General features: G+C 57.7%; 36 protein-coding genes. 14 read left to right on the plus strand and 22 right to left on the minus strand.

Features of this window, described 5'->3' with window-relative positions; genetic code table 11:
- Positions 1-152: 152 nt before the first annotated feature.
- From PPTH39_RS17195 to aspA, 3 genes are all read right to left on the minus strand, one after another.
- On the minus strand, positions 153-1,157 hold the full coding sequence (locus PPTH39_RS17195; RefSeq protein ID WP_130872236.1) for an asparaginase: 1,005 nt from the start codon (positions 1,155-1,157) through the stop codon (positions 153-155).
- 56 nt (positions 1,158-1,213) lie between these two features.
- Complete coding sequence (locus PPTH39_RS17200) at positions 1,214-2,635, minus strand: alanine/glycine:cation symporter family protein (RefSeq protein WP_094999534.1); 1,422 nt, start codon at positions 2,633-2,635, stop codon at positions 1,214-1,216.
- 496 nt (positions 2,636-3,131) lie between these two features.
- The gene (aspA, locus tag PPTH39_RS17205; RefSeq protein ID WP_130872237.1) at positions 3,132-4,556 is read right to left on the minus strand and encodes an aspartate ammonia-lyase; all 1,425 of its coding nucleotides are present in this window, start codon (positions 4,554-4,556) and stop codon (positions 3,132-3,134) included.
- A 180-nt stretch (positions 4,557-4,736) separates the two neighbouring features.
- Between aspA and PPTH39_RS17210 the strand changes: the two genes are divergently transcribed.
- On the plus strand, positions 4,737-5,642 hold the full coding sequence (locus PPTH39_RS17210) for a LysR substrate-binding domain-containing protein (RefSeq protein WP_095017945.1): 906 nt from the start codon (positions 4,737-4,739) through the stop codon (positions 5,640-5,642).
- Positions 5,643-5,964: 322 nt separating this feature from the next.
- Here PPTH39_RS17210 and PPTH39_RS17215 read toward each other — a convergent pair whose 3' ends face one another.
- Entirely contained in the window at positions 5,965-6,519 is a 555-nt protein-coding gene (locus PPTH39_RS17215; RefSeq protein ID WP_094999531.1) for a hypothetical protein, read from the minus strand.
- A gap of 415 nt (positions 6,520-6,934) precedes the next feature.
- Between PPTH39_RS17215 and purE the strand changes: the two genes are divergently transcribed.
- The 4 genes from purE (at position 6,935) to PPTH39_RS17235 (ending at position 9,496) form a co-directional block, all read left to right on the plus strand.
- Complete coding sequence (gene purE, locus PPTH39_RS17220; protein WP_016782937.1) at positions 6,935-7,426, plus strand: 5-(carboxyamino)imidazole ribonucleotide mutase; 492 nt, start codon at positions 6,935-6,937, stop codon at positions 7,424-7,426.
- An 11-nt stretch (positions 7,427-7,437) separates the two neighbouring features.
- Entirely contained in the window at positions 7,438-8,523 is a 1,086-nt protein-coding gene (locus PPTH39_RS17225) for a 5-(carboxyamino)imidazole ribonucleotide synthase (RefSeq protein WP_094999530.1), read from the plus strand.
- 106 nt (positions 8,524-8,629) lie between these two features.
- Positions 8,630-8,878 carry a GlsB/YeaQ/YmgE family stress response membrane protein gene (locus PPTH39_RS17230; RefSeq protein WP_016782939.1) on the plus strand — a complete coding sequence of 83 codons (249 nt, stop codon included), beginning with the start codon at positions 8,630-8,632 and terminating at the stop codon, positions 8,876-8,878.
- Positions 8,879-8,959: 81 nt separating this feature from the next.
- Positions 8,960-9,496 (plus strand): DUF3299 domain-containing protein, encoded by a 537-nt coding sequence (locus tag PPTH39_RS17235; protein ID WP_094999529.1) that lies wholly within the window; start codon positions 8,960-8,962, stop codon positions 9,494-9,496.
- A gap of 67 nt (positions 9,497-9,563) precedes the next feature.
- Here PPTH39_RS17235 and PPTH39_RS17240 read toward each other — a convergent pair whose 3' ends face one another.
- Complete coding sequence (locus PPTH39_RS17240) at positions 9,564-10,463, minus strand: D-hexose-6-phosphate mutarotase (RefSeq protein WP_095017948.1); 900 nt, start codon at positions 10,461-10,463, stop codon at positions 9,564-9,566.
- A gap of 22 nt (positions 10,464-10,485) precedes the next feature.
- A complete protein-coding gene (locus PPTH39_RS17245; protein WP_003438129.1) occupies positions 10,486-10,887 on the minus strand; it encodes an acyl-CoA thioesterase in 402 nt (133 codons plus the stop codon).
- 373 nt (positions 10,888-11,260) lie between these two features.
- On the opposite strand from PPTH39_RS17245, the gene PPTH39_RS17250 reads away from it, so the two are divergent.
- From PPTH39_RS17250 to PPTH39_RS17280, 7 genes are all read left to right on the plus strand, one after another.
- Positions 11,261-12,550, plus strand: coding sequence for an MFS transporter (locus PPTH39_RS17250; protein ID WP_130872238.1), 1,290 nt, complete (start codon positions 11,261-11,263; stop codon positions 12,548-12,550).
- A 166-nt stretch (positions 12,551-12,716) separates the two neighbouring features.
- The gene (locus PPTH39_RS17255) at positions 12,717-13,703 is read left to right on the plus strand and encodes a phosphate ABC transporter substrate-binding protein PstS (protein ID WP_094999526.1); all 987 of its coding nucleotides are present in this window, start codon (positions 12,717-12,719) and stop codon (positions 13,701-13,703) included.
- A gap of 217 nt (positions 13,704-13,920) precedes the next feature.
- Positions 13,921-16,206 (plus strand): ABC transporter permease subunit, encoded by a 2,286-nt coding sequence (locus tag PPTH39_RS17260; protein WP_094999525.1) that lies wholly within the window; start codon positions 13,921-13,923, stop codon positions 16,204-16,206.
- Between the two features lie 15 nt (positions 16,207-16,221).
- Positions 16,222-17,892: a phosphate ABC transporter permease PstA gene (gene pstA / locus PPTH39_RS17265; protein WP_095017950.1), complete on the plus strand. Its 1,671-nt coding sequence runs from the start codon at positions 16,222-16,224 to the stop codon at positions 17,890-17,892.
- Positions 17,893-18,047: 155 nt separating this feature from the next.
- Positions 18,048-18,881: a phosphate ABC transporter ATP-binding protein PstB gene (pstB, locus tag PPTH39_RS17270; RefSeq protein ID WP_094999523.1), complete on the plus strand. Its 834-nt coding sequence runs from the start codon at positions 18,048-18,050 to the stop codon at positions 18,879-18,881.
- Positions 18,882-18,966: 85 nt separating this feature from the next.
- A complete protein-coding gene (gene phoU / locus PPTH39_RS17275) occupies positions 18,967-19,728 on the plus strand; it encodes a phosphate signaling complex protein PhoU (protein ID WP_094999522.1) in 762 nt (253 codons plus the stop codon).
- Between the two features lie 77 nt (positions 19,729-19,805).
- The gene (locus PPTH39_RS17280) at positions 19,806-20,696 is read left to right on the plus strand and encodes a response regulator (protein WP_094999521.1); all 891 of its coding nucleotides are present in this window, start codon (positions 19,806-19,808) and stop codon (positions 20,694-20,696) included.
- A 69-nt stretch (positions 20,697-20,765) separates the two neighbouring features.
- Here the strand turns inward: PPTH39_RS17280 and PPTH39_RS17285 are convergent, their stop codons facing one another.
- The 16 genes from PPTH39_RS17285 to PPTH39_RS17360 all read right to left on the minus strand — a co-directional run bounded on the left by PPTH39_RS17285 (position 20,766) and on the right by PPTH39_RS17360 (position 39,621).
- Complete coding sequence (locus tag PPTH39_RS17285; protein ID WP_095017952.1) at positions 20,766-21,482, minus strand: hypothetical protein; 717 nt, start codon at positions 21,480-21,482, stop codon at positions 20,766-20,768.
- A 43-nt stretch (positions 21,483-21,525) separates the two neighbouring features.
- Positions 21,526-22,101: a hypothetical protein gene (locus PPTH39_RS17290; protein WP_095021419.1), complete on the minus strand. Its 576-nt coding sequence runs from the start codon at positions 22,099-22,101 to the stop codon at positions 21,526-21,528.
- Positions 22,102-22,448: 347 nt separating this feature from the next.
- Positions 22,449-26,093 (minus strand): tubulin-like doman-containing protein, encoded by a 3,645-nt coding sequence (locus PPTH39_RS17295; RefSeq protein ID WP_094999518.1) that lies wholly within the window; start codon positions 26,091-26,093, stop codon positions 22,449-22,451.
- A gap of 104 nt (positions 26,094-26,197) precedes the next feature.
- Entirely contained in the window at positions 26,198-26,614 is a 417-nt protein-coding gene (locus PPTH39_RS17300) for a hypothetical protein (RefSeq protein ID WP_095023126.1), read from the minus strand.
- 30 nt (positions 26,615-26,644) lie between these two features.
- A complete protein-coding gene (locus tag PPTH39_RS17305; protein ID WP_095024787.1) occupies positions 26,645-28,120 on the minus strand; it encodes a hypothetical protein in 1,476 nt (491 codons plus the stop codon).
- Positions 28,108-29,574: a hypothetical protein gene (locus tag PPTH39_RS17310; RefSeq protein WP_130872239.1), complete on the minus strand. Its 1,467-nt coding sequence runs from the start codon at positions 29,572-29,574 to the stop codon at positions 28,108-28,110. Before PPTH39_RS17310 ends, PPTH39_RS17305 begins: the two co-directional genes overlap by 13 nt.
- Before the next feature lie 197 nt (positions 29,575-29,771).
- On the minus strand, positions 29,772-31,733 hold the full coding sequence (locus PPTH39_RS17315; RefSeq protein WP_130872240.1) for a DUF7844 domain-containing protein: 1,962 nt from the start codon (positions 31,731-31,733) through the stop codon (positions 29,772-29,774).
- Positions 31,730-32,050, minus strand: coding sequence for a DUF2388 domain-containing protein (locus tag PPTH39_RS17320; RefSeq protein ID WP_016782951.1), 321 nt, complete (start codon positions 32,048-32,050; stop codon positions 31,730-31,732). The genes PPTH39_RS17315 and PPTH39_RS17320 overlap by 4 nt, the downstream gene beginning before the upstream one ends.
- Before the next feature lie 26 nt (positions 32,051-32,076).
- Positions 32,077-32,370 (minus strand): DUF2388 domain-containing protein, encoded by a 294-nt coding sequence (locus PPTH39_RS17325; RefSeq protein ID WP_094999513.1) that lies wholly within the window; start codon positions 32,368-32,370, stop codon positions 32,077-32,079.
- 203 nt (positions 32,371-32,573) lie between these two features.
- Entirely contained in the window at positions 32,574-32,891 is a 318-nt protein-coding gene (locus tag PPTH39_RS17330; protein WP_094999512.1) for a DUF2388 domain-containing protein, read from the minus strand.
- Between the two features lie 300 nt (positions 32,892-33,191).
- Positions 33,192-33,407, minus strand: coding sequence for a DUF1127 domain-containing protein (locus PPTH39_RS17335; protein ID WP_094999511.1), 216 nt, complete (start codon positions 33,405-33,407; stop codon positions 33,192-33,194).
- A 318-nt stretch (positions 33,408-33,725) separates the two neighbouring features.
- A complete protein-coding gene (locus PPTH39_RS17340) occupies positions 33,726-35,216 on the minus strand; it encodes an acetyl-CoA hydrolase/transferase family protein (protein ID WP_094999510.1) in 1,491 nt (496 codons plus the stop codon).
- A gap of 181 nt (positions 35,217-35,397) precedes the next feature.
- A complete protein-coding gene (locus PPTH39_RS17345) occupies positions 35,398-36,834 on the minus strand; it encodes an NAD(P)(+) transhydrogenase (Re/Si-specific) subunit beta (RefSeq protein ID WP_094999509.1) in 1,437 nt (478 codons plus the stop codon).
- Positions 36,831-37,154, minus strand: a complete 324-nt coding sequence (locus PPTH39_RS17350; RefSeq protein WP_003438157.1) for an NAD(P) transhydrogenase subunit alpha part 2 — start codon at positions 37,152-37,154, stop codon at positions 36,831-36,833. Before PPTH39_RS17350 ends, PPTH39_RS17345 begins: the two co-directional genes overlap by 4 nt.
- An 11-nt stretch (positions 37,155-37,165) precedes the next feature.
- The gene (locus PPTH39_RS17355; RefSeq protein ID WP_094999508.1) at positions 37,166-38,287 is read right to left on the minus strand and encodes a Re/Si-specific NAD(P)(+) transhydrogenase subunit alpha; all 1,122 of its coding nucleotides are present in this window, start codon (positions 38,285-38,287) and stop codon (positions 37,166-37,168) included.
- A 437-nt stretch (positions 38,288-38,724) separates the two neighbouring features.
- Positions 38,725-39,621: a LysR family transcriptional regulator gene (locus PPTH39_RS17360; protein WP_095017960.1), complete on the minus strand. Its 897-nt coding sequence runs from the start codon at positions 39,619-39,621 to the stop codon at positions 38,725-38,727.
- A gap of 158 nt (positions 39,622-39,779) precedes the next feature.
- Between PPTH39_RS17360 and PPTH39_RS17365 the strand changes: the two genes are divergently transcribed.
- Together PPTH39_RS17365 and PPTH39_RS17370 are read left to right on the plus strand one after the other, a co-directional pair.
- Positions 39,780-40,961: an acyl-CoA dehydrogenase gene (locus PPTH39_RS17365; RefSeq protein WP_130872241.1), complete on the plus strand. Its 1,182-nt coding sequence runs from the start codon at positions 39,780-39,782 to the stop codon at positions 40,959-40,961.
- Between the two features lie 14 nt (positions 40,962-40,975).
- A complete protein-coding gene (locus PPTH39_RS17370; RefSeq protein ID WP_095021413.1) occupies positions 40,976-42,196 on the plus strand; it encodes a CaiB/BaiF CoA transferase family protein in 1,221 nt (406 codons plus the stop codon).
- The last annotated feature ends 502 nt before the right edge of the window (positions 42,197-42,698 follow it).

Consider the following 42,698-nt stretch of genomic DNA (forward strand, 5'->3'; position numbering starts at 1 on the left):
AACGAGCAAGTTGCGTGCCGGGGGATGTACACCGAACCTGTAGCCGCTGCCGCAGGCTGCGATAAGAGCCGCAGGACCTTCAATCAAGGCGGGTCTGGTGCACAGTCCATCACAGCCTGCTACAGCGGCTACATAGGCTGGGTTATGGGCTTTTAGGCCAGCTCCCCGCACACATCCAGTTCGATCAGGCGGCGCACCTCGGCCAGCGGCAGGTCAGCGCCAAGCAAGGCATGCAGTTTGCCGAACACGGCCTCGCGGGTCATTCCGCCACCTGACAGCACACCCGCCTCACGCAAGCGGCTGCCAGCTTCGTACACGTCCAGTTCTACACCGCCTTCATGGCATTGGGTAATGGCCACGATCACAATGCCATTTTCCTGTGCCCGTTGCAGACTGGCGAGAAAGTCCGGGTTGTCGCCAGGGCCGGTGCCACTGCCGAAGCACTCCAGTACCAGGGCTTCGATCCCGCTGTTGAGCAAGGCATCGAGCTGGGCGGCGCCAATCCCTGGCACCAGTGGCAGCACGCCTACGCTGGCCTGGTGTTTGGGGTAGCTGTAGGCCAGTTCTGCCGGGAGGGTGCTGGCTTTGGCTCCGCCGCCGTTGCGTGTCAGCGTCACAAACGGGTTACGGCCAAAGCTGCGCACTTTGGCGCAGCGAGTTGGAGCCATCAGCTTGCCGTGGAAGTACAGCTGTACGCCGTTAGGCTGGCCCTGGCCCAGCGCCTGCAAGGCACCGCTGATGTTTTCCCAGGCATCGCTGTCAGGTACGCCCGCTGGCAGCATGGAGCCGGTGAAGAGTACCGGTGCAGGCAAGCCCAGCAGTTGAAAGCACATCGCCGCAGCGCTGTAGGCCAGCGTGTCAGTGCCATGCAGGACCAGTACAGCATCGCAGCCATCCTGCTCGACGGCTTCGATGATCGCGCTGCGCAGGCGTAGCCAGTAGGCAGGCGTCATGTTGGCGCTGTCGATCAGCGGGCTCATTTCGCGAAAGGCCCATTGCGGTACTTGCAGCTGCGGTTGGCTGGCCAGGTGCTCGCGCATGCGTGCCTCAAAACCCGAGGCTGGTGCCAGACCGCTGGCGCTGGCCTGCATGCCGATGGTGCCGCCGGTGTAGAGCACCATGACGTGTTGGCAGGTGTGATGAGTGGCTGCGGTCATTATTGAGTCTCCATAAGCAAAAACGCGGCGGTTCTGGAGAACCGCCGCGTCAAGTATCAGCGTTTTGTTTCGTCGACCTGGGCGGCCGGCTTTGGCGGCCAGGCCTTTAGATCGAGATCCAGATCCGGGAATTTACTGGAATCGAAGACAGGTGTCTTGATCCCCGCGCGGCGCTGGTCATCGTAGTCCTTGAGCACGCGCATGCAGATCTTGAACAGCATCGCCAGCGCAACCAGGTTAACGAAGGCGAGCATGGTCATGGCAATGTCGGCGAAAGCGAAAACCGTTTGCAGGTTTTCGATCGACCCCCAAAAGATCAGCACCAGTACCAGTGCGCGATAACCCATCAGTGCTTTGCGGCTCTCTCCAACCAAAAAGCGCAGGTTGTTCTCGCCCAGGTAGTAGTTGTAGAGCATCGAGGTGAATACGAACAGCGCCAGGGCCACGCTTATAAAGACACGACCCCATTCGCCGACCACGGCTGCCAGGGAGTTCTGGGTCAGGGCAATGCCGTCGCCTTCAAAACCTGGGGTGTAGAAGCCCGACAACAGAATCAGCAAAGCCGTACAGGTGCAGATCACAAAGGTGTCGAGGAATACGCTGAATGCCTGCACCACGCCTTGGGCGATCGGGTGCTCAACATCGGCCACGGCAGCCACGTTCGGGGCGCTGCCCAGACCGGCTTCGTTGGCGAAGACGCCACGTTTGACGCCCATCACGATTGCACTGCCGATCAGGCCACCGAACACAGGGTCCAGGCCGAAGGCGCTCTTGACGATATGGCCCAGCATGGCGGGTACGTGGTCGAACTGCAGTACGATCACATACAGGGTGACCGCAATATAGGCCAGGGTCTTGACCGGTACCAGCAGGTCGGCTACCGAAGCGATACGCTTGATCCCGCCGATAAACACCAAGCCCAGCAGGATGGCGATGGCCAGCCCCGAGTAGTTGACCTTGAAGCCGAAGGCGTCTTGCAGCGAGTGGGTCACGGCATGGGCTTGCAGGCCCATGAAGGCAAAACCGAAGGTGATCAGCAACAGCACGGCCATCAGTTTGCCCATCCACACTTTGCCCAGGCCGTACTTCATATAGAAGGACGGGCCGCCGCGCAGTTGGCCTTCCGAATCACGACGCTTGTACAGCTGGCCCAGGGAGCATTCGATCAGGCTGCTGGACATGCCGACCAGGGCGGTCACCCACATCCAGAACACGGCACCGGGGCCACCCAGGGTAACGGCAATACCGACGCCGGCAATGTTGCCCGCGCCGACACGGCCGGCCAGGCTCAGCATCAATGCCTGAAATGAGCTCAGCTCACCGGCGCTGCTGCGCAGGCTGTCCTTGAAAACCGAAAACATGTGCAGAAAGTAACGAAACTGAACGAAACGCGAGCGGATCGTGAAGTAGCCACCGAGCCCGACCATGAGCACGATTAGCACTTTCCCTGAGAGGAAGTCATTGATGACTTCAAGCATGGATTATTCCTCGCTGTTTTTATCTGATGGCAACACGGCCGGATCGAAATATCGCGTTACACCTGCTTGAGCAAGGCATTAACGTAGGCGATCAGTGTGACCCTGGCCATGTTGCTGCTTGGTTTACGATGCTGTTTCCGTGCTGACGATGGCCGCTGGTGCTGGGGCCGGGCACAGGAAGAGGGGCGGCACTATACCTAGGAGCGCAGGAAGCGTCTGCATAAGTGACTGAATTTTCATGTGTGAGTTGTCCGATATGGCTTTGTTTATTGTCAAATTGCCCTCACCCCAGCCCTCTCCCTGAGGGTGAAAGGGCTCGATTTGTGGCGTTAATCAGATCTGCTTTTGCCTTTAGTCTTCTCTCCCTCTGGGAGAGGGGGGAGGGGTTTCAAAATTCCAGGGCCAAAAAAAAGGGCCTGCAGACGTATCTGCAAGCCCTCAAAAGGTGAGAGGTGTCTAGTCCCTCGACCTGGTGAGCGTTGAGCGTGTTACAGCATCAGGCCTTGAGTGGCACCAGACGCGGAGCAATCATGTTTTCCGGGCGCAGGATGTCGTCGAGCATGGCGTCGTCGAGCAAGCCTTCTTCGCGCACCAGTTCCAGTACGCCGCGGCCGCTTTCAAGAGCGATACGGGCGATACGGGTGGCGTTTTCATAACCGATGTACGGGTTAAGTGCCGTCACCAGACCAATCGAGTGCTCGACCAGTTCACGGCAGCGCGCTTCGTTGGCCGTGATGCCGGTGATGCAGTGTTCGCGCAGCATGTCCATGGCGCGTTGCAGCAGACGAATCGAGTCGAAGATCTTGAACGCGATCAGCGGCTCCATAACGTTCAGTTGCAGCTGGCCACCTTCGGCAGCGATGGTCAGGGCCAGGTCGTTACCGATGATCTGGAATGCCACCTGGTTCACGGCTTCCGGGATAACCGGGTTGACCTTGCCTGGCATGATCGAACTGCCTGGCTGACGTGCTGGCAGGTTGATTTCGTTGATGCCGGTACGTGGGCCGCTGGACAGCAGGCGCAAGTCGTTGCAGATCTTCGACAGCTTGACCGCGGTACGCTTGAGCATGCCGGAGAACAGTACGAAGGCGCCCATGTCGGAGGTGGCTTCGATCAGGTCGGCCGCCGGTACCAGCGGGTGACCGCTGATGGTGGCCAGGCGGTTCACGGCCAGCATCTGGTAACGCGGGTCGGCGTTGATGCCGGTACCGATGGCGGTGCCACCCAGGTTCACTTCAGTCAGCAGCTCTGGCGCCAGGGTTTTCAGGCGAGCCAGGTCTTCACTCAATGTAGTGGCGAAAGCGCGGAACTCTTGACCCAGGGTCATTGGCACGGCGTCTTGCAGTTGGGTACGGCCCATTTTCAGGACGTGACTGAACTCGGCGCCTTTGGCTGCAAACGACTGGATCAGGCTGTCGAGGCTGGCCAGTAGCGCGTCGTGACCCAACAACAGGCCCAGACGAATGGCCGTCGGGTAGGCGTCGTTGGTCGACTGCGCCATGTTGACGTCGTTGTTCGGGTGCAGGTATTGGTATTCGCCTTTCTGATGGCCCATGGCCTCCAGCGCGATGTTGGTGATCACTTCGTTGGCATTCATGTTGGTTGAAGTGCCAGCGCCGCCTTGAATCATGTCCACCACGAACTCTTCGTGGAAATCGCCGCGGATCAGACGTGCACACGCTTCGCTGATGGCAGCGTGCTTGGCGTCGCTCAGATGACCCAACTCGCAGTTGGCGTCAGCAGCGGCTTGTTTAACCATGGCCAGGCCCACAACCAGCTTCGGGTAATGCGAGATCGGAACGCCGGAGAGACGGAAGTTGTTCACCGCTCGCAGGGTCTGGATGCCGTAATACGCTTGAGCGGGTACTTCGAGTACGCCAAGCAGGTCTTTTTCGGTACGGAAAGATGCAGCGGAGGACATGATAGAAATCATCTCGATATGAACCCGGTCTGGGCCGGAACGCTGCGAATCCTAGGCCTGCAGACTATTTTGGGCCAATGCCTTTAAACACTAACCTATGCATAAACGGCATAATAGCGACGTGACGCGGCAGGCGCGTCGAGCGTGTGACCCATTTTGGTGCGCGTCCGGGAGGACTCGATGAATCTCGAAAGTAAATGGTTAGAGGACTTCAGTGCCCTGGCTGCTACCCGCAGTTTTTCCCAGGCAGCAGAGCGCCGTTTCGTCACTCAGCCGGCCTTTAGTCGGCGAATTCGCAGCCTTGAAGCGGCGCTTGGGCTGACCTTGGTGAATCGTTCCCGCACCCCGGTGGAGTTGACTGCGGCCGGTCAGCTGTTTTTGGTTACCGCACGTACGGTCGTCGAACAGTTGGGTGAGGTGCTGCGTCACCTTCATCACCTCGAAGGCGGGCAGGGTGAGGTCATGCAAGTGGCTGCCGCTCACTCCCTGGCCCTGGGTTTTTTCCCGCGCTGGATCGCCCAGTTGCGCAATGAAGGGCTGAACATCGCGACACGACTGGTTGCGACTAACGTCGGAGACGCGGTGCATGCTTTGCGCGAAGGTGGCTGCGATTTGATGCTGGCTTTTTACGATCCGGATGCGGCCTTGCAGATGGATCCGGAAATTTTCCCGTCCCTGCACCTGGGTAATACCGAAATGCTGCCGGTATGTGCTGCCGATGCCGACGGCAAGCCGCTTTTCGATCTGGAAGGCGATGTCAGCGTGCCACTGCTGGCCTATAGCGCTGGCGCATTTTTGGGCCGCTCGGTGAATTTGCTGCTACGCCAGCGCAGCCTGCGCTTTACCACTATTTATGAGACCGCGATGGCCGACAGCCTTAAAAGCATGGCGCTCGAAGGGTTGGGCATCGCCTGGGTGCCGCATTTGAGCGTGCGTGCCGAGCTGGCGCGGGGCGAGCTGGTGGTGTGCGGTGGCCCGCAATGGCATGTGCCGCTGGAGATTCGCCTGTACCGGTGTGCCCTGGTACGCAAGGCCAACGTACGGTTGTTGTGGCGCAAGCTGGAAAGTGGAACTCAACCGGAGTGAACCCGGCCTCCACCCTCATTAATTCATGAGGAGTCATCAATCAGGATCATGCAAATATCGGCAGGCTTTTCGGCCCGCCGATATTCGGCCATGGGTGCAGCAGAAACGGTTTGAATAGACATGCGCAATGTTTCAATAACGGCACCAATATGCGGACGGTCTTCATTTATTGCTCGGGCGTAAACCTGTCGAGTAATAAATAAGTTTAATCGGTGATCGTTTTCTAAGTAGCAGCGTCATGGCAAGTGTAGATGCGTTTATGGATTGTGATTTTTAGCCATTATCAAGATGATGGTCGACAAGATTGTTAACAGTTTAAGCCTCAAAGGGCATCACTTAAGAACGCTCTTATGTTATCTCTGTTTTCTGGCGTGAAACGGTAACAATTACTTCGAAAAGTTGAAGCGTTGGGAAACATGAACGTTTCACATACGCTGCCCCATGGATTGTGGCCGAGTGCTGCATTGTTGTGGGATGCATTGAAACTGTGGCCTACTTCGTGGGCGATCACTTGATAGTGTTTAAGGCTGGCAATGACGGCGGGTTGTCCGGGGTAAGCGCAGCCCAGGGTGGTTTCGTTGAGCGGGGAGTGCGTAACCAGAATGTAGCGTTCGGTTTTACCCCACTTTAGCCCGTGTTGGTTTTTGTATCGGATGGCCGCCAATTCCCATCGATGAAGAACATCGTCTATGGACTGACTTTTATAGTTGAAGTCAGTCATGCCCTGCACGTTACGTATGTCCTTGAATATAAAAGATCGTTTTGTAATTGCCGTGATTTCGTCGGTAAACTCTTTGAAGTATGCACGCCCCAATGTGTTGATGGCGCGGTGCGGGACATCGTTGTGGATAAAAATATAAAGTGTGATCGGTTGCATGGGAAATATCCTTTTAATAAGGAGCCTGCAATCCTTGCAGGACTGTTTACGTTTTTGCTGTTACCGGTTTGAATTTAAGTGAAGACGTTAATTCCAGGTTTCGCCGTGGCTGGAATTCGTCGAGTTATGTCGTTTCTATCTCTGTGCGATGTAGGCGTGGCACCCGATGATCAGAGGCCGTAGCCGAGGAGGAGTGCGTTGACCTGCAGGTCAATAAAACCGGGGGATTCAGGATTATCCGATGTGCATGACAGATGGTCGTCAAAGGTGCTTTCAAGGCACATGTTTGGGGTATACTGCGCGGCCTTCGGCTGGCTTGACCGGCCTTAATTCCTATAACAAGCCACGTCGGATCCTCCACGTGGCTTGTTGTTTTTTGACGCGCCTGCGGGCGCCCAAGAGAAGAGGCGCGACGATGAGTGCACTGGTAGGCGTGATCATGGGCTCCAAGTCCGATTGGTCCACCCTCAGCCACACCGCCGATATGCTGGAAAAACTCGGCATTCCTTACGAAGTGAAAGTGGTCTCTGCCCACCGCACTCCGGATCTGCTGTTCCAGTATGCCGAAGAGGCCGAAGGCCGCGGGATCGAGGTCATCATCGCGGGTGCCGGTGGCGCAGCCCACCTGCCAGGCATGTGTGCAGCCAAAACCCATTTGCCAGTGCTCGGTGTACCGGTGCAGTCGGCCATGCTGTCGGGCGTAGACTCGCTGCTGTCGATAGTGCAAATGCCGGCGGGCATCCCGGTTGCAACCCTGGCCATCGGCAAAGCGGGCGCGATCAACGCTGCCCTGTTGTCGGCGAGCATCCTGGGCGCCAAGCATCCGCAGTTCCATACCGTTTTGAAAGCATTCCGTGCTGAACAGACAGACAGCGTGCTGGACAATCCAGACCCGCGCGTAGCCTGAGGTTTCTGACGATGAAAATCGGTGTAATCGGTGGCGGTCAATTGGGCCGCATGCTGGCTCTGGCGGGCACTCCGCTGGGGATGAACTTCGCTTTCCTGGATCCGGCTCCTGATGCCTGTGCCGCCTCGCTGGGTGAACACCTGCGTGCGGACTACAGCGACCCGGACCATTTGCGCCAGTTGGCTGACGAAGTCGACCTGGTGACGTTCGAGTTCGAAAGCGTTCCCGCTGAAACCGTGGCTTTCCTGTCGCAATTCGTCCCGGTATACCCGAGCGCCGAAGCGTTGCGCATTGCCCGCGATCGCTGGTTCGAAAAGAGCATGTTCAAGGATCTGGGCATTCCGACGCCGGCTTTTGCCGACATCCAGTCCCAGGCTGATCTGGACGCAGCAGTGGCCACCATTGGCCTGCCTGCCGTGCTCAAGACCCGCACCCTGGGTTATGACGGCAAGGGCCAGAAAGTGCTGCGCACCCCTGCCGATGTCGTGGATACGTTTGCTGAACTGGGCAGTGTGGCGTGCCTGCTGGAAGGGTTTGTGCCGTTCACCGGCGAAGTGTCGCTGATTGCCGTACGCGGCCGTGATGGCGAAACGAAGTTCTACCCATTGGTACACAACACTCACGACAGCGGCATTCTCAAGCTGTCGGTTGCCAGTACCGATCACCCGTTGCAAGCCCTGGCTGAAGACTACTCCAGCCGTGTGCTCAAGCAGCTGGATTACGTTGGGGTGATGGCATTCGAATTCTTTGAAGTCGACGGTGGCCTCAAGGCCAACGAAATCGCCCCGCGTGTCCATAACTCCGGGCATTGGACCACCGAAGGTGCCGAGTGCAGCCAGTTCGAAAACCACTTGCGCGCCATCGCCGGCCTGCCGTTGGGTTCGACAGCCAAAGTGGGCGAAAGCGCCATGCTCAACTTCATCGGCAGCGTGCCGCCGGTTGAGAAGGTGATTGCGATTGCTGATTGCCATCTGCATCACTATGGCAAGGCGTTCAAGGTCGGCCGCAAGGTCGGTCACGCCAACCTGCGCTGCGCTGATATGGCAACGTTGCAAGCGCAAATCCTCAAGGTTGAAGCCCTGATCGACGAAGCGTAAATCGCTTTGTACGGAACCATTGGGTTGTCGCTGCTCTCTGATGGCGTGATGCCAAAGTGCTGACTAGGCTTTGGTTGTAACGCCATTTAATTTTGAGGGAGCGTCCATGGGCATCATCGGAACCATTTTTATCGGCTTGATCGTTGGCCTGCTGGCTCGTTTCCTGAAACCGGGTGACGACAGCATGGGCTGGATCATGACCATCCTGCTGGGTATCGGCGGCTCGCTGGCGGCTACCTATGGTGGTCAGGCGATTGGTATCTACAAGGCAGGCGAGGGTGCCGGCTTTATAGGTGCCGTGGTGGGTGCCGTGATCTTGCTGGTGATCTACGGCCTGGTGTCGAAAAAGTCCTGATTAAACGCTTTGGCTCTCTCTGCGCCAGCCGCAGAGAGGGTTAAACTGCGCGCGTTCAATCCTTCTTTTATCGAGCCTTGCATGCGCCGTCTTCTACTGACTTTTCTTTTGCTGGGTTCAGGCCTGGCACATGCGGCAGAGTTGCCCGAAACCGACTGGCTTGAACTGATGCCCAAGTCGGATCAAATAGCCCTTGAGCAAATGCCCGAAATTGACCATGACTCGCCCGAGGCCAATGGTACGTTTACCGACAAGGGTGGTTTGAAGCAGAGCAAGGGCCTGCCCGCGGTGATGTACTCCAGCAAGACAGTGGCCAGCATGAACGGCAAAAATATCCGTTTGGGTGGCTACCCCGTGCCTCTGGAAACAGACGCCAAGGGTCGCAGCACGCTGTTTTTCCTGGTGCCGTACCCGGGCGCCTGCATTCATGTGCCGCCTCCGCCGCCCAATCAGTTGGTGTTGGTGCGCTATCCAAAAGGCTTGAAGCTGGATGATATCTACACGCCGCTGTGGGTGATGGGCTCGCTGAAGGTCGAGAAGGTCAGCAATGACCTGGCCGATGCGGCCTATGCGCTGGATGCGAGCAAGGTGCGGGTAGTGGTTGAGGAAGATTTGTAGGGATCAGACCAATTGTGGGAGCGAGCCTGCTCGCGAAAACACACTTCGCGAGCAGGTTTTGGTTGTATCAGGTTTTCAGGCGCTCGCTGCCAATACTCACACTCAGCGTATGGCTGGCGCCCGGCTCCAGGGTGATGATGTCATCCATCACATTGGCGGTTTCGATGCACAGCATGCGCTGCCAGCCATCTGCGGCCATATCGCCGAGCGTGGCGGTCTTGTCGATCCAGGGATTCCAGATTACCGCCGAGCGCGAGCCGCGGCTGGTCAGCTCGAGCGTGCGCGACCAGTCCGGGTCGACGATGCTCAACTGCTGCGGGGTATCGAGGTAGATACGATCGGTTTCGCCGCTGAAGGTCAAATCGCCCGCTTGCGCAACACGTTTCCAGTCGTCGAGTGTGTCGATGTAGGTCAGGCCGTCGACTCCTTTGACCTCAACCTTGCGCACGTCGCTGACCGCAAAGTAGCTGTGCAGGGCCTGGCTGATGCTCACCGGGATGCTGCTGCGGTTATGGCTGGTGAGGCTGATATGCAGTTGGCTGTCGAGGCGGATGTTCAGGGTCAGCGCCACGTCGTGGGGCCAGCCGGGCAGGCCGCCTTCGATGTGGGGCAAGCCCAGCGCTATATGCAGCGCCTCACCGGCGTCATCGATCTCCAGCACTTCCCATTCGCGCGTACGTACCAGGCCGTGGGCCGTGGCGGGTTCATCGCTGTGGCGCATGGCCTGCACGCTTTGCGGGTTGAGTGCCAGGTTGCCAAACCAGGGCCAGCACACCGGCACGCCCGTGCGGATGCCATGGCCTTGCTTGAATTGGGCTTTTTCGTTGAGCCAGATGATCGGCGGCTCATCACCTACCTGATAACTGAGAACCTGCGCGCCCTGTTTGGCGACCAGCAGTTGGGCCTGGCCATGCTGGAAGTGCCAGCACTCCAGTTCATCCAGGGTGACTGACTCAATGTGGTGCATGGCAGGTTCTCTATTTATAGGTTTAACGACGTGGCGGAACGGAGCGGGTGCGGCCGCTGCCATCGATGGCGACAAAGACAAAGACCGCTTCGGTCACTTTACGCCATTCGCTGGACAACGGGTCGTCACTCCACACTTCAACCATCATCTGGATCGAGCTGCGGCCGATCTCAAGTGCCTGGGTGTAGAACGACAATTGTGCGCCCACGGCCACGGGTACCAGAAATGCCATACGATCAATAGCGACAGTGGCTACACGGCCACCGGCAACCTTGCTGGCCATTGCGGTACCGGCCAGGTCCATTTGAGAGACCAGCCAGCCGCCAAAAATATCGCCGAAACCATTGGTCTCGCGCGGCAGGGCGGTGATTTGCAAGGCCAGATCGCCTTGCGGAATTGGATCTTCTTGTTCGAGCTCTAGCATGCCTAAGGGCCTCTGACCCGTGATTCATCATAAGTACTGCGGGTGAAAAAGCGTCTTTAGAAAAACGATTCAGCCCGAACATACTACGTTCGTCACGTTCTTCATAAGCCGCACCAAGGGGAAACTCTGCGAAATCGGCTGAAGTGGCCAGCGGACGTTTTCGCACAGCAACCTCAGAAGTTACCAAGTGTTTCTTACAGCATGAGTATATCGGGGGACAGCCTGGCCGACGACCTCCTGATTCTGCTTTTTGGGTGCGCTGCACGTCTAGCTCTGTGCTTTTGTAAACAATTTGTTATCTTTCAAAACCTGCCCAGCCCCTGCCGGCGAAGTTGCAGCTTTTTGCCGTGCCTAATAAGAGAAGCAATACCCCATGATCACAGAGCCTTCCAGTGCTGCACCGCCTTCGCGGCCGTTAACCCGTAATGACTATAAAACCTTGTCGCTGTCTGCCTTGGGTGGTGCGCTGGAGTTTTACGATTTCATTATTTTTGTATTTTTTGCCACCGTGGTCGGGAAACTGTTCTTTCCGGCGGACATGCCCGAGTGGCTACGTCTGATGCAAACCTTCGGTATTTTCGCTGCGGGTTATCTGGCGCGTCCTTTGGGCGGCATTGTCATGGCGCACTTTGGTGATTTGCTGGGGCGCAAAAAGATGTTCACGTTGAGCATCTTCATGATGGCTGTACCGACTTTGATCATGGGCTTGCTGCCGACCTATGCGCAGATTGGCATGTGGGCACCGATTCTGTTGCTGCTGATGCGCGTGATCCAGGGCGCGGCCATTGGTGGTGAAGTGCCCGGGGCCTGGGTGTTCGTGGCCGAGCATGTGCCGCCACGGCATGTGGGCTACGCCTGCGGCACCCTGACCTGCGGGTTGACCGCGGGCATCTTGCTGGGTTCCCTGATGGCCACGGCGATCAATACGATCTATACGCCGGCTGAAGTGTCTGACTTTGCCTGGCGGATTCCATTCCTGATGGGCGGCGTGTTCGGCCTGTTCTCGGTGTACCTGCGTCGCTGGTTGCACGAGACACCGGTATTTGCCGAGTTGCAGATGCGCAAGGCGCTGGCTGCGGAAGTCCCGCTCAAGACCGTGCTGCGCGACCATCGCGGGGCGATTGTGGTCTCGATGCTGCTGACCTGGTTACTGTCTGCCGGGATCATCGTGGTCATTCTGATGACGCCCACGGTGCTGCAAACCATTTATGGTTTTTCAGCGACCACCTCGTTGCAAGCCAATAGCCTGGCGATCGTCTTTTTGAGTTTGGGTTGCATCGCTTCGGGCGCCCTGGCTGACCGCTTTGGTGCGGGCAAGGTGTTTGTGGTGGGTTGCGCCGGGTTGCTGATCACGTCGTGGACCTTCTATCACAGCCTGCTGCAGCATCCGGACTGGCTGTTCCCGCTGTATTCCCTGAGCGGTCTGTTTGTCGGCACCATCGGTGCCGTCCCTTATGTGATGGTTAAAGCTTTTCCGCCAGTGGTGCGTTTCAGTGGCCTGTCGTTTTCCTACAACCTGGCCTACGCCATCTTTGGCGGTCTGACCCCAATGGCCGTGACCCTGTTGCTCAAGGAAAGCCCGATGGGGCCGGCGTATTACGTGGCCATTATCTGCACGATGGGCCTGGTGGTCGGTGCTTATTTGTGGAAAAAGGGCCGCTGAGACATCGCTCAGTGGCCATGACACTTCGCTAGCCTCTCCCCGAAGGCCATCATTTGTAACGAATGATGGCCTTTCATCTAATTGTCACAATCGGTTCATAGAGTAGTCACATGGCCTGCAGATACTGGCCCCCGATTCATCTAACCCCGTTTGCTAGGAGTAAGGCATGAAACTGAAGCGTGTGATGGCGGCCCTGACTTTTGTCGCCGCAGGCGTTGCAACTGCCAATGCGGTTGCCGCTGGTGTTGACCCGGCTATTCAGCCCTACGTGAAGACCACTGGTGTGTCGGGCAACCTGTCCAGCGTTGGTTCCGACACCCTGGCGAACTTGATGACCTTGTGGGCTGAGGCGTACAAAAAAGAATACCCGAACGTAAACATCCAGATTCAAGCTGCCGGTTCTTCGACCGCGCCGCCTGCGATTACTGAAGGCACCGCTAACCTGGGCCCGATGAGCCGCAAAATGAAAGACAACGAACTGGCTGCCTTCGAGCAGAAGTACGGCTACAAGCCTACCGCCATCCCGGTGGCAGTGGATGCCCTGGCCGTGTTCGTGCACAAGGACAACCCGATCAAGCACCTGACCATGGAACAGGTTGATGCGATCTTCTCTTCGACCCGCCTGTGCGGCGCCAAAGCCGACGTTAAAACCTGGGGCGACCTGGGTGTGACCGGCGACCTGGCCAACAAGCCGGTTCAACTGTTCGGTCGTAACTCGGTATCCGGCACTTACGGCTACTTCAAGGAAGAAGCCCTGTGCAAAGGCGACTACAAGCCTAACGTGAACGAACAGCCGGGCTCGGCTTCGGTTGTGCAGTCGATCAGCAGCTCGCTGAACGGCGTCGGTTACTCGGGCATCGGTTACAAAACCGCCAGCGTGAAGACCGTGCCTTTGGCTAAAAAAGGCAGCACCGAGTTTGTCGAAGACACCGAAGAAAACGCACTGAACGGCAAATACCCGCTGTCGCGTTTCCTCTACGTGTACGTGAACAAGGCGCCGAACAAGCCGCTGAACCCGCTGGAAGCCGAGTTCATCAAGCTGGTCCTGTCCAAGCAAGGTCAGGAAGTGGTCGTGAAGGATGGCTATATCCCTCTGCCAGCCAAAGTCGCTGCCAAAGCATTGGCTGACCTGGGCCTGAAAGAAGGCGCATAAGCAGACGCCATGTGGGAGCGGGCTTGCTCGCGATGCAGGCAACTTGGTACATCAGACCTATTGAGTTGACGCCATCGCGAGCGAGCCCGCTCCTGCAGGTCTGCCTCGCAACCGCTTCACCAAATTTTCCATTCCGCTGCCAGCACCGTTGGGCGGCGGATTTTTTGCGTCACTGCTTTGTCATCTTTCTGTCATACAGGACCGCTAGGGTGTGCGCATGAATGATCTGGCCAATTCCCCAATGACTACGACATCCGCTCCCAAGCGCATTGATTTCAATACGCCTGAACTGCAACGCAAGCGCCGTATCCGCGCGTTTAAAGATCACCTGACCCGCTGGTATGTATTTATCGGCGGTCTTGCCGTGCTTGGCGCAATCACTCTGATCTTCTTCTTCCTGGGCTATGTGGTTTATCCACTGTTCCAGGGTGCCGACCTGAACGCCAAACAGGCGATTACGCCGGTGTGGATGCAGGACGCCGGCAAGCCGCTGATGATCTCCATCGAAGAGCAGAATCAGGTCGGTATGCGGGTGTCCGACAAGGGCATGGTGTTGTTCTTCAATGCGAAGAACGGCGAAGAGCTGTCGCGGGTCAACCTGCCGTTGCCGGCCGGCACTCAAGTGACTTCTCTGGGTGAAGACCAGCCGGGTAATCCGGTGGCGGTGCTGGGCCTGTCCAACGGTCAGGCGCTGGTGTTCCGGCACAGCTATAAAGTCAGCTACCCGGATGGCAAGAAGACCATCACCCCGGCAATCGAATACCCGTATGGCGAAACGCCAATCGTCCTCGACCCGCAGGGTGGTGCACTGGATCACGTCAACCTCAGCGTCAACGATTCAACGCTGGTGCTGGCCGGTTCCTCGGGCGCGCAACTGAACGTGCTGTCACTGGCCCGCGAAGAAAACATGATGACCGACGAGGTCACCAACACCGAGACCCGTATCGACCTGCCGCAGATGACCGCGAAGGTCAAAGCGCTGTATATCGACCCGCGTCAGCAGTGGTTGTATGTGATCAATGATCGCGCCCAGGCCGATGTCTTCAGCCTGCGCGACAAAAGCCTCAACGGTCGCTACAAGCTGGTGGATGACGCAACCACCGAGATCACCGCCAGCACACAACTGGTGGGCGGTATTTCGCTGATTTTTGGTGATTCCAAGGGCGGCCTGAGCCAGTGGTTCATGGCTCGCGACCCGGATGGCGAGCAGCGCTTCAAACATATCCGCAGCTTCCAGATGGGCACGTCGCCGATTGTTGAAATCACTGCCGAGCAACGCCGCAAGGGCTTCCTGGCTCTGGACGCGGCCGGCGAGATCGGTGTGTTCCACAGCACCGCGCATCGTACCCTGCTGGTCGAGAAAGTGGCAGAAGGTCCGGGCGTCATGGCGTTGTCGCCGCGTGCCAACCGCATCATCGTGGAAGAGGGCGGCAAGCTGCTGCCACTGACCCTGAAGAACCCGCACCCGGAAGTGTCCTGGAGCGCGCTGTGGAGCAAGGTCTGGTACGAGAACTACGACGAGCCTAAATACGTCTGGCAATCGACAGCCGCCAACACTGACTTCGAACCGAAAATGAGCCTGGCGCCATTGACCTTCGGTACCTTGAAAGCAGCGTTCTACGCGATGTTGCTGGCGGCACCTCTGGCCGTTGCCGCAGCCATCTACACCGCTTACTTCATGGCACCAAGCCTGCGCCGCAAGGTCAAGCCGGTGATCGAGCTGATGGAAGCGATGCCGACGGTGATTCTGGGTTTCTTCGCCGGTCTGTTCCTGGCGCCGTATGTGGAAGGCCACTTGCCGGGGATTTTCAGCCTGCTGGTGCTGATGCCGATCGGCATTCTGGTGGCGGGCTTCACCTGGAGCCGCCTGCCCGAGTCGATCCGCCTGCGTGTGCCTGACGGTTGGGAAAGCCTGATCCTGATCCCGGTGATTCTGTTTGTATGCGGCCTGTCGCTGTATATGAGCCCGTTCATGGAAGCCTGGTTCTTCGGTGGCGATATGCGCCTGTGGATCTCCCACGACCTGGGCATTACTTACGACCAGCGCAATGCTCTGGTTGTGGGTCTGGCAATGGGCTTCGCGGTGATCCCCAACATCTACTCGATTGCTGAAGATGCCGTGTTCAGTGTGCCTCGCGGTCTGACCCTGGGTTCGCTGGCGCTGGGTGCCACACCGTGGCAAACCATGACCCGCGTGGTCATCCTGACGGCCAGCCCGGGGATCTTCTCGGCACTGATGATCGGTATGGGCCGTGCGGTCGGCGAGACGATGATTGTGTTGATGGCCACCGGTAACACCCCGGTCATGGAAATGAACCTGTTCGAAGGCCTGCGTACCCTGGCGGCGAACGTGGCGGTGGAAATGCCGGAGTCGGAAGTGGGCGGTAGCCATTACCGCGTGCTGTTCCTCTCGGCGCTGGTGCTGCTGTTGTTCACCTTCATCATGAACACTCTTGCCGAACTGATTCGTCAGCGTCTGCGCAAGAAATATTCGTCGCTTTAAGGAAGGTAGAAGTCTGTGAAACAGAACTCCCTCAAAGGCTGGTTCAAGAGCGGCGCTCCAGGCGTCTGGATCAGCGGTGGCGCAGTGTCCATCGCCGTCATCATGACCATCGGCCTGCTCTCGGTGATTGCCGTTCGTGGCCTGGGCCACTTCTGGCCGGCCGACCTGATCCACGCTGAATACAACGTGCCGGGTGATGCCAATCACCTGGTGATCGGCGAAGTGGTGCAAAAGGAAGAAGTGCCCCGCGAGCGCCTGAAAAGTGCGGGCCTGCCGGTGCCGGAACAAGGCCCGGAGTTCATGACCCGGGAGCTGATCAAGGTCGGCAACCGTGACCTGAACGGCAATGATTTTACCTGGGTGGTCGGCGAGTGGTTGACGAACCAGAGCACGCCGCCCGAGTTGATGGCCATCGAGCGTCGCGAGTGGGGCAACTTCTACGGCTACCTGGTTAACGTCAAGGAAAACGGCAAGGTGGTGGCAGAAGGTGCCGCGGCCTGGCCGGAGCTGCAAGCGCGGGTCAAGCGTGTCAATGACCTGGCCGCGCAACTGAGCCAGCTTGAGAAGAAAGATATCGGCGCGATCAACTACGGTCTGGAGCGCATCCGCCTGCACGGTCGCAAGCTGGAGCTGGAAGGCAAGCTGACACCGCAGGCGCAGGCTGACATGGAAACCGAGCGCGCCGAGCTGAATGCACGCTACAAGGCCATCGAGGACCGCTTGGGCGAGTTGCATGCACAGTTCAACCGCGACAGCCTCACGGCCCGGGATGCCAACGGCAAAGAGCTGGAAATCGGTATCGGCAAGGTGGTCAAGGTGTACCAGCCGAACGCGATGAACAGCTGGCAGAAACTGGCCATGTACTTCAGCAATATCTGGGAATTCCTGAGCCAGGATCCACGTGAAGCCAATACCGAGGGCGGGATCTTCCCGGCCATTTTCGGCACGGTAATGATGACCCTGATCATGGCGGTGATTGTGACGCCGTTTGGCGTACTGGCGGCGGTTTACCTGCGTGAATATGCCAAGCAAAACACCCTGACCCGGATCATCCGTATCGCGGTGAACAACCTGGCAGGCGTACCGGCCATCGTTTACGGCGTATTCGGCCTGGGCTTCTTTGTGTACGTGCTGGGCGGCTCGGTTGACCGCCTGTTCTTCGCAGAAGCATTGCCTGCGCCGACCTTTGGTACACCTGGCCTGATGTGGGCTTCGCTGACCCTGGCGCTGCTGGCCGTGCCGGTAGTGATCGTGGCCACCGAAGAAGGGCTGGCGCGGATTCCGCGTACAGTGCGCGAAGGCTCGCTGGCGCTGGGTGCAACCAAATCGGAAACCCTGTGGAAAATCGTGCTGCCGATGGCCAGCCCGGCCATGATGACCGGCATGATCCTCGCCGTGGCCCGTGCCGCCGGTGAAGTGGCACCGCTGATGCTGGTGGGCGTGGTCAAACTGGCGCCGTCGCTGCCGCTGGACGGCAACTACCCGTACCTGCACCTTGACCAGAAGATCATGCACTTGGGCTTCCATATTTATGACGTCGGCTTCCAGAGCCCGAACGTCGAAGCCGCCCGACCGCTGGTATACGCCACGGCGCTGCTGCTGGTGCTGGTGATCGCGACCCTGAACCTGTCCGCCGTGTGGATTCGTAACCACCTGCGCGAGAAGTACAAGGCGCTGGATAGCTGATAGACACATGACCTGTGGGAGCGGGCTTGCCCGCGATGGTATCGGTAAGGTTTCAGCGTGAAACCGAGGTGCCTGAATCGCGAGCAAGCCCGCTCCCCCAGAAGAAACCCGGTTACTGAAAAACCGAAACGAATTTTTAGCGTATGGAGCAACCCATGCAGCATGAATCCTCAACCCACGGCATCAACATGTCCGCCTTGGGTCGCACCAAACAAAGCTTGAACCTGGCAAACGAAGAAGTCGCTATTGAAGTCCCGGGCCTGAATCTTTACTACGGTGAAAAACAGGCTCTGTACGACGTCAGCCTGAATATCCCGAAACAACGGGTAACGGCATTTATCGGTCCGTCCGGATGTGGCAAGTCGACGCTGCTGCGTACCTTCAATCGCATGAACGACCTGGTGGACGGTTGCCGCGTAGAAGGCGAGATCAACCTGTACGGCAACAACATCTACCGCAAGGGCGAGGATGTAGCCGAACTGCGTCGCCGCGTCGGCATGGTATTCCAGAAGCCCAATCCGTTCCCCAAAACCATTTACGAGAACGTGGTTTACGGCCTGCGCATCCAGGGCATCAATAAAAAGCGTGTGCTCGATGAAGCCGTCGAATGGGCGCTCAAGGGCGCGGCGTTGTGGGACGAAGTCAAAGACCGCCTGCACGACTCGGCACTGGGTTTGTCCGGTGGCCAGCAACAGCGTCTGGTGATTGCCCGTACCATCGCGGTAGAGCCCGAAGTGTTGCTGCTCGATGAGCCATGCTCGGCACTCGACCCGATCTCGACGTTGAAAGTCGAAGAACTGATCTACGAGCTCAAGTCCAAGTTCACCATCGTGATCGTAACCCACAACATGCAACAGGCAGCCCGTGTCTCGGATTACACAGCGTTCATGTACATGGGCAAGATGGTTGAATATGGTGACACTGACACGCTGTTCACCAACCCGGCCAAAAAGCAGACCGAAGACTACATTACCGGGCGCTATGGCTAGTTTGAGCGGCATTGCCCGTTCTATGTCACGATAATTCGGCTGGCCGCTAACCGCGTGCAGCTCACAGCTTTTGCGGAGCAGAACCATGATTTCAAAGGATGGCCTCACCCATCACATTTCCGCGCAGTTCAACGCGGAACTCGAAGACGTGCGCAGCCACCTGCTGGCGATGGGCGGCCTGGTCGAGAAGCAGGTCAACGATGCGGTGACCGCACTGATCGAGGCCGACTCGGGCCTGGCGCAACAGGTGCGTGAGATCGATGAACAGATCAACCAGATGGAGCGCAATATCGACGAGGAGTGCCTGCGTATTCTGGCCCGTCGTCAGCCTGCGGCGTCTGACTTGCGATTGATCATCAGCATTTCCAAGTCGGTGATCGACCTGGAACGCATTGGTGACGAAGCGACCAAGATCGCCCGTCGGGCCATTCAGTTGTGCGAAGAAGGTGAGGCGCCGCGCGGATACGTTGAAGTGCGCCATATCGGTGACCAGGTGCGCAATATGGTGCGTGATGCACTGGATGCGTTTGCCCGCTTTGACGCCGATCTTGCCCTGTCTGTGGCGCAGTACGACAAAATCATCGACCGTGAGTACAAGACCGCGCTACGTGAGCTGGCCACTTACATGATGGAAGATCCGCGTTCGATCACGCGTGTGTTGAGCATCATCTGGGTGCTGCGCTCACTGGAACGTATCGGCGACCACGCCCGCAATATCTCGGAGCTGGTGATTTATCTGGTACGCGGTACAGACGTGCGGCACATGGGTCTCAAGCGCATGCGCGAAGAAGTTCAGGGCACGGGTGCCGATAACGCTAATGTTGCGTCGTCGCCTGACGATAAATAAGGCAGCCCGATCTAAAAAACGCCCGGCTCAATGCCGGGCGTTTTGGTTTTCGGGCGTTCATATCCAAGGAGCAGTCGATGAGCAAGGTTAGTGTGCTGGTGGTAGATGACGCGTCGTTTATTCGTGATCTGGTTAAAAATTGCCTGCGTAACTACTTCCCGGGCATCAGGATCGAAGACGCGGTCAACGGCCGCAAAGCCCAGGCCTTGCTGTCCCGTGAAGCCTTCGATCTGGTGCTGTGCGACTGGGAAATGCCGGAGATGTCCGGCCTTGAGCTGTTGACCTGGTGCCGCGAGCAAGACCGTCTGAAAACGCTGCCCTTTATCATGGTCACCAGCCGTGGTGACAAAGAGAACGTGATCCAGGCCATTCAGGCCGGAGTTTCGGATTTCGTCAGCAAACCCTTCACCAATGAGCAGCTACTGTCGAAGGTGAAGAAGGCGTTCACCAAGGCGGGATTGCTGAGCGCCGTGATGGCCAGCACCCCGACGCGGGTTAATTCGGCCTTTGGCAATGACTCGCTGAATGCATTGACCGGTGGCAAGGCGCAGGTCGTGACCCCGACGTCGGTGACATCTGCCCCGGTTGCCCCGGCACCACGGCCGGCACCTGTCGCGGCACCGGCGCTGACCAGCCGTGGTCAGGGGCAACTGCGTTTGCCCAGCGGTACCCAAACCTGCGTGATCAAGGCGTTGAGCCTCAAGGAGGCGCTGCTGGTGGTGCGTCGTGGCGAAGTGCTGCCTCAGGTACTGGACAGTGCCGTACTCGACCTTGAGCAGGGCGAGAACGCCGAGGTGGCGCGTTTGAACGGTTATCTGCATGCCATCGTGGCATTCGAGCCAAAACCGGACAGTGCGTGGTTGCAACTGACCTTTCGCTTTGTCGATCAGGACGCCGACAAAATGAACTATCTCTCGCGGCTGATCGCCCACGGCACGGCGCAGAAGCATTTTGTGCCGGGTGCGTGATGACAGGAGCCTGTGTAGCCGCGGCCTCGTTCCTTCAGCAGCGGCTACAGGGCGAATGCAACCCGCCAGCTATCGATCCAGAAATGCCAGCTGATAGGTCTCGCGATCAATCATCACCAACTGCACATTGTTGATTCGGGTGTTGGCCGGCTTGCCGTTGACGGCCACCGATGTTTCGATCCGGTAGATACCCTGCGGCGCACGCTCATCGAGGGTGATGGTGAAGGTGTTCTCGTAACCGCCACTGCCGCCTTTGGTGTTCGCGATCTTGCTGCCTTCTTTCAACGGCTTGGCCTCGTTGGGCGCAAACAGGCGGATCTCTTCCTTGATTTCGCTGATCGGCTGGGTCGCGCCGTTGATCGCAACAATATTGGAAACCACGGTAATCGGTTGACCCCGTTTGATGGTCATACCGGGCTGGATACTGGTGTCGTAGCTAACCAGTTCTGGCTGGGCCGGTTGTTTCTTGCCCGAGGTTTTATATTGTTGTTCAACTTCTTGAGCGGTTTTGGTCTGTACCGACTTGGCATTGATCGCGAAACAGGCGGCCATGCCGGCAACCCCGCCAATCAATACGCCTGCGCCTTTATCGTTGGCACCGCTCACAGCAGCACCCGCTGCCGCACCTGCTGCAATTGCCAGCCCGCACTTCATCCAGTCGCTGCCACTCCAGTTGGTCGGGTTGATGCTGGCAGAGTCGATATTGGCGCAGCCTTGCAGACCCAGTAGCGAAGCCAGGCCCAAGGCCAGCAAGCGTTTATCCAAAGAGTTGGAGGGCAATTTCATCAGTAACTTCCAAGTAAGAGAGGGGAAAACTCATACACCCTGATTATTCGATCCGGGTTCGATTCAGTGCTTCTTTGAGTTGTTGTTCAGCCTGGCGGATGATGTTGCGCGCCCGACTATTGTTTGGGTCCATACCCAGCACGACCCTGGCCACGGCAATTGCAGACTGGTACTCCCCGGCATTGAGCGCGTTTTGCGCTTGTTGCAGGGAGGCATTAACAGCTTTGGCAGCCTGTTGCTGCTGTTGGTCACGCACCTGGCGATCGGCCGCTTCCTGGCGCTGGCGCTCAAGAGCTTGCTGTTCGCGCAAGGCATCGGCTTGTCGCGCCGCCTCGGCGGCCTGGGCTTTGAGCAGCTGCTGTTTTTGCGCCGCATCCTGCAATTGTTGCTGGCGCGCCTGGGCGGCCTGCGCACGCTGCAGCAGACTCAAGGCGCGAGGGTCATTGCTGTCCTGTTGCAAGGCAAGCCCGGCATTGTCCAGCGCGCAAGCAAAGTCCCTGGTGTCAAAACAGCTCTGACCGGTTTGCAAAAAGCCATCGAGCTTTTGCTGGCTTTGCCCGGCCATCATCTTGATTGCAACGTAGCCGCCCACCACCACTGCCAGAGTTACAACTGCCATTATCAGGGCCGGTTTTCTGTTGGTGGGCGCTGGTGTTGCGGCAGGCGGCGCAGGTGGGGGAGCCGCCGGACCTGGTACAGGTGTTGGCGCTGCAGCAGGTATGTCCCGGGGTGGTGGAGCACTGGCAGGTGTGACGGTTGCTTTGGGTGCAGGGGTGGCTGGCCGAGCCTTGGGTTCAGCTGCCGGTACCGGGGTAACCGCTGCGGGCGCCTGCTGAAGCGGGGCGCCGCAGAACGGGCAGTATTTAACTGGGCCGCAGAGCCCCTGACCGCAGGCGCTGTTGGCGCATGAGGTCGGGAATGCAGAGGCTTTGGCTGACGATGCGGACATGGTCTTCTCGTGTGCGCTCAAGGTGCTGGCGGTGGAGCCGGGGCTGTCAAAGGAGGGCCGCCCACGGCTGGCGCAAACAGGTGCGCAAGCTCCATGATTTGCCCGGCCGTCTGCCAGGCAGGCATGCCTTCACGCCACAGCAGGCTGTCGCGGGTGATTTGCCCGGACTGCACATATTGCTGCAATTGCTGGGTGTTGTAAGGGCCGTAATTGGTCCCGCTGACACTCAGGTGGTAGCTGTGCTGTGGTGCGGCGAACGGTGGTGGTGCGCCGTTACCTGCTGCTGGCGGTGGTGGAGCCATACCTGCTGGCGGGGCTGCACTGGCTTGGTTGAACAGGTTTTCCAGCCAGCCTTCGTTAAAGAACTCTTTAACCACGGTGAGTTTTTCGCCGTGGAGGGCATCCACTTCTTCTTTGTACACATCAGCCAGGGAGCCTTCGATATGACGGCCCCATTGCCCTTTGTATTGCTCGGCAAGCGTACGCAGCTTTTTCGCGTCAGCTGGAGCCTGACGGTTCAGTCGAGCCAGATATTCGTTCTTCAACAACTCGGCGATCTTGAACGGAAATGCTTCAAAATTGCTGGATACACCTTTCTCGTTCGTGCGTTTCTGCGCTTTGTAGGCGCTGGTACTTAAATCTTCGAACACTTCTACCAGCGCCGCCACTTGAGCGTTATCCAGGCGCAAGGACTTCTCCTTGACCTGCGCAGTAATGTCGGTGCGATGAATACTGTGGAAGCCGCTTTGACGAATGGAGAACTCATCACCAATGGTGAAGTTGTCCTTGGCGATGAGGAACTCGTACAAGCCGTTGTTCAGACGCTCCAGGATGCCCAGTGCAATAGCGTGCAGAAAGAGTTTGAAGTCTTCGGCAAACTGGCGGTATTGCTCCTGGTTGAACTGGATGGGCTGCACGAACTGGCTGATGCGTTTGTGCACATGCAACGGGATGATTGCACTTTCTTTGCGATAGCTGGCCAGGTAAGTCGACAACTGGGTCAACGCCGGGATCGGGAAACCGCTTAACTCGGTGTAGCAAATCAGTTTGCCGGGCATACCGGACTCCACAAACTGAATTTGCCCGGCGGTCATCCCCGTGCCTTGCGGCAGACACTGGGCCAGTTGGGCGCCATAAGTGCGGCTGAACTCACTGGCGTTTTGTACGCCAATCAGACAGGTGTAAAGGTCTTTGTGAATATCAAAGTCGCCATTGAGGTTCAGTGGCACCCAGGGCATGGCCCGCTGCAGCAGCAGGCGGAATTTCTCGCGCTGTTCATCCGGGGTCAGCGCAGCCAGGGCCGTCATCAGCGGATCGACGCCCGGCAGATTCTTCGGCAACTGCTGTACGGCCTTGTTGCGTAGCTTGAGCAGCAACTCTTCCTGGCCTTCTTGAGTCTGCAGTTTGCCAAACAAGGTTTTCGAGCCGCCGAAGTCCTTGAATGCATCCTTGGCCCACTCACGTACTTGCTGGCTGTCGACGGGTTGTTCGTCGTCGTTTTTCACCAGTTGCAGCGGGATCAGCGTGGCGTGTTGGGTGTGGATGCTCGCCTTGATTTTGGCGATATTGGCATCGATACCTTTGAGCAAGTTATCGACTGCGTTGCGGCCATCCTGCAGGCGGCCGACAAAGCCACTCCAGAGTGGGCGGCCGTTGTTGTCGACCGATTCCTTGCGCCCCAACCATTCGGAAATGTCGCGCAGCAATTGTGCAGCCTCGCGGGCAGCGACCGAGCGCACATAGAACAGCAGGCTGTCGCGCAGTGTGTCTTTGACTTGGCTGATCACGGTGTCGGCTTGTTTTTCTTTACCGCTCAGGCGGGCCAGCAGGCCTTTGCCCGTGGTTTCTTTCAGACGCTCGAATTCCCGGGCAAGCTCTGACGACTCGAGCTTTTCAGACAGTTCCTTGAAACGCCCGGCGTTTTTTTCCAGTGCGGGAATGATGCCGTTATCGTTTTCAAGACGGTCCTTGATCATTTCGACCAGCGCCAGGGTGTAATCCAGCCCACCGCGCTCGTCGTCGTCGAGACGACGGAACAGCTGCTCGGGCAAGCTGTCTTCACGTGTCCATTGAGCGAAACGCTTGAGCCGGTTTTCCTTGATGCGCACCTCATGGTTGCGCTCGGCGCTGTCGATGGAACTGCCTTTGGTATCACGTTCCAGTTGCTGCTGAATTTCGCGTACCAGTGTCAGCCATTGATCCTTATCGGCGCCGCCGTTCTGCAGGCGCTCGAACAAGACCTCGACCTTTTGTTCGATCTGGGCAATGACGCTGTTGTCACCCTCGACCTGCAGCAGGTCATCGGCAATCTGGTAGTGAGTGAACTCACCCGTAGCCTGGGTCAGCTCTACGCGAGACAGAAACTCGGGTAGATCTGTGAACGTGCGCGCAGTGATTGTCAGCTGTTCCTTGAGGAACTCGTCGCGCTCTTTATCGGTCGGGCGATTGCCCGTGACTTCCGCGTTGGCCACACCAAAGAATGCCTTGAGCATGTGTTGCACTTGCTGGTTAAGGCGTACGTTCTGGCGGGCATCGATCTGGGTGTCGAGCACCGCCTGCCCTACGGAGGAGTAAGCGCGCGGGAAGCGCAGCTTGGTGTCGCTGCCGTAATCTTGCGGCAGGCTGACGTCAAAGCTACGGATCTTGAACTGGTTCTGGTTGACGGCCACCGAGCGCTTTTTGTTCGCGAAGTCTTGCGAGGTGAAGTCGGTGAACAACACATCGGAGACCATCTCGTAGATGTCTTCCTGGTTTTCGGTTCTGGCTTGCGCGACATTGCCGTTGTCGAGGATGAACACATCATCGTAGGGACGTGATTCGATAAACAGGTTGTCGGTGGCGTCCCAGTGCTTGAGCAACGGGTTGCCGCGCATGCAGGTTTCCAGTTCCATCAAGGCGGCGTAGCCGTTTGCCTGTACCCGCTCGGTATTGAAGGCATTGAAGCCGCCTGGCAAAACAAAAAACAGGTCGACCTTGCCGGAGATATTGTTTTCTTTAAGGATTGCCTTGGCCAGGTAGCCCATGTCCAGAAATGACCCTGAACCTGTGCCGCCCGCTGCAGACCCGGTGATGACGATGCGGATTTTGCCGGGGTCAATTTCCAGGCCGAGTTTTTTCAGCTTGTCAGCCTGAGTGCCGATGTTGTTGAGCAAGCGCCCGACCTTGTCGCGCAATTTGTCGCGAATGGTGGGGTATTTGTCGAAAAAATACAGGCGGGACAACGCGCGAATCTGTCCGGCCCCTTTGGAAGGGTCAATCCCCAGGGATTTGATCTTGTCCGGCGTCAACGGGAACCACTCGGCCACCTCACGGTGACGATTGAGCTCATCAATGGAGTGGGTGTACTTGCTCAGGTGCAGAGGTTCAATGACTTTTTCTTCGGAGGTGAAGGCCACCTGCTCGGCAAGTACGTCAGTTTTGACCGATTTGCCATCCTGGGTCACTTCGCCGGAGTCGAGGTCGAAGTTGATGAACTGCACCAGCGGAAAATCCGAAATGTGCTGTACCTGATTGTTTCCTCCCCAAATGGCATTGAGGATGCGCCGGCGCAGGCGGATGTTGACCTTCATGCCGGTGCCGCCCAGGGCGATAAACAAGGTGGGGTGAATCTTTTCACTGACCGGAGGGGTTGCCGGGCCGGAAGGTTGTGCACTCTTGTCCATCTAAAACTCCATGAGCCCTTGGGGCTAACCGATGATCTCGGCGTGTTGATCCACAAATCAGGTAAAGCGGGCCAGGGGCGGGTTGTTCCCCCCGGCGTTAGGGTTTAGCGTTTGGCCGAAAACGTCATCAGCCATGCCACCAGCGAGATGGCAGCTACGCCACCCAACGGTGCGATGTAGAGCGGCGCAAGGAACTGCCCCGAGTTGAGTACGGCGAGCACGGCCATGATGGCGATCATCAACAGGCCCAGAAACAGGAACCAGCCCGAGGCGTTTGCCCGGCTCGGTGCGACACGCTCACGTACGCGCCAGTTGGCATAGGCGTTTTTGATCACGAAAAACAGGATGGCCAGTACCACCAGCACGGCGACGCCAATCAGGGCATCGCGGCTGTCGACTTTCTTCGCCCCGAGGTCAAGGCCCAGCGGTTGCGGCGCGGCCAGAGTGGTGGTCATGGGCGACGGCGCAGGTGCAGGGCTTTCGCTTTCGATAGGTGCTGGCAATGTGCTGGTCTGTGCCATGTATAAAACTTCCTTGCTATGCGTGTGGGGTTACTTGAGTCGTACGGCGGTATCGGGCTGGATATTTTCCAGGCGGGCACCAAACAGGCCGCGCTTGAGGGTCGCGACCCTGTTCTGGTTTGAATCGTATACGCCGGCACTGCTGAAGGGCTTGAGCGGATAAGACTGGGGCACACCTTCGACGATCACGGTCAGGGTCTTTTTGCCTGCAATCAGCAAGGCAGCCAGCAGGGCGCCAATCAAGAGCAGAATAAACAGCCCCAGCAGCATGAGCACCGGACCGAGCGGGTAGCTGATTTTCAGCACAACCGGCAGACGGGTCTCGGAAGTAGTGGCTTCACCGGAGGGGATAAATACGTCAGGCAGGGCGTCACCGGGGAACAGTTCATTCATGCGCGCAATGAACCCCTGGGAGATACGCAGTTGTTGCTCGCTGAGATTGATGCTGATGCTGCCGGCGCGTTGGTAACCGCTGGAAAAGATCACATCGCTGGACCATTGCGATGGCAGGGGCGGCAGTTGCAGGCTGATCTTCAGCTCGTCGGAGCGGGCGCCTGGCTCGAGGTCTGTCAGGCGGTCCAGCGATATATTCGAGTTCAGGGCTTCGCCCGGCATGTCCAGGGTCATGCCTATTTTCGCGTCATGAATCTGGTAAGGGTTGAACTGGTTTTCGAATTTGCCCAGCAGCACTGCCGTTTTCGGTGAGCTGTCGACGTTGATATTGAGGATGACCGTTTGCTGGTCGGGGGCCAGTTCGGCACTCACATCCCGAGTGTCTTCAACACCGGTAGGAATAAAGCGCACGGCAGCCTGGGTCAACGGCTTTAACCGTACCCGGTCATCTTTAAGCAAGCTGGCGAGGGCAGGCTGATTGAGCACCTGCTCCAGTGCGACACCGGCTTTTTGACCATAGGCCAGAGCGTAGATCATCAACCCGTTGGCTTCGTAGTTGGGGCCTTTGACCGGCATTTTCTGCGGGAAGGCGGCAATCCGGGTGATAGCTGCTTCGCTATGCAACAGGTCGTAGAATTCGCGGTTTTTGGCCTGGGTTTCGCTGCTGTTGTTCGGGCTGTTTTTATTGTTGGTGATGATCCAGACAATACCCTCGCGACCTTCCAGCCCGGTGGTGATTGAGGCCAGCAAAGCCTCTTTGAAGTCCGTGTCGGCATAGGCACCGCTGGCTTTGCGCTCCAGCTTCAAGCCATTGACGTAGTTGGGCAGTGCAGCGTGGTTGGCCGGGCCGCGATAGATCCACTCGGGCGAAGGGTGCTGACTGTCAGCCTGGTTGAACCCGCCAATGACGACTTCTGCGCTGCCGGCAGCAGTGCCCACCAGTTGGGTGACCATCGACTTGAACGGCGATGACGGGTCGCTGTAGAACGGCTCCATCCAACCTGAATTTTGTACCAGGAATACCTGGCGCAGAGGCTCTGCGCTGGCCACGCTGCTGGCAAGTACGAGGGAGAGCAACAGGCAGCGGCGCAGCCAGAAGGTCAAGCATTCCATCGGTAAAGCGCTCCGCATGAGTCGATATACAGCCACATTGCGTTATCAAAAAAGAACCACTGGGCATTCCAGGGTTCGCTGGCGCGGGCACTGATCGAAAAGCGCTGATCACCAATCTGCTCGAAGCAATAATCAACGTCCATTGGCTGGCGGCTGTCGAAAAAGGTTTCCAGCGTACTGGACTGCTGGGCCCGCATTGAGAGAAGTCGCTTTTGCGTGGCGAATTCGATGAAGGGCTGCACCACTTCACGGGTGGTGGGCTCGATATTCTCGTCGTGTTCGCCCCAGGGCAACTCAAGCCGGATGTTGTATTTAAAGCTCAAATGCCCGGTGCTCAGGCGATACCCCTTGATGGGCATCGGCAGGTCGGTAGCACCCGGATCCAGTTGCAGGTAATGCTGACCGTCGGCATCGAAGATCAGCTGCCACAGGCCCCTGCCGTCCAGAAACGGTGGCCCTTGCTCGGGATGGGCGGTGGCGTTGTTGGGCCACGGATGCCATTGGGCCTTGAGTTCGCTGCCTTGGGTCAGGCTGAGGTAGCCGTGTTCACCGATCCACAACAGGCGGCGGGAGGCTGCGTCGAGAATCGGCGCCGAGAGCCGGGTCATGCGCTCATGGTCAGCGCCTTCAACCAGGCAACGGTCCCACCCGTAGAGGCTGGCAGGGTTGACGATGCAAACGTGGCCGCTCTTGAGCTGAGGCAAATAAGACTGGCCTTCCAGCGTGCCAGGGCCGGCCAGCGGGCTGCCGTCGTCGCGCAAGGTTTGGTAACGCAGTGTGAGTGGGTCGACACTGACTAACGTCGCTCCGCTATCGCTGGAGAGCAACAGGTGCTGCTGGTTTTCGTCCACGTGAAGGGCGACTGACCAGGCCCAGCTTTCCAGGCGAGAGCGACCGATGGGTTCGCTCTTTGGCAGTAACTCAAGCCACTTGCCCGAGCCTCTTTGCCACAGGAACAAGCTGCCTTCGCGGCTTAGTGCGTACAGGGCTTCGCGATGCCCGCCGAGGTTGGCGGCGAGGAAGTTGAGGCCGTTCTTGCGAGGCAACTCAATAATTAGCTTGCGACTGTTCAGGTCACCCTGGCGGGTATCGAGCAACTGGCTGTACAAGCGCGAGCTGATCTCCTCGGCCGAGGACAGTTTGCAGCGCTCATTGATCACGCGAGAGCCACTGCCATCGCCATAAGGCGGTAGCCAGCGGGTAGTTGTCTGGTAGGCGACCTTCGGCAGTTCTTTGCCTGTGCTGGGGCAAAACGCGAATGCAGCAGGCAGGTAGTTGCCGGGAGAGGTATCAGGCGCGGGTGTTGCCCCGACCAGATAATCCAGATCAACCAGCTCGGCCGGGGGCTTGGTACCAGCGACCTGGTGCAGAGAGAATGTACCGTCATCTGCTTGCAGCCACTCCTGGTCGCCTAGCGTCCAGACAGAGGTGCGGTCGTTTCTGGCTATCTCCATATAATCCTGCCGATACCTGTAAACGGTGCATGCCAGTCCCTGCCGGGGTTATGGCAAGCACTTCACAAATGAGAGGGTGTGACTCAAACGATGGTGTGGCCAACGGCATTGATCAGTGCCGAATAATGGCGCGGTGCCACTTTCCATCGCGGAATAGTGGCAGAATGATAGGGCTTGTCAACCGAACTTTAGTTCGGTCAGGGCAGCTGCAAACCGCCGGATGCCTTGTGGATTGTCCGTAGATGTTCGCCGATCAGTTTGACGTTGGCTTCGGTGGCTGCAATTTCGGCTGCACGGGCAGGTTCCAGCAGGCTGCGCACCTCCTTGTCCAGATCAGTGGTCAGACGCAGTAGCTGCTGCTGGCGCTGACTGCTTTCTGATTCGAGCTTTTCCCACTCCCTGGTTTGCGGCAAGCCGTAGCCGTCGCTGCCGAGCAATTCTGCCGGGCGGCTGAGAAAACCGCTGCTGGCAAGAATTTCCTGCAGGGTCTTGTTGGCTTTGTCCATACCGCCATCCTTGAGCTGGCGTGCGCCCAGGTACTTTTGCTTGACCTCATCCTGTGCCAACAGCAGTTGCCGACGAAAGCTGGCTTGTTCCAGCAGCAACAATGCCGCACTGGCGCGCAGATCGGCTGGCTCAAGCCATGGGCGGCGTTCTGCTGCATCAAGGGCCAGCCAGTCTTCGACTGTGGTTTGCTTGATCGGCAAGCGGGTTTTGAGAACATCAAACATCGCCTGGTAGCGATCACGGTAGGAGTCAAAGCGATAACCCAGGCGCAACGCCTCTTTGGGATCCTCCAGCACGCTGGTATCGGCCAGACCGCGAGCCTTGAGCACTTCGAGCAAACCATTGGGCACAATGCTGTCCAGGCCTTTGAGCCGGGCATTGTCGCTACCGCTGCGCAGCAGTTTGAGGGTTTCAACCGCACAGTTATTGGAGATGAAGTAGTAGTCGCCGTCATAGCTCCAGTGCATCTCGGCGGCGTGTTCAACCACTTCTTCGATTTCAGGGCGGCTCAGTTTGAGCGGCACGGAAGCCAGGCTGCGCAGTTCGGTTTTAGTGTATTCGTCAATTACCTGGGCCAGCGGCAATACGAAAAGGCGCGATGGGTAAGCGCCTGTCAGGCCGTCCCAGCTTGAGAGCTGTACGTCATTGACGAATGCCCGGTAGGACAACACTAAGTGTTCTTGCAGGTCGAGTCGGCAGTCCGGCCCGCGTGGGCGGCCCGGGGCACAGATCACCAGGCGCAACATGCTATGGCCCCAGCGGCTGGCCCATTCCTGATTGGCCTCAGCCAGCAGGTAGTCGACGGCGTAGACCCGCTCGGGATCGACGGTACCCAGTGGCTGTTTGGCGAAATCGTTGCCGGCATTGAGGAAGGCAAAACCCTTCGGGCATTCGTCTCTGGCGGCAGGCGCCCAGCCGAAATGCTGCTGGTAGTAGCGATACAGTGCCGGGCGGCGGCAGGCGTAAGCCGGGTCGAGGAGGAAATACTCCATGTTGACTGCGACAAATTCCTTGGGGCTGCTGACTTCGTACAGGTCCGGGCTGCGCACCACCTGATGATTGTCTTGCTCGCGCTCGCCCCGGCGCCCCACGTATTGCTGCCAGCCGGCCAGATCAAGCAGACGCGGGTCATCGCTGAGGGTGAAGCGGCGTCCGGCTTGCCCGCGGCATTGGTCGGGCAGGCCAATCAGCCCCGTGTTGCTGTTTTGGCGGGTGCAGCGGCGTATCAGCGTGCGCTCGTCCGCGGGCCAGAGGCGGGCACGGTCATATAGGTGTGTCAGTTCGTGCAAGACGGTGGCGAGCATCTCCCGGCGCACAGTGCCGTGGGGGCGGTTGGTCTGCAGGCGGGCAGCGGAACCATCGGTCAGCCCGGCCAGCAGCTTGCGATTAAGGTCCAGCTCGGAGGTCAGCGAAGCCTGGCCGTAAGCGTTGGCGGGCATGTCATCGGTCCACCCCACCAGGACTTGCCGGTCCAGTTGTTCGATAAAACGCGGTGGCAGTCTCTGCATGGCTTCATCAAGCAGGGCTTGGCTGGCCTGTTGCTCGGCCGGGCTCAGGCCCTCGGTCTTGAGTTGCAGATGCAGCGCGGCCTGGGCGCTGCTGGCAATCAGCAGCAGGCCACAGGCGGCGAGCCAGCGCGTTAACGGCCTCACAGTGCGAGTATGGCTTCGGCGAGGTCGTGATCGCTGGCGTTACGGGCTTCAGGCACGCGGTCGCGCAAGGTGCTGAAGGCCGCCTCCAGTTGTACGCCGCGAATATCGCCTTGGCTGGCAACGAAAGTGGCGGCGTCGTCGTGGGCTTCGCGCACTACTTTAGAGTCACGGATGGAGGTAGTTGTATCGGACGTAAAATCGATGGTGCGGCCAAAAGCACGCACGATGATGTTACTGGTCTGCACGACGGTCTGTGCCTGTGCCACATCGGCAAGCAGCAAAAGGCCAAGAGTGGCGACAATCAAAGGGCTACGCATGAATTTTCTCCAGAAAAAGCGGGTATTTATTGGACGAGAATTGTCTGTGCCAGTTCAAGGTCGCTGGCACTCAATTTTGGCTGGTTCTGGCGCAGATAACGCAGGGCAGACTCCAGCTGTGCGCCTCGCGTCTGGCCATCACTGGCAATAAAGACGGCGGCATCATCCTGGGCGGCACGTATCAGTTTGTGATCAAAAGGCGCGGACGTCACTTTACTGGTGACATAACCACTGAGCACCACATTTTGCGTGGTCAGGTCGAAGGCGTTGGCTGATTGAGTCCAGCAGAGTGCAAGCAGAGCTAATAAGGAAAAACGCATGGTCTCGAGGCTGTTTGAATGAGCGCCAAGGCTAGCGTAATGGCCGGGGCAGGGCCAGCGTGGGGGCGTTGTTGAAATTTTTTTCATGCCTGCACGGTATATGTGGGAGCGGGCTTGCTCGCGATTGTATCGGCGCGGTTTACCTGAGAAATCAGGGCGCCTGAATCGTGAGCCAGCCCGCTCTCACAGAGTGCTGACCCCGATCAGATCGTCAGGATCGCCTGGGCCAGCTGTGCATCGGTGGCCTGCAGCTGTGGTGCTTGCTGGCGGATGGCATCGAAGGCGCTTTCCAGTTTCACGCCACGGATGGCGCCTTCGCTGGCCACAAAGCTGGCAGCGTCGTCACGGGCTGCGCGCACGATCTTGTTGTCACGAAACGAGCCGGTAGCATCCGATGTCAGGTCGGTGGTGGCTTTGAGCGTACCCACGATGCCATCGGTGGTGGCGATGAAGCTCGTGGCGTTGGCGCTTGCAGCAACAGCCAGCAGAACTGCGGCACTAAGTAGGCGAAGAGTGGGCATGGTAATACTCCTGAACATGAACTAATGAAAATAGACGGTTATGGGCCGAATAGTAGGCTCAGGGTTGCTTCAGGCAAAGGTTGTTTTGTCCGAAGCGCGTATCAGGGTGCTCTGAATCAGGTATCAGGCAAACTGTACCTGTGGTATTTCAATTAATTTAAAACTGTACTTGTCACTTTGCAAGTGGGCAAAACTCGGCCCTAAAACGACAAAACCCGTCAGCGGTAATCCGCGACGGGCTTTGTTTTTTCAATTCAGGTTGCTGGCGGTGGACCGGTGGTCAGGGCCAGCGAGCGCTAATCAGCGCCAGAACGGCTTGCTCAGCTCTTCGTAACGCTGTGCTTCGCTAATCCCGGCATCAGCCAGAAGACGCGAGTCCAGGCGAGCCAGTTGATGGCGGCTGGAGATACGGCGCTGCCACAACATCAGGTTGGCAAGTACGCGCAAAGGCATGGAAGCCTGGGAGTTTACAGTGCTGCTTTCGCTGAACAGTTCGGAACTGAGTGTACGTTCCATGGTGACATCCTTCCGCTTGTGGCGGCATTGGCTAGTGGTTTAACTGATGCCAATGATCCTCCTCTTTGTCCAGGGTCTCTAGATACAGTTCATCTGTATTGCGATGGGCCAGTTAACTGTTTATGCACGCTGTACGGGCACAAATAGACTCAACTGTACCTGTCCGCACCTAAGTGGTGCGAAATTGGCCCGAAGGTGAGTCAAAGGGAGTGTTACGGATGGGAAATGACCAGTACAGCAGTACAGTTTTTGAAATATAAGGCATAAAAAAGCCGCTGACGTAACAGTATTTACGTCAGCGGCTGTCTAGCTCGCGGGTTACGGCAGCATTTTCCCGGTTTCTTCCAGGTTGATATGCCAGCTCAGGGCTTCGCGCAGGATGTGCGGGGTGTGGCCGCCAATCGCACAGGCCTTGGCGAAGTAGTCATTGAGAGCTTCACGGAAGTCCGGGTGCACACAGTTGTCGATAATGACCCGTGCGCGCTCACGCGGCGCCAGGCCACGCAGGTCGGCCAGACCCTGTTCGGTAACCAGGATGTCGACGTCATGTTCGGTGTGGTCAACGTGGCTGACCATTGGCACCACGCTGGAGATCGCACCCGCCTTGGCAATGGATTTGGTCACGAAGATCGCCAGGTGCGCGTTGCGGGCAAAGTCACCCGAACCGCCAATGCCGTTCATCATCCGCGTGCCGCACACGTGAGTGGAGTTGACGTTGCCGTAAATGTCGAACTCCAGGGCGGTGTTGATGCCTATGATACCCAGGCGACGAACCACTTCAGGGTGGTTGGAAATCTCCTGCGGGCGCAGGACCAGTTTGTCCTTGTAGCGCTCCAGATTGCCAAATACGTCCGAGTTGCGACGCTCCGACAGGGTGATGGAGCTGCCCGAAGCGAAGCTCATCTTGCCCGCGTCGATCAGGTCGAAGGTCGAATCCTGCAGTACTTCGGAGTACATGGTCAGGTCTTCGAACGGCGAGTCGATCAGGCCGCACATCACCGCGTTGGCGATGTTGCCGATACCGGCTTGCAGCGGGCCGAGCTTGTTGGTCATGCGCCCGGCTTCAACTTCGGCTTTAAGGAAGTTGATCAGATGAAAGGCGATACCGTCGGTTTCGCTGTCCGGCTCGGACACGGTGGATGGCGAGTCCGGCTTGTTGGTGATCACGATGGCGACGATTTTTTCCGCCGGGATCGGGATTGCGGTGCTGCCGATACGATCGTCGACCTTCACCAGCGGGATCGGTGTACGCGTCGGACGGTAGGTCGGAATATAGATGTCGTGCAGACCTTCCAGGTTCGGGTTATGCGCCAGGTTGATCTCGACGATCACTTGCTTGGCGAAAATCGCGAAGCTGGCGGAGTTGCCCACGGATGTCGTCGGAACAATATGACCTTGTTCGGTAATGGCCACTGCTTCAATAACTGCAATGTCCGGCAGCTTGAGCTGATTGTTGCGCAACTGCTCAACGGTTTCGGACAAATGCTGGTCGATAAACATCACTTCACCGGCGTTGATCGCCTTGCGCAGAGTGCTGTCTACCTGGAACGGCATGCGACGGGCCAATACGCCGGCTTCCGTCAGTTGCTTGTCGAGGTCGTTGCCCAGGCTGGCGCCGGTCATCAGGGTGATTTTCAGCGGCGACTTCTTGGCCCGCTCGGCCAGGGCCTGGGGGACGGCTTTGGCTTCGCCGGCACGGGTAAAACCGCTCATGCCGACAGTCATGCCGTCTTGGATAAGGGCGGCGGCTTCTTCGGCGCTCATGACCTTATCGTGCAGGGAGTTCAGGCGAATACGTTCACGGTACATGGATTGTTATCTCGGGCAACGGAAGCAAGAGGCGCAGTCTATTCATTTTCAGAGCCTTGCGTCCCGCTACCATGGTCGAATGCCAGCGGCCGATTTAGAGCCTTTGGTCGGGTTCCTTGGAAAAAGAAAAACCCCGGCCAATAGAGCGCCGGGGTTCTCGATGTTGCGTTGGTGCGCGATGTTACTCGACAGCTTTAACCATATCTTCAATAACTTTCTTGGCGTCACCGAAGACCATCATGGTTTTATCCAGGTAAAACAACTCGTTATCCAGACCGGCATAGCCGCTGGCCATTGAGCGCTTGTTCACGATGACAGTCTTGGCTTTATAGGCTTCGAGGATCGGCATGCCGGCAATCGGCGATTTTGGATCGTTCTTGGCCGCCGGGTTGACCACGTCGTTGGCGCCCAGTACGAGCACCACGTCGGCCTGGCCGAACTCGGAGTTGATATCTTCCATCTCGAACACCTGGTCGTAAGGCACTTCGGCCTCGGCCAGCAGTACGTTCATATGGCCTGGCATGCGGCCCGCAACCGGGTGAATCGCGTACTTCACGGTCACGCCGCGGTGAGTCAGCTTTTCCGTCAGCTCTTTAAGTGCGTGTTGTGCCCGTGCCACGGCCAGGCCGTAACCCGGGACGATGATTACGGTGTCGGCGTTGGTCAACAGGAAGGTGGCGTCGTCCGCCGAGCCGGATTTCACCGGACGGGCTTCTTGCGCACCGGCCGGGCCACCGACGTCGGTTGCACCGCCAAAGCCGCCGAGGATCACGTTGAAGAACGAACGGTTCATCGCCTTGCACATGATGTACGACAGGATCGCGCCCGAAGAACCTACCAGCGAACCGGCAATGATCAGCATCGAGTTGTTCAGCGAGAAACCGATACCGGCAGCCGCCCACCCCGAGTAGCTATTAAGCATCGACACCACCACAGGCATGTCGGCGCCGCCAATCGGGATAATGATCAGCACACCCAGCACGAACGCCAGAGCCAGCATCAGCGCGAAAGCATTGAGGTTGCCGGTCAGCATAAACGTGATGCCCAGGCCCAGCGTGGCCAGGCCCAGTACCAGATTGAGCTTGTGCTGGCCGCCGAATTGTACCGGTGCACCCTGGAACAGGCGGAACTTGTACTTGCCCGAGAGTTTGCCGAAAGCGATCACCGAACCGGAGAAGGTGATTGCACCAATGGCCGCGCCCAGGAACAGCTCCAGACGGTTGCCCGCCGGGATGGCGTCGCCCAGGTGTTTGACGATGCCCAGCGATTGCGGTTCGACCACGGCTGCAATGGCAATAAATACCGCCGCGAGGCCGATCATGCTGTGCATGAAGGCAACCAGCTCAGGCATTTTGGTCATCTCGACCCGCTTGGCCATGATCGAGCCTGCTGTACCGCCGACCAACAGGCCAACAATGACGTAGCCGATACCAGCGGTGGCAATCTCGGCGCCCAGCTTGTAGATCAGGCCAACCGTGGTAATGATCGCCAGACCCATGCCGAGCATGCCGAACAGGTTCCCGCGACGAGAGGTGGTGGGGTGCGACAGGCCTTTGAGGGCCTGAATGAAGCAGATCGACGCAACCAGATACAGAACAGTAACCAGGTTCATGCTCATGGCTTGCGCACCTCTTCTTTGGCTTTAGGTGCTTTCTTCTTGAACATTTCCAGCATGCGCCGGGTGACCAAAAATCCACCGAATACGTTTACGGCAGCCAGCGCGACTGCCAAGGTGCCCATAGTTTTACCCAGGGGGGTAACGGTCAGCGCGGCGGCGAGCATGGCGCCTACAATCACGATCGCCGAGATGGCGTTGGTAACGGCCATCAGCGGGGTGTGCAGCGCAGGTGTAACGTTCCAGACCACGTGATAGCCCACATAGATGGCCAGCACGAAGATGATCAGGTTGTAGATACCGGGGGAGATGAGCTCTTCCATTATTATTGTCCTCAGCCGTTTTTGCGCACGACTTGACCGTCGCGGCACATCAGGCACGCGGCGACGATGTCGTCTTCAAGGTTGATCTGGAACTGCCCTTCGGAGGTGAAGACCAGCTTGAGGAAGTCCAGCAGGTTGCGGGCGTAGAGTGCCGAGGCGTCCGCAGCAACCATGGCGGGCAGGTTGGTGTGGCCGACGATGGTTACGCCGTGTTCAACCACGACCTGATCGGCGACGGTCAGCGGGCAGTTACCGCCCTGGGCTGCAGCCAGATCGATGACCACTGAGCCCGGCTTCATCTGGGCTACGGTTTCTGCGCTTAGCAGCACCGGGGCTTTACGGCCCGGGATCAGGGCTGTGGTGATCACGATGTCAGCCTGCTTGGCGCGCTCATGCACGGCCAGTGCCTGGCGCTGCATCCAGCTGGCAGGCATCGGGCGGGCGTAGCCGCCTACGCCAACGGCGCACTCGCGTTCTTCGTCGGTCTCATAAGGCACGTCGACAAACTTGGCTCCAAGCGATTCGATCTGCTCTTTAACCGCAGGTCGCACATCGCTGGCTTCGATTACGGCACCCAGGCGCTTGGCGGTGGCAATGGCCTGCAAACCTGCAACACCGGCACCCAAAATAAGCACGCGAGCGGCTTTGACGGTACCGGCGGCGGTCATCAGCATCGGCATAAAGCGCGGATAGTGGTGAGCGGCGATCAGGACGGCTTTATAGCCGGCGATATTGGCTTGGGATGACAGCACATCAAGACTTTGCGCACGAGAGGTTCGTGGAGCAGCTTCGAGAGAGAAGGCGGTGATCCCGCGCTCGGCCAGTTTGGCAATGGTTTCATTGCTGAACGGGTTAAGCATGCCAATCAGCACGGTGCCGGTTTTGATCAGGGCCAGTTCGCTGTCGCTGGGGGCGACAACCTTGAGAATCAGCTCTGCGCCGAAAGCATCTGTAGCGTTGCCAATAGTTGCGCCGGCGGCTTCATAAGCACTGTCGATAACGCTGGCATTAACGCCGGCGCCGCTTTGAACAGTCACTTTATGGCCTTGGCCGATCAGCTTCTTGATGGTTTCCGGGGTTGCAGCAACCCGCGTTTCACCCGTATGGGTTTCGAGAGGAACACCAATGTGCACGTCATATCTCCTGCGTGATCTTTTATAAGAAAGCCAGCGCACTACGGATGGTGCGACTGGGGCGGCCGATCAGCACGATCCCACCAAAAGTATGGGTGGGGCGGGGCATTCTGCTGGCAATTTTTTTGCCCTTCAAGGACTTATGGAGGATGACGAGATACAAACTACAAGTCATGCAGTGACCGAATGTCGCAATGGTCGGCTGCATGCCTGTAAATACGTGGCTTACAGAAGATTTGACGTTTTTTTGAGTTTTTTTCAGATTTCTTTTGGTTATCGCTGCATAACTTTGAGAAATACCCTGTAGGCCGCGTGGTTACTGGCCTGCAGGTTTGTCCAGTTAGACCAAAGTCCCGAGTGTCAAAACGCGACATTTACTTATATATGTAGTGACTTTTTATGCTGCGCTACATAGTTCGTGCGGACGATGCGATCCTTTAAATCAGGCTGTAGCCCTCGGCCTGCTTGATCAGCCAGTCCCGAAAGGCCTGCAATGAAGCCGACTCAATTTTGCGTTCGGGGATCATCAGGTAGTAAGCCCTGGTGCTGGGCAGACTGCTGTCATTGGCAATCACCAGGCGTTTTTCGGCCAATTCGCGCTGAATCAAAAAGGGCGGAATCAGGGCGACCCCCATTTCATGCATGGCCGCCTGAGCCAGCATTGAAAAGAGCTCATAACGTGGGCCGCTCATATCGCGTGGCACATTTATGTCCTGGGCGTTGAACCATTGGCGCCAGGCGTAGGGGCGGGTGGTTTGCTGCAGTAGGGGGAGTTCGGCGAGGGTGTGCGGGGAGAGGCTCTTATGCGGGCCCAGCAGGTTAGGACTACACACGGGTACCGGGTTTTCTCCCATCAGGCGGTAGGACGAAGTGCCGGACCAGTCAGCATCACCGAAGTAGATGGCAGCATCGAAGTCGGTATCTGCGAACAGAAAAGGGCGTGTGCGGTTGGTCAGGTTGACCGTGACATCCGGGTGCTGTTGCTGGAAGTCCTTGAGCCGGGGCAGCAGCCATTGCGTGCCGAAGGTGGGCACCACGGCCAGCTCGATCACGTTGGCGCCTTGTTGGCCCATGACGGACAGCGTGTCCCGTTCTACAGCATCCAGTTGGATTGCAATGCGCCTACTGTAGGAGATGCCGGCTTCTGTCAGTTTTACGCCACGCTTGGAGCGTCGGAACAGTTCTACACTCAGAAACTCTTCCAGGCTGGCGATCTGTCGGCAAATAGCCCCTTGAGTGATGGAAAGCTCTTGTGCGGCCTTGGTAAAGCTTTCATGGCGCGCAGCCGCTTCGAAGCTGATCAGGGCGGTTGTGCTGGGGATCTTGCGGCGCATGTACGGCTTCCTCACTAAATACAGTCAGAAATGGCTTTCATGTGGTTTACGGAGTGAGAAATTATCACAGCATCGTGTCGAATCCTCGTTTGTCCTTCTATATAGAGGGAGCCTAGGATCAGTGCACGATATTTGATCTATTACGCGAGGGTTCTCTCATGGCGGGTAAAGCAAGCTTCAACTGGATTGATCCACTGTTGCTGGATCAGCAGCTCACTGAAGAAGAGCGCATGGTGCGCGACAGTGCCGAGCAGTTTGCTCGGGACAAGCTGGCGCCGCGTGTACTTGAGGCTTTCCGCAATGAGAAGACCGACCCTGCAATTTTCCGTGAGATGGGTGAGACCGGTTTGCTGGGCGCGATGATCCCTGAGCAGTACGGCGGCAGTGGCCTTAACTACGTCAGCTACGGCCTGATTGCCCGCGAAGTGGAGCGTGTCGACTCGGGCTACCGTTCAATGATGAGCGTGCAGTCCTCCCTGGTAATGGTGCCGATCAATGAGTTCGGTACCGAAGCGCAGAAGCAGAAGTACCTACCCAGGCTGGCATCTGGCGAGTGGATTGGCTGCTTCGGTCTGACTGAGCCAAACCACGGCTCTGACCCTGGTGCGATGATTACCCGTGCGCGTTCGGTAGAGGGTGGCTACAGCCTGACGGGCAGCAAGATGTGGATCACCAATAGCCCTATCGCCGATGTGTTTGTAGTGTGGGCGAAGGACGATGAAGGCGACATTCGTGGCTTTGTTCTTGAAAAAGGCTGGAAGGGTCTGACTACACCTGCGATTCACGGCAAGGTCGGTTTGCGTGCGTCCATTACCGGCGAAATCGTCATGGACAACGTATTTGTGCCGCAAGAGAACATCTTTCCGGATGTGCGCGGCCTGAAAGGTCCTTTTACTTGTCTTAATTCGGCTCGTTACGGCATCTCCTGGGGGGCGCTGGGCGCAGCCGAGTTCTGCTGGCACACCGCGCGCCAGTACACCCTTGACCGTCATCAGTTTGGCCGGCCTTTGGCTGCGACCCAGCTGATCCAGAAAAAACTGGCTGACATGCAGACCGAGATTACGCTGGCCCTGCAGGGTTGCCTGCGTCTGGGGCGGATGAAGGATGAAGGTACCGCGGCGGTTGAGATCACTTCGATCATGAAGCGCAACTCGTGTGGCAAATCCCTGGATATCGCACGCATGGCTCGCGACATGCTGGGTGGCAACGGAATCTCCGATGAGTTCGGCGTGGCGCGCCATCTGGTCAACCTGGAAGTCGTGAACACCTATGAAGGTACGCATGATGTGCATGCCTTGATCCTTGGGCGTGCGCAGACCGGTCTTCAGGCGTTCTATTAACAGGAGCTCGGCTCATGGGTGCTTTATCGCATTTGCGGGTGTTGGATTTGTCTCGTGTGCTGGCGGGGCCGTGGGCGGGGCAGATACTGGCTGACCTGGGGGCTGAAGTAATCAAGGTTGAGCGCCCGGGCAATGGTGATGACACCCGGGCCTGGGGGCCCCCCTTCCTTAAAGATGCTTATGGTGAGAGTACGGGGGAGGCTGCCTATTACTTGTCAGCCAACCGCAACAAGCAATCGGTAACTATTGACTTCACCAAGCCGCAAGGCCAGCAACTGGTTCGCGAGCTGGCAGCCAAATCCGACATCCTGATCGAGAACTTCAAGGTGGGTGGTCTAGAGGCGTATGGATTGGACTACGCGTCGCTCAAGGTATTGAATCCGGACTTGATCTACTGCTCGATTACGGGGTTCGGCCAGACTGGCCCTTATGCCAAGCGGGCCGGCTATGACTTTATGGTTCAGGGGCTGGGTGGGTTGATGAGCCTGACCGGGCGGCCTGAGGGTGATGAGGGTGCGGGGCCGGTGAAGGTGGGTGTTGCGCTGACAGATATCTTGACCGGGCTCTACTCGACGGTTGCGATCCTGGCAGCCCTTGCCCATCGTCAGCATGATGGTGGCGGGCAGCATATAGATATGGCGTTGCTGGACGTGCAGGTCGCTTGTTTGGCTAATCAGGCGATGAACTATTTGACTACAGGTGTGGCTCCGCAACGCCTGGGTAATGCCCATCCAAACATCGTGCCTTATCAGGATTTTCCGACGGCAGATGGTGACTTCATTCTTACTGTGGGAAATGACAGTCAATTCCGCAAGTTTGCTGAAGTAGCTGGCCGACCGGAGTGGGTCGATGATCCGCGTTTTGCTACCAACAAGTTGCGTGTGGCGAACCGGTCGGAGCTGGTACCGCTCATCAGGCAGGCAACGGTGTTTAAAACCACCGCTCAGTGGGTTGCACAGTTGGAGGCTGTCGGCGTGCCTTGTGGGCCCATCAATGACCTGGCGCAGGTGTTTGCTGATCCTCAGGTTCAGGCCAGAGGGTTGGCGATGCAGTTGCCCCATGCGCTGGCGGGGCTGGTACCCCAAGTGGCGAGCCCTATCCGGTTGTCCAAAACCCCGGTGGAGTATCGTAATGCTCCTCCTTTGCTGGGTGAGCATACCCGGCAGGTGCTGGAGCAGGTACTGGGGTTGAAGGCAGCAACGGTGGAGGCTTTAAGGCGGTCGGGTGTTGTGTAGCTATATAGAGGGGGCGTTAGCCCCCTCTATATAGCTGTATTACGGGTGTTTCTGGATTAAGTGATAGAGTCGCTCAATTAGTCCTTGACTCAGTTTTGTAACTGTCTATAATTCGCCCCACTTCCGGCGCAGTCGAAACGGAAAACTCCTTGAGTTTCAATGAGTTGGATGGTTTTCGGTGGTGTCAGCTTCAAGTCATCGAAGCAGGAAATGAGGTGTTGACAGCAGCGTGTAACGCTGTAGAATTCGCCTCCCGCTAACGAGAGATCGAAAGCGCAAGTGGTTGATGTTACAGAGGAAACTTTGAAAACATCTTAAAATAACCGCTTGACAGCAACAGAGGCTGCTGTAGAATGCGCGCCTCGGTACAGCGAAAGCTGACCAACCGCTCTTTAACAATTGAATCAAGCAATTCGTGTGGGTGCTTGTGGAGTCAGACTGATAGTCAACAAGATTATCAGCATCACAAGTTACTCCGCGAGAAATCAAAGATGTAACCAAC

Origin of the sequence: Pseudomonas bubulae (assembly GCF_900618535.1) — a bacterium.
In the GTDB taxonomy this organism is placed as follows: Bacteria; Pseudomonadota; Gammaproteobacteria; order Pseudomonadales; family Pseudomonadaceae; genus Aquipseudomonas; species Aquipseudomonas bubulae.

Bases quoted from the DNA above. Each gene is read 5' to 3' on its own strand.
- PPTH39_RS17195 (WP_130872236.1), bottom strand. From the start codon at position 1,157: ATGACCGCAGCCACTCATCACACCTGCCAACACGTCATGGTGCTCTAC.
- PPTH39_RS17200 (WP_094999534.1), bottom strand. From the start codon at position 2,635: ATGCTTGAAGTCATCAATGACTTCCTCTCAGGGAAAGTGCTAATCGTG.
- aspA (WP_130872237.1), bottom strand. From the start codon at position 4,556: ATGTCCTCCGCTGCATCTTTCCGTACCGAAAAAGACCTGCTTGGCGTA.
- PPTH39_RS17210 (WP_095017945.1), top strand. From the start codon at position 4,737: ATGAATCTCGAAAGTAAATGGTTAGAGGACTTCAGTGCCCTGGCTGCT.
- PPTH39_RS17215 (WP_094999531.1), bottom strand. From the start codon at position 6,519: ATGCAACCGATCACACTTTATATTTTTATCCACAACGATGTCCCGCAC.
- purE (WP_016782937.1), top strand. From the start codon at position 6,935: ATGAGTGCACTGGTAGGCGTGATCATGGGCTCCAAGTCCGATTGGTCC.
- PPTH39_RS17225 (WP_094999530.1), top strand. From the start codon at position 7,438: ATGAAAATCGGTGTAATCGGTGGCGGTCAATTGGGCCGCATGCTGGCT.
- PPTH39_RS17230 (WP_016782939.1), top strand. From the start codon at position 8,630: ATGGGCATCATCGGAACCATTTTTATCGGCTTGATCGTTGGCCTGCTG.
- PPTH39_RS17235 (WP_094999529.1), top strand. From the start codon at position 8,960: ATGCGCCGTCTTCTACTGACTTTTCTTTTGCTGGGTTCAGGCCTGGCA.
- PPTH39_RS17240 (WP_095017948.1), bottom strand. From the start codon at position 10,463: ATGCACCACATTGAGTCAGTCACCCTGGATGAACTGGAGTGCTGGCAC.
- PPTH39_RS17245 (WP_003438129.1), bottom strand. From the start codon at position 10,887: ATGCTAGAGCTCGAACAAGAAGATCCAATTCCGCAAGGCGATCTGGCC.
- PPTH39_RS17250 (WP_130872238.1), top strand. From the start codon at position 11,261: ATGATCACAGAGCCTTCCAGTGCTGCACCGCCTTCGCGGCCGTTAACC.
- PPTH39_RS17255 (WP_094999526.1), top strand. From the start codon at position 12,717: ATGAAACTGAAGCGTGTGATGGCGGCCCTGACTTTTGTCGCCGCAGGC.
- PPTH39_RS17260 (WP_094999525.1), top strand. From the start codon at position 13,921: ATGAATGATCTGGCCAATTCCCCAATGACTACGACATCCGCTCCCAAG.
- pstB (WP_094999523.1), top strand. From the start codon at position 18,048: ATGCAGCATGAATCCTCAACCCACGGCATCAACATGTCCGCCTTGGGT.
- phoU (WP_094999522.1), top strand. From the start codon at position 18,967: ATGATTTCAAAGGATGGCCTCACCCATCACATTTCCGCGCAGTTCAAC.
- PPTH39_RS17280 (WP_094999521.1), top strand. From the start codon at position 19,806: ATGAGCAAGGTTAGTGTGCTGGTGGTAGATGACGCGTCGTTTATTCGT.
- PPTH39_RS17285 (WP_095017952.1), bottom strand. From the start codon at position 21,482: ATGAAATTGCCCTCCAACTCTTTGGATAAACGCTTGCTGGCCTTGGGC.
- PPTH39_RS17290 (WP_095021419.1), bottom strand. From the start codon at position 22,101: ATGGCAGTTGTAACTCTGGCAGTGGTGGTGGGCGGCTACGTTGCAATC.
- PPTH39_RS17295 (WP_094999518.1), bottom strand. From the start codon at position 26,093: ATGGACAAGAGTGCACAACCTTCCGGCCCGGCAACCCCTCCGGTCAGT.
- PPTH39_RS17300 (WP_095023126.1), bottom strand. From the start codon at position 26,614: ATGGCACAGACCAGCACATTGCCAGCACCTATCGAAAGCGAAAGCCCT.
- PPTH39_RS17305 (WP_095024787.1), bottom strand. From the start codon at position 28,120: ATGGAATGCTTGACCTTCTGGCTGCGCCGCTGCCTGTTGCTCTCCCTC.
- PPTH39_RS17310 (WP_130872239.1), bottom strand. From the start codon at position 29,574: ATGGAGATAGCCAGAAACGACCGCACCTCTGTCTGGACGCTAGGCGAC.
- PPTH39_RS17320 (WP_016782951.1), bottom strand. From the start codon at position 32,050: ATGCGTAGCCCTTTGATTGTCGCCACTCTTGGCCTTTTGCTGCTTGCC.
- PPTH39_RS17325 (WP_094999513.1), bottom strand. From the start codon at position 32,370: ATGCGTTTTTCCTTATTAGCTCTGCTTGCACTCTGCTGGACTCAATCA.
- PPTH39_RS17330 (WP_094999512.1), bottom strand. From the start codon at position 32,891: ATGCCCACTCTTCGCCTACTTAGTGCCGCAGTTCTGCTGGCTGTTGCT.
- PPTH39_RS17335 (WP_094999511.1), bottom strand. From the start codon at position 33,407: ATGGAACGTACACTCAGTTCCGAACTGTTCAGCGAAAGCAGCACTGTA.
- PPTH39_RS17340 (WP_094999510.1), bottom strand. From the start codon at position 35,216: ATGTACCGTGAACGTATTCGCCTGAACTCCCTGCACGATAAGGTCATG.
- PPTH39_RS17345 (WP_094999509.1), bottom strand. From the start codon at position 36,834: ATGAGCATGAACCTGGTTACTGTTCTGTATCTGGTTGCGTCGATCTGC.
- PPTH39_RS17350 (WP_003438157.1), bottom strand. From the start codon at position 37,154: ATGGAAGAGCTCATCTCCCCCGGTATCTACAACCTGATCATCTTCGTG.
- PPTH39_RS17360 (WP_095017960.1), bottom strand. From the start codon at position 39,621: ATGCGCCGCAAGATCCCCAGCACAACCGCCCTGATCAGCTTCGAAGCG.
- PPTH39_RS17365 (WP_130872241.1), top strand. From the start codon at position 39,780: ATGGCGGGTAAAGCAAGCTTCAACTGGATTGATCCACTGTTGCTGGAT.
- PPTH39_RS17370 (WP_095021413.1), top strand. From the start codon at position 40,976: ATGGGTGCTTTATCGCATTTGCGGGTGTTGGATTTGTCTCGTGTGCTG.